The sequence below is a fragment of the Paraburkholderia sp. BR10141 genome (assembly GCF_056155635.1).
The window spans coordinates 1-56,143 of record NZ_JBMIQH010000010.1 but is presented as its reverse complement, the minus strand read 5'-3'; the positions used below and the strand labels follow the sequence as shown (position 1 = coordinate 56,143).

Sequence of the window (56,143 nt, the reverse complement as noted above, 5' to 3'; positions counted from 1 at the left end):
CGTCAATGCGCCGGAGGTGGCGATTCTCGGCGTGACCAAAACACGGCTGGCGGCCGCACCCGCGGAAGACGGCGGTGGCGGTATTAGCTGGCGCAAGATGTTACCCCTCTCGCTGAGCTACGACCATCGCGTGATCAACGGAGCCGATGCGGCGCGCTTCGCCGCATTCATCGGGACCGTGCTGGCCGATCCGCAGGCGCTCGCAGGCTAAAAGAACGAAGTGACAAACAACGACGGGACTGAAATGAGAACCCTTGGCGAGATGATTGAGCGAAACGCTCGCTTGCATGCCGACCACACGGCGCTCGTGTACGCTGAGCGCCGTTTGACGCACGCTCAGCTGGCCGAGCGCGCGCGCCGCTTCTCTGGGGCGCTCTATGAGCGCGGCCTGCGGCGTCAGGATCGGGTTGCGATCCTCGCGATGAATTGTGCGGAGTACTACGAGAGTTACCGCGCATGCGAGTGGGCAGGCTTCATTCTGGCAACCGTCAACTTCCGGCTGGCGCCAGCGGAGATTCTTTATATCCTCAAGGATGCGGCCCCCAAGGCGCTTGTCTTCGAGGCGCAGTACGCGGATGTCGTGGATGAGCTGCGTTCGCAATTGCCGGAAATCGAGCAGTACATCTGCATCGGCGACACGCCGCAGTGGGCCGTTTCATTCGAAGCGGTGATGGACGAGGGCCCGCTGGAAGGGCCGCCGATCCGATCGAACCCGGAAGACTACGCTTACCTGATGTACACCAGCGGCACCACGGGGCGTCCCAAGGGCGTCGTTCGCACGCACCACGCCATGTGCGTCACCGCGGAAAGTTGCGCGCTCGTCACGGAGTTTTCCGGCAACACGCGCGTGCTGCAAACCACGCCGGCGTTCCATGTCGGCGGCATTGGCTTCGTCAATTCTGTGGCCTGGATGGGCGGCACGACGGTCGTGCATCGCGGCTTCGAGCCGAAGCAGATGCTGGAAACGATCGCCGAGGAGCGTATCACCTTCACGTTCATGGTGGCCGCCATGCTTCAGGCGGTGCTCGACGTGCCGGAACTGTCGAGCTACGACGTATCGAGCATCGAGAACATCGTCACCGCGGCGGCACCCGTGCCTGCGCCGCTGCTTTCGCGTGGCATTCGGGTGCTCGGCCCCGTGTTTTCGGTCCAATACGGCATGACCGAGAGCAACGCATGCTGGTTGCCTTCTCACGAGGTCAAGCCGCACGGCTCGCCGGAACAGGTTCGGCGCCTCGCATCGGTCGGGCGCCCGTGTCCCGGCATCGAACTACGCATCGTCGACGACCACGGCAACGACTTGCCGCAAGGCCGGACGGGCGAGGTATGGCTGCGCTCGCAGACGCAATTGAGCGGCTACTGGAATAACAGCGTCGCGACGGTGGAAGCGCTGCGAGACGGCTGGTATCGATCCGGCGACATGGGCTATCAGGACAAGGACGGCTACATCTTCCTCGTCGACCGCAAGAAGGACATGATCATTTCGGGCGGGGAGAACATTTACAGCCGTGAAGTCGAGGACGCACTGGTGCAGCATCCCGCCGTCGTCGACGTGGCCGTGATCGGGGTTCCGCATGAGAAGTGGGGCGAATGTGTCAAGGCGATCGTCGTTTTGCGTCGGGGCGAACAAGCCAGCGAAGCCGAGCTGATCGAATTTTGTCGCGACCTGATCGCGAGCTACAAGTGCCCGAAAGCCATTGCGTTCGTCGACGAGCTACCGAGGTTGCCGACAGGCAAGATCAGCAAGGTGATTCTGCGCAAGCAGTTTGCGTAGTTGAACCGGCAATCGCTTCATTCAGAGAGAACCGATCATGGCAAAATGGCTAAAAAGTACGGAGTGCGTACAGTTCGAAGTCGCGGAGCGCGTTGCACGCATCACGCTGAATCGCCCGGACAAGCGCAATGCCATCAACAATCCGCTGTTGCATGAACTCAAGGCGGCGCTGCTCGAAGCCGACGATTTGAAGTCGGTCAACGTGATCGTGCTTTCGGGGGCGGGCCGTGACTTCTGCGCGGGATACGACCTCGTGACGACGTATACGGACCGGGCGGCGGAAGCCATCGATCCGGGTGAGTATCGTGGCACGATCCGCAGTTTCGACGACGACTGCTGGTCGATGGAGCGGCAGGCAGAGACGGTCAATCTGATGGCCGAGATCCACAAGCCGATCATCGCGCAGGTTCACGGCAACTGTCTTGCAGGCGGAACGGATCTCGCGCTTGCATGCGACATGGTGATCGCCGCCGACAACGCGAGAATCGGTTTTCCCGCCACGCGCGCCAACGGTTCGCCCCCTGCGCACATGTGGTTCTATCACGTCGGCCCTCAGTGGGCGAAACGTCTGCTGCTTTCCGGAGATTCGCTGTCAGGAAGAGACGCGGCGAAAATCGGCCTCGTCATGGACGCGGTGCCGGCGGAGCAACTCGAGGCGGAGGTGGGCGAACTGGCGCGCCGTCTGTCTTTCGTCGACGCCGATCTGCTGGCGGCCAACAAGCGCATCGTCAACATCGGCTTGGAACTGGCCGGTTCGCGCACGCTTCAGCGGCTCGCCGTGGAGAACGACTCGCGGGCTCACCAGAGCCAGGGACCGCGCCGCGCGCAGTTCAAGGCAGATATGGAAGCGGTTGGGCTGAAGGAAGCGCTCAAGCGCCGCGACGAGCCATTCGGCGACGGGATGATCCGCCTGCACGCTCGTGGCAGTTGACGAACCGAACTCGAACGAAGATCCGAACATCATGGACGTTGAACTCACATTGAACGGCGCGGTTGCGACGCTGTGCCTGAACCGCCCCGAGAAGCTCAATGCGCTGACGCCGGAAATGCTGCAACTGATTCTCGGCCACCTCGATCGCATCGAGCAGGACCCGGAGATTCGCGCGGTCATTCTCACCGGCGCAGGCCGCGCTTTCTGCGCGGGCGCCGATATCAAAGGCAGCGGCGCCGCGCCGCCGCAGATGAGCGTTGCCCATGCTCGTGCTTCGATGGCCGTCTATCAGAAGATCGCGCTCAGGCTGTACAACCTGAACAAGCCGATGGTCGCGGCTGTGCGGGGCGTTGCGGTGGGTATCGCGTGGAGCTTCGCGCTCTGCGCGGACCAGCTGGTCGTTTCCGACACGGCGCAGTTCATTCCCGCGTTCCTGATGCGCGCCACGCTGCCCGAAGGCGGCATGGTGCATCTGCTTGCGCGTCATTGCGGCGAGTTTCGCGCCAAGGAAATCATGTATCTGAATCGCCGGCTGACAGGCCAGGAAGCGCTCGATATGGGCCTTGCCAGCCACTTCGTCGAGGACGGCGAACTCGACGCGGCAGCCGCGAAGCTGGCCGGCGAACTGGCGGCCGGCCCGACCTTTTCGCTTGGCCTGACGAAGCAATTGTTCCGGTTGAACGCCGCAAGCATGGAAGAGTTTCTGGCCCAGGAGCTGAACGCGGTAGCGCTCGCGGTAAATTCGGAAGACGCAGCGGAGGGCCGGCTGGCCGCGAGAGAAAAACGAGCGCCTGCCTTCCGTGGCCGCTAAAGGGGCTCCTCCACGAGCAGGGCGAGCCCGGCCGGTCTGATATACGGGTGCGTAAAGGATTCAGGAGTCGGGAAACATGAATTTTGCTTATAGCAAGGAAGACGAAGCGTTTCGCCAGGAAGTGATGCAGTTCTTCAAGGAGCATGCACCCGCCGATATTTCACGCCGGTGGCGCGTGGGCGTGCATCCGCCTGCGCGCGATGATATTCGCAAGTGGCAGGGCATTCTGTACGAGCGTGGCTGGGGCGCGCCCCATTTGCCGGTCGAGCATGGCGGCACCGACTGGAGCGGGTTTCGCAAGCATATCTTCATGGAAGAGCTGTACAACGCCGATGCCATGGACTACAGCTGGCAGTCCACGCATATGGTCGCGCCCGTCATCATCGCGTTCGGCTCGGCCTGGCAAAAGGAGCGCTTCCTGAAGCCGCTCCTGCGTGGCGATGAATTTTGGTGCCAGGGATTCTCGGAACCGAACGCGGGCTCCGACCTCGCCGGACTGAGAACCACGGCGGTACTCGATGGCGACGAGTACGTCATCAACGGCCAGAAGATCTGGACGAGCGACGCCACGATTGCCGACTGGGGATTCTTTCTCGTCAAGACCGATACGACGGTCAAGCCGCAGCGTGGCATCTCGTTCCTGCTCGTCAAGATGGACACGCCGGGCATTACCGTGCGTCCGATCGTGTCGATCGAAGGCGGCAGGGGACTGAACGAGGTGTTCCTCGAGAACGTCCGTGTGCCGAAGGCGCATCTCGTGGGTGAGGCGGGCATGGGTTGGACCTATGCGAAGTACCTGCTCGAGAAGGAGCGCACGACGAGCGCGTTCCTGTACTTCAACAAACGTGAGTTGCAACGCGCGAAGGACATCGCTGCTCAGGAGATGGTCGACGGCGTGCGGCTGATCGATACGCCCGGGTTCGCGCGCAAGGTTGCGGAGATCGAAACGGATCTCATGGCGCTCGAGTGGTCGGTGCTGCGCATCCTCGCCGAAGAGAAGAGCGAGCGCAACCTCGACGCCGTGGTGTCCGCGCTGAAGATCAGCGGGTCGGAAATGCAGCAGCGCGTGACGCAACTCCAGATGGACGCGCTGGGTCCTCGCGTGATGCGCTTCGACGACCACAGCGTCGCGCACGCCGATCCCGCGGTCGACGAAAACTGGCCAGATTACGTGGGCGGCCGCACGTCGGGCTATCTCATCGCGCGCGCATCCACCATTTACGGCGGTGCGCGCGAAGTGCAGAAGAACATCATTGCGAAACTCGCATTCGGACTGTAGCCATGGACTTCAACTTCTCCGAAGAACAATTGATGCTGAAGGATGGCGCCGAGCGCTACGTCCATCAGGAGTACGGATTCGAGGCGCGCACGCACATCGCGGCGCAGCAGGAGGGCTTCAGCCGCGAGCATTGGCGCGCATACGCGGAGCTTGGCTGGCTTGGGCTGACCATGCCGGAAGATGTTGGCGGCCTGGGTTGTTCGTTTGTCGAAATGGCGATCCTGATGGAGGCGCTCGGCCGCGGCATGGCGCTCGAGCCGGTCGTGCAAACGGCACTGCTGTGCGCCACGATCATCGAGCGGGGCGACGCGCAGTCACAGCGCGAAACGCTGCTGCCCGCCGTCATCGAAGGCAAGCTGCTGCTTTCGCTCGCGGATAGTGAAGCTGGCAGCCGCTACAAGGTGGGTTGCCATGGGCGAAGCCATGCTCGTAAAACCTCCTCGGGTTACCTGATCAGCGGTGCGAAGACGCTGGTGGTGGCCGGTGAGTCGGCAGACCAACTGCTCGTGACCGCGCGAGTGGAAACCGCATCGCAAGGCGTGGCCGTGTTTCTTGTCGACCGTCGTGCTGCGGGCGTCACGTGCCGGTCGTATCGCCTGCTCGACGGCTCCCGCGCGGCGGATCTCGACTTGCACGACGTCGAGGTCGGCGACGATGCGCTGATCGTCGGACCGGAGCGCGCGCTGGAGGTGCTCACGCAGGCAACGGAACTCGCCGCCCTGGCGAGCGTGGCCGAGAGCCTCGGCATGATGGAGGCGGTGATGGCCATCACTTCGGAGTACATCAAGGGGCGATCGCAGTTCGGCCAGCCCATCGGCAAGTTCCAGGCATTGCAGCACCGCATGGCGGAGATGTTCGTCGCCACGCAGGAAGCGCGCTCGATGTTGTACTGCGGGATCGCGCACCTGGACCGTCCGGCGGCCGAACGCAGCCGGGCCATCTCGGCGGCCAAGGCCGTTGCCGCGCGTGCCAATCGCTTCGTTTGCGCGCAGGGTATCCAGTTGCACGGCGGCATGGGGCTGACCGAGGAATATCCGATCGGCCATTACTTCCGCAAGATGGCGATGATGGAAAAGATGTTCGGCGATATCGACTTTCATCTCGACCGCGTTGCGGCAAGTAACCGCACACCGGTAACGGTGTGAGCCCGGAGGAGCAGATCGTGCAACGCGTGAAAGACAAGATTGCGATTGTGACCGGGGCGGCATCGGGTATCGGCGCCGCCTGTGCCGCGAGGCTCGCGCAGGAAGGCGCGTTGCTGGTGGTGGCGGATCTGAATCTCGAAGGCGCGCAGGAACAGGTTCGCCGTATCAAGGAGTCGGGCGGCCAGGCGGTTGCGGCGCGTGTCGATATCGGCGACGAAAGCTCGATCGCGGCGTTGTTCGATCTCACGCTCGAGACGTGGGGCGGCCTCGATATCCTGCACAACAACGCCGCCGCCACGTCGCTTTCCAGTACGGTCGATGCGGCGGTCGAGGCGGTCGACGTCGCGGTGTGGGACGACACGATGCGCATCAATCTTCGCGGCACGATGCTGGCTTCGCGGCGCGCGCTGCCGCTCATGCGCTCGCGCGGCGGCGGTTCGATCATCAATACCTCTTCGGGCTCGGCTCAGGCAGGTGCGCTGGGGTACAGCGCCTATGGCGTCTGCAAGGCAGGCATCGAGAATTTGACGCGCTACCTAGCCGCGCAGCACGGCAAGGAGGGCATACGGTGCAACGCGATTGCTCCCGGGCTGATCGTCACGCCGGTGACTGAGGCTTACTACGTGGGCGAACTCGGGGAAATGATGCTGAGCCACCATCTCACGCCTCGCCTTGGGCAGCCCGAAGACATTGCGCACGCGGTCGTGTATCTCGCTTCGGACGAAGCCGCGTTCGTCACGGGCCAGGTATTCAACGTTGACGGTGGACTGCTTTCGCACCAGCCGTACTATGCCGATGAAATCCGCGCACGCTCGGCCAACGCGGCCATCGCGGCCAAGGGGGCGGCATGACGACGGACCTCAGCCTTCTTGCGCGTGTCGAACGCATCGAGGCGCAGCTCGCCATTCAGCAGTTGCCGGTGCGATACGCGCTCGCGGTCGATTCGCGCGATCTGGACAGCCTCGTGCAACTGTTCGCCGAGGACGTCGATTGCGGCCGCTGGGGCGTGGGGCGCGCTGCGCTGAAAACGTTCTACGGGTCCGAACACATCCTGCGCGGGTTTTATCGCAGTATCCACCAGATTTGCGGCCACGCAGTCGATTTCATCGACGCCGACCATGCGACGGGTAGCGTATATTGCCGCGCGGAGCACGAGGACAACGGCTCGTGGGTGGTGATGGCGATCTGTTACTTCGATCACTATGTGCGGCGCGACGGGCAGTGGTATTTCGAGCGGCGCGAAGAGCAGCACTGGTATTCGACGGACTGGCTCGCACGTCCCGGCGCGCCGCGCTTCCAGAACTGGCCTGGCAAATATGAGGGTGATCGGTACCAGCCGCGTCTTCCTCAGGGCTTTCCGACGTGGGCGGCGTTCTGGAGCAAGAGCGAACAACACGCCATCGACGCGTTGACGAAGGCGCCGTAAGCGCGGTTGCGCTTTTGGCGCTAGCGCGTGGGCGTGTGCATCAAAGCGCCGCTTCCCCGCGCAGGAGCACGTCCGCGCCACCGTCCGCGAAGGGTACCTGGCCCACCATGTAGGCGTTGGCCGGACCGGCGAGGAACGCAAGGAGCGGAACGATCTGCTCCGCGCTCGCATAGTCCCGCACGGCGGTGGGTACACCCGCTGCAAGCGCCTCGCGGCCCTCGGCGGTTTCCAGCAGCGGCGCGACCATCGGCGTTTTCACAATGCCCGGCGCGATGCCGTTCAGCAGCACCCCTTGGTCGGCCCAGCCAGGCAGCACGGCCGTGCGCCGTATCCATTGAGTCAGCGCGCGTTTGGACGACGCATAGCATTGCGCGCCGATTTTCGCGGCCTGTTCCCGCGCGGCGGTTTCGTCGCCGTGGAGGCATAACTCGACGAGCCGCGTATCGACGGGATGAAGCGAGGCCAGTGAAGAGATCACCACAACGCGGGGCTGCTTTCCACGCTGCAGGAGCGGCAACAGGCGCGGCAGCAGGTCCGCAACGCCGAAGTAGTTGACCGACACGAGCGTATCGCCGGCGACGGGGGGAGATACGCCGGCGCACGCGACCACCGCGTCGATCGATGGCGCAATCTCCTGCACGCGCGCGACGAGCGCTGCACGTTCCGCCGGGTCGGAGAGGTCCGAACACACTTCGGCGTTGTTCAGATCGACGCCAATCACCCGTTCGCCGAGTGCGGACAAATGCCGGGCGAGGGCGGCGCCCATGCCGGAAGCCGCGCCGGTGATTAGCGTCGTGCGTGGGGCAGTCGTGGTCATGACGCTCAAGCCGCCGAGCCGGGCAGACGCACCACCAGGCCGTCCAGTTCCGGTGTCATGAAGATCTGGCACGTCAGACGGCTGTTTTCGCGCACGTCCATCGCGCAGGTGAGCATGTCGACTTCGTAGGACTCGGCCGCTGGCATGTGGCCGCGCCAGGCTTCGTCGACGTAGGCGTGACAGGTCGCGCAACTGCAGCTGCCGCCACAATCTCCGAGAATGCCCGGGACCTGGTTGTTCACGGCAGTTTGCATGACCGAGTCGCCAACGTTGGCGCTTACACTGGCTTCGCTGCCGTCCGGCTGGATGAATCGAATGAGCGGCATGGCTTCTGGACCTCGGAAAATTTAGTTGGACTGGGGAAGCAGACTTTTCAACGGGATCGACTCGTCGGCGAGATCGGCCGCACGAACCGGAATTTTCTCGGCAACGAACCGCTTTGCCAGCATGAAATCGGGCGCGCGGCTCACCGTGTCGGCTGCGAGCATCACGCCGTCCTTGAGATAAAACGCCGAAAACGAGCGGCTCTCGGGACTGCCGCGCAAGACGAGTTCGTCGTAGTCCTGGGACAGCCCGACCATCTTGAGCTTCAGATCGTATTGATCGGACCAGAACCACGGCACGCTGTTATAGACGCGCTCCTTGCCGCACAGCGACGCCGCGGCGGTGCGGGCCTGCTCGAGTGCGTTCGGCACCGACTCCAGGCGCAGCCGCCGGCCGAGCGCGGGATTGGGATGATTGGTGCAATCGCCGACCGCGAAAATATTCGGATCGGAGGTGCGCGTATGCTCGTCCACCACAATGCCGTTGTCGACGGCGAGACCCGCGGCCTGCGCGAGTTCGGTGGCGGGCTCCAGTCCCACGCCGACGATGACGAGATCCGCCGCGACACGCGTGCCGTCCGCGCAGCAGATTGCGGCGACGGCGTCGCGGGACGCGTCGAGTTCGAATCCGCTCACGATCGCTTTCGTGCGGATGTCGACCCCGGCCTCGCGGTGCACTTTCTCGTAGAACGCGGAAAGCTCGGGCGCCGTGACGCGCGCGAGCACACGCGGCAATGCCTCGAGCACGGTGACGTGCAAGCCGCGCTTCACGGCCACGGCAGCCACTTCGAGGCCCACATATCCGCCGCCGATGATCACGAGGCGCGAGCCCGCATGAAACTGGTTACGAATGCGCGCGACGTGATCGAGCGTGCGAAGGTAGTGAAAGTTCTGCAGCTTCTCGATGGCTTCGATACCCGGCAACGCGAGTCGCCGCGCGCGGCCGCCGGTGGCCAGAACGAGCTTCGCGTAGCTGATCTCGCTGCCATTGGAGAGTGTGACCCGTTTCGCGTCACGGTCGATGCGCTCCGCGCGCGTATTCGGAATGAACTCGACGCGTGCCTTGTCGTAAGTCGAAAGCGGTTTCAGGTAGAGCTGCTCGGCGGTCGATTCGCCCGACAGGAATGCCTTCGAAAGCGGTGGCCGCTGGTACGGCAAATGCGGTTCTTCTCCCACCATCACGATGCGTCCCGTCCAACCCTGTTCGCGGATCGCGGTCGCGCATTCTCCCGCAGCGTGACCCGCTCCAACGATCAGCGCGGTGTTTTCTGCGTCTACAGCTGTCATAAGGCGAACTCCGTCTCGCACGGCCGCGCTCGCTGCGGCCTCAGTTATTTTGAATAATGTTCTAAATTGTGAACGACGGTCGCCGCGGCTGTCAATGCTCATCAACCCCGCTCACGCACCCCGTTGGTCCCGCGCGGCGTTGACCATCGCCTCGATGCCGCCAACCGCAAAGCGGATCAAATAGGTGCGCATGCGCTCGATATGTGGTGACGTCAGTGCGCGCGTTCCGGATCGGGCTTCTTTCGCGTACAGCTCGTTGAGCACCAGGTGAAACACGGACTCGACGAAATGCTGCACGAGTTCGACGGTTTCCCGCGTCGTGCCGGGCAGTGCCTTCGCGAAGGCGTCGCGGTAGCGCGCCGCGGCCGGCGCGTATTGGTCGTAGAACGGCGCCGTGAGGTCGGGGCGCTCCAGCAGGCAGCCGATCTGGGTCAGCAGGCGCAGGTAGTTTTGCCACCCCGGGTCGCCGCTTTTCAGATGCGCGAAGGCCGGCGCGGAAAGCGCGGTCACGATGGCTTCCACATCGGGGCGCTCGCCATGTTGCGGCGCGAGCGCCGCTTCCAGCGATTCGATCACCTGCTGGCTGATCACGGTTGCGCGGCGGCCTATCGCCTGCTGGAACAGGGCGTCCTTGCTGCCGAAGTGGTAGCGCGCGAGGCTCAGCTCCATGCCGCAGCTCTGCATGATGTCGCGAATCGACGTACCGAAGTAACCGTGCATCGCGAACAGCCTTTCGGCGGTATCGAGAATGCGCTCGGGCGTTGTGCTGCGAGCCGAAGCGCGCGGCTCCCTGTTATCGGCTGCCAGGCTGCTGGCGGCTTGGGTATTCCTCGACGACATAGTTTCCCTTTCATTACAGGCGCAACCCGGTCAAACGCCGGAGGCCCCTTCAACCGAATGATAAAACGTTCTTGCACAATCGTGCAAAATCGAACATAGTTCAACTATAGGTACAAACGGCAAGGCCGTGCACCTGCAATCGAACGACTAATGGAGACTGGAACCATGGCTGGCGCGCTGCGACTTGAAGACTTCGACGATCCGACGTTCAATCCCTTTTTCGAGGATTCGCTCGCTTACGGAGCCGATGCCAACCCGTATCCGCGCATTGCCGAGCTGCGCGAAAAAGGCATGGTTCAGGAAGGGGACTATCGTGTGCTGATGGGCGGTGCCGCGGACCTGACAATGTCCGATGTCGCGCACTACTGCGTATTCGGATACGACGAGGTATCGCAGGTGCTGGGTGATCCGGCGACGTTCTCGAACAAGTCTTACGAGCGCAATATCGGCATCAGCTTCGGACGCAGCATTTCGACGATGGACGCGCCAGAGCACCCGCGCTACCGCCGCATTTTCCAGAAAGCATTTTTGCCGCACACGGTGGCGGCATGGGGCGACACATTGGTCGATCCTGTGGTAAACGAACTGATGTCGAAGTTCGTGGATCGCGGGCATGCGGATCTCGTCAACGAGTTCACGCTTCACTATCCGTTCAATATCATCTACCGCCAGCTCGCATTGCCGCCGGAAGACGTGAAGATCTTCCACAAGCTGGCGATCGCGCAAACGCTGGTTTCGATCGACGTGGCGCACGGCGTGGAGGCATCGACGAAGCTGGGCGCTTATTTCGCGCAACTCGTCGAGGCGCGCCGCAGCAATCCAGGCGACGATCTCGTCAGCGCGCTGGCCACCGCGGAAGTCGATGGCGAATTGCTGCCGGACGAGGTCGTCATTTCGTTCCTGCGCCAACTCGTGAATGCGGGCGGCGACACCACTTATCGCGCAACCAGCGTGCTGCTGCTCGCACTGCTGCGCGATCCGGCACAGCTCGAAGCGGTGCGCCAGGATCGTACGCTGGTCGCCCAGGCGATCGAAGAGGCCCTGCGCTGGGACGGTCCGGTGTTGATGCAGTCGCGCATGGCGACGCGTGACGTCACGCTCGGTGGCGTCGAGATTCCCGCGGGCGCATTTCTGGACGTGCTGGCGGGCAGCGCCAATCGCGATCCCAGCCGCTTCCCCGATCCGGACAAGTTCGACATCTATCGCAAACCGGCTCACCGCCATTTCGCGTTTGCGTATGGACCGCACGTGTGCATTGGTCAACATCTCGCGCGTGTGGAGATGACGCGCGCGCTCAACGCGATCCTCGACCGACTGCCCAATCTTCGTCTCGATCCGGCCGCGCAGGCTCCGCAGATCAACGGCATCATGATGCGCGTTCCGCATTCGATTCCCGTCGTCTTCGGCTAATCAGAACAAAGCCGGCCTCATGGGCTTTTCACGAGGCCGACCGACAAGACAGGTGCCGCTGGCCAGCTCGCATATTGAGTTGCCCGGCGCGCACCGACGGTGGAGAACGCATTGATGACGGAGTTTGACTATGTCGTGGTTGGCGCGGGCGCCGCAGGTTGCGTACTCGCCAACCGTCTTTCGCAAAGCGGGCGCCATACGGTGCTGCTCATTGAAGCAGGGCCCGAGGACCGCAGTCCCTTGATCCGGATGCCAAAGGGATTCGGAAAGCTGCTGGGCGATCCGGCTCACGCCTGGTTCATCCCCGTGCAGCCCGACGACGGCAACGGGCACCGCAATGAAATCTGGCTGCGCGGCAAGATGCTCGGAGGTTCGAGCAGCATCAACGGCATGGTGTACATGCGCGGACATCCCGAGGACTACGACGGATGGAGCGAACTGGGCGTGGAGGGCTGGAGCTGGCAAAACCTGGCGCCGTGCTTCAGGCAGATCGAAGATCACGCGCTGGGCGCCGACGAACTGCGGGGATCGGGCGGCCCACTGAAAGTCTCGCTGTATGCGCAGCGCAACCGCATTGGCGACGCTGTTCTCGAGGCGTGCCGGTCGCTTGGCATTCGGCGCGTGGAGGATATCAACCGGCTCGATCACGAGGGCGTGGCTTATCTGATCTACACGATACGCAACGGGCGGCGGCAAAGCTCGGCCGAAGCGTTTCTGAAGCCCGTTCGTTCGCGCAAGAATCTCACGGTCGTTACTGCGACGCAGGCTGTGCGAATCGTTTTTGACGGCACGCGCGCAACAGGCGTGCAATGCGAAAGCGCGGGGCAGCAGATCGTCTATCGTGCACGCCGCGAACTGATTCTGTCGGCCGGAGCGATCGAGTCGCCGCGGCTTTTGCAGTTGTCGGGCATTGGCGATCCCGGTCATCTGCAGTCGCTTGGCATTCCGGTCGTGGCAGCGATCCCGGGTGTCGGGCTGAACATGCGCGAGCACTATCTGTATATGGTGCAGGCGCGTTTGCGGCATTGGCGCGACTCGCAGAACCGGCAGTTCAGCGGCCTGCGCTTGTGGCGCAACGCAATGCAGTATTTCCTGTTCCGCCGTGGCGTGATGTCGCTCGGCTCGTATCAGGTGGGCGGTTTCGTCAAGACTGCTCCCGACGCGAAGCGCCCCGACGTTCAACTAATGATGGCGCCGTACTCGATGGATTTCGGCGCGGCCGGCTATGCGTTCGAGAGGTTCCCTGGCATGCAGCTCTTCAGCTATCCACTGCGTCCGCGCAGTGAAGGACATGTGAGGATTCAGTCGGCGGACCCCCGTGTGCCGCCCGAGGTCGTTGCGAACTACCTTGCCGATTCGTACGACCAGCGGATGGCCGTCAGCGCATTCCGGCTCATGCGCAACGTGCTGGCCGCCGAGCCGCTAGCCAGCCTGCTGGAAGGAGAAACGCGTCCAGGTTCCGCCGTTCAGACCGACGCCGAGATCCTCGACCTCTACCGGCGCGAGGGGCAGTCCGGCTATCACGCCTGCGGCACCTGCAAGTTGGGCTCCGGTCCGCTTGCCGTGCTCGATTCGCGCTTGCGGGTGCGGGGCGTTGAAGGCCTGCGCGTGATGGATCTCTCCGTGACGCCCACGATGATCTCCGGCAACACCAATGGCCCGATGATGGCGATGGCATGGCGTGCCGCCGGCCTGATCCTCGAGGATGCGCGATGAGCCACCTCGAGGACTACGGCAAGCGCTTTGCGAACATCGAATTCGAGCGGCGCGATGGCGTTCTTCTGGTACGCCTGCACACGAACGGCGGCCCGCTCAAGTGGGGCGCGCTCGACGGCAGTATTCACAGTCAGCTGGGCGAGGCGTTCTATCAGATTGCACGCGACCTCGAAAATCGCGTAGTGATCCTGACGGGCACCGGCGATGCGTTCTGCGACGCCATGAACTACGCCGAGCTGCCGGTGGAACCGCTTGCGCAAATCTGGCCGCGCCTGCAGCGCGAGGGGCAGGACTTGCTCATGCAACTGCTGGACATTCCGGTTCCCGTTATCGGCGCGATCAACGGCCCGGCGCTCATTCACGCCGAGTTGCTCGTGCTCTCCGATATCGTGCTCGCGTCCAGTCACGCTGAAATCTCGGATCAGGCGCACTTCGTTCACGGCGTCGTGCCGGCGGATGGTGTGCAGATCGTCTGGCCGATGTTGGTCGGCCATAACCGCGCACGCCACTTTCTGCTCACCGGCGAGCGCATGACGGCGCAACGCGCGTGGGAGCTTGGCGTGGTCGGCGAAGTCGTGACGCAGGAAGCGCTGCTCGATCGCGCCTGGGAGATCGCCCGCAGCCTCGCGGCGAAGCCGATCGAAACCCTGCGCTATACCCGCGCGGTCTTTGCTCAGCCGTTCAAGCGCCGCATGGCCGACGAACTGGGCTACGGACTCGCGCTCGAAGGGCTCGCCGGTATTGCCGCGCAGTCTGGCAAGACCTAGCCCGTCAAAGCGACATGTTCACGAATGGGAGACACGATATGGACCTGGCAGTGCAAACATTAACCGGGCGAAACGCGATCGTTCAAAAGGCGCTCGACCGTGCGACGCGGGAGGGTGGCGAGATCGGCGTACAGGTGGCGGCCTATCTCAATGGCAAACTCGTGATCGACGCATGGAGCGGCGTGGCCGATCCGGCCACCGGCCGCCTCGTTGACGGCGATACGCTCTTCAACGTCTATTCGGTGACGAAGGCAGTCGCGGCAACCGCGCTGCACATTCTGGCGGACCGCGGGCTCATCGAATACGACGCGCCGGTCGCGCGCTATTGGCCGGAGTACGGTGCGCACGGGAAAGACAAGACGACGGTACGCGATGTGCTGACTCACCGCGCCTGCGTGCCGCAGATGCCGGACGGCGTGACGCCGGAACTGATGTGCGATTGGCAATGGATGACGCGCGCCATCGCGAACCTGGAGCCGCTCGCCGAGCCGGGCACGAAGACGCTTTATCTTTCGATGACCTTCGGCTGGATCGTTGGGGAACTGGTCCGACGCGCCGACCCGAAGAAGCGCTCGCTGGGCCGCTTCGTTCAGGAGGAGATTGCGAAGCCGCTCGGTATACACGATCTCTGGATTGGCATTCCTGATGAAGTCGAGCCACGCATTGCTCGTCTTACCGATGCAATGGTGCCGGTTCCCGCGGAATACCTGCCGCCGCTGTTCTTGCGCTCGATGCCGCAGCAGGTCGCACTGACGCCGCATGTGTTCGAGCGCCCGGACGTACGGCGCGCCGAGGTGGCGGGCGTGGGCGGGATCTTCAATGCGCGTAGTGAAGCGCGTTTCTGGGCGATGCTTGCGTGCGGTGGTGAGCTGGACGGCGTGAGGATCCTTTCGAAGGAACGCGTGGCCACGCTGAATACGCCCCGCGCCAACAGCGAAGAGCCGGACCCCGTGATGTTCGGCTTTCCGATTCCGATCACGATCGGCGGCTTCTGGTTCGGCGGCAATCATCCGCCGGTGACGGCGGCGCGTTCGCCGCGCGCATTGTGTCATCCGGGGCAGGGCAATTCGATCGGCTGGGCGGACCCGGACACGGGACTCGCGGTGGCAATCTGCCACAACAAGCTGTTCAATCCGACCACGCCGGAAGAAGATCCACTGCTCCCGATCGCTGTTGCGATTCGTGAAGCGCTCGATCTGGAGTGATCACCGCAATGGTCATGGATATCACGTATTTGCAGCAATGGACCGGACGCACCGAGGAAGTGCGGGACCAGGTCACTCTTACGCCGATGGCGGCGCTCGGCGCCATGCTCGACCGCGACGACCCGTCTGCTGCGGCGGGCGATGACTTGCCGCCGTTGTGGCACTGGCTTTATTTTCTGCCGGTTCATCGTCAGTCGATGGTCGGGTCGGACGGTCATCCAAAGCGTGGAGGTTTCCTGCCGCCTGTCGACTTGCCGCGGCGTATGTGGGCGGGCAGTCAACTCGAGTTTCTGCGGCCGCTGAAGGCGGGAAGCGCGATTACGCGTCTTTCGCGCATCGAAAGCGTTGCGCACAAGCAGGGACGCACCGGCGACCTGGTGTTCGTCAACGTCAAGCACGAGGTTGGCGATGTGGCCGGCGTTGCGATCGTCGAACGCCAGGATATCGTTTATCGCGATCATCCGGCGGGGAGTGAAAAGCCGGCTGCGCCACAGGCCGCGCCCGCGAGCGCTCAGTGGGCGCGCGAGGTCGTTCCCGATCCCGTGCTGCTGTTTCGCTATTCGGCGCTCACCTTGAATGGTCATCGTATTCACTACGATCGGCCATACGCGACCGGCGAAGAGGGATATGAGGGGCTCGTCGTGCACGGCCCGCTGCTCGCCACGCTACTTATGGACTCGCTGAGATCCGAGCTGCCGGGCGCGCGCGTGCGATCGTTTTCGTTCCGCGCGATCAAGCCGGTGGTGGACACGTCACCTTTCTACGTCTGCGGGAAGCGGGACGAATCGGACCCCGGCAAGGTGATGTTGTGGATTTCGGGTAGCGATGGGTCGTTGCGCATGGAAGCATCGGCCGTGCTCGCCTGATGTGTTGAATCCGGTCCGCCAACGTGTCTTAACTTCCGCGGCCCGGTCTCTGAACTGGAGTTTTATGCGTTCGTTTCTTTTTGTGCCTGGGAGCAAACCCGAGCGATTCGCCAAGGCGCTCGCGGCAGGCGCCGATGCAGTGATCGTGGACCTCGAAGACGCCGTCGCTGACGCGGATAAGGCGTCAGCACGGGCACATGTTGCCGATGCCGCGCGAACATTTGTGGCTGCGCCTGTTCGCGTGCTGCTGCGCATCAACGGCGCAGGCACTCAGTGGTTCGAGGATGACCTCTCGCTTGCAGTGCTCGACGGTATCGATGGCATCGTGCTGCCCAAGGCGGAGAATTCGGCAGCGCTGTCCGCTGTCGCCACGGCAACGCAGAAGCCGATATGGCCGATCATCGAATCCGCCGGGGGCGTCTGGAACGCGTTGGAAGTGGCGCGCATGCCCGGTGTCGAGCGGCTCATTTTCGGCTCGGTGGACTTCGAACTCGATCTCGATTGCGATGGTTCATGGGACGCGTTGCTGCACGCGCGTTCGCGCATCGTGCTGGCCTCGCGTGTAGCCGGAATTCAGTCTCCGGTGGATGGCGTAACCGTGGCGATCAATGACGAACGGCAACTTGCGGAGGACTCGTCGAAGGCAAGATCGCTGGGTTTCGGCAGCAAGCTGTGCATTCATCCACGCCAGGTTGAAGCGGTCAATGCCGCGTTCAGCCCGAGCGCAGATGAAATTGCCAAGGCGCGGCGAATCGTCGAGGCGTACGAGCGCGCTGAAGGCAGGGCAGTGTCCGTGGATGGACGGATGGTGGACTTGCCGGTCTTGCTCAAGGCAAGACGCATAGTCGGTCTGTCCGAAAAGACCGAAAGCGTGCGCGGTTCGGTAGAAGCGTAAGGAGAACTGCGGGGCGCCCGCGCCGCCACCGCATGATGTGGCGCGGGCATGGTCCGATTGAATTTACACCGGATCCCACGGCGTCAGCGCCATGGAGGGCACGTTCGGGAAGAAGCTCGATTCGAACGCCGGCATGACCTGCTCGGCAATCGCTTCGGGCGTCCAGCCGCCGTCGCGATGCAGCGAGCGGATCATGCGGATCTGGTTGAAGAAGTAGATTTCGTTGGCGCGCACACCGAAGATCTGCCCCGAAACCTTGGTGGCCTGGTCGGAGGCAAGGTACACGGCGAGCGGCGCAATCTTGCGCGATTCCATGCGCTTGAGAATCTCGACGCGTGCCTTTTGCTCGGGCGTTTCCGAGGGAATCGAGGCAGTCATCGCAGTCCATGCCCACGGCGCGATGCAGTTAGAGCGCACGTTGAATTTGGCCATGTCGAGCGCGATCGACTTCGACAGACCGACGACACCCATCTTGGCGGCCGAGTAGTTGGCTTGCCCGATATTGCCGATCAGACCCGACGTGGAGGTCATGTGAACGAAGCTGCCGCCGTTTTGGGCCTTGAAGTGCGGAGCCGCAGCACGCGCCACGAAAAACGACCCGTTGAGGTGGACGTCGACCACGGCCTTCCACTCGTCGAGGCTCATGTTGAAGAACATGCGGTCGCGCACGATGCCGGCGTTGTTGACCACACAGTCGATGCGGCCGAACGTGTCCAGCGCGGCCTGCACGATCTTCTGCGCCGAATCCCATTCGGCGACGCTGTCCATCGAGGCAACCGCTTGTCCGCCGGCCTCCTTGATTTCCGCGACAACGCGCTGTGCGGCGAATTCGCCGGTTTCGGCGTTGCGACCGAGGTCGTTGACGACGACCTTGGCGCCGTTCGCCGCGAATTGCAGCGCGAAGTCGCGCCCGATGCCGGCACCCGCACCCGTTACCACTACCACCTTGTCCTTGACGAAATCGCTCACTCTTGTCTCCGTTCGATACAGGCGTTGATGTAGAAAAGCTCGCCTCGGTATAATAGCAAAACTGAACGACGTTGCATAATATGAACGCTGGCGCATTGACGCGGAGTGTGGCGATTCATCCATTCGAAGACGACGAAACGAAAGGAGACGCAAGATGAATCATACGAAAGACTGGACCGTACCGGACCATGTTCCGCGGGAACTCGTGGTCGATTTCGACTATATGAACCCGCCTGGCGCGCAAGACGATGTTCATCTGGCATGGAAGTCGCTGCACGCGGGGCCCGACATCGTATGGTCCCCTTACTATGGCGGCCACTGGATCGCCACGCGAGGCGAAGATATCGAGGCGATGCAGAAGGACCATACGCGCTTCTCGCATCAAAGCGTCAACATTCCGCCGCTCAACGAGTCGCGGCTGGTGCCGCTCGAACTCGACCCGCCCGAGCACACTGCGTACCGCAACCTGATCACGCCCGCTTTTCTTCCGCAGGCAATCGCGTCGCTCGAGAGCGACGTGCGCAGCCTCGCAATCGAGTTGATCGAAAAGATCGCTCCGCGAGGCGAATGCGAGTTCGTCTCGGAGTTTTCGAAGATCCTGCCGATCGTGATTTTCCTGCGTCTCGCAGACCTTCCGTTGAGCGATCGCGAGCAACTGCTCGAATGGGCGGAGTGGGCCGTACGCGGCAATCTCGACGAACGCATCGAATCCCAGCACCGTCTTGGCGGCTATATCGCCACCTGGGTGGAAAAGCGCAAGGCCCAGGCGGGTGGCGATCTGGTCAGCCTGATCGTCAACGCGCAGATCGATGGCAAGCCGATCAGCCCCGAGCGCATGTTCGGGATGTTTATCGTCGTGCTGTTCGGCGGTCTGGATACCGTCGCCTCGTTGATGGGTTTCATCGCGCGTTTCCTCGCCGAGAATCCGGCGCACCGGCGACAGCTCATCGAGAATCCGGAACTGATGGTGTCGTCGGTCGACGAATTGATCCGGCGCTTTGGCGTGGCGAATACCGCGCGACTCATCACTCAGGACATGGAATACAAAGGCGTCCAGTTCAAAAAGGGTGACCAGATCCAGTTGCCGAACTCTCTGTTCGGCCTCGACGACCGCAAGTTCAGCAACCCGCTTGCCGTCGACCTCACGCGCAAGCCGGTGATGCACGCGGCTTTCGGCAACGGACCGCATCGCTGCCCGGGCTCGTTTCTCGCGCGCACGGAGATCAAGGTGTTCCTGCAGGAATGGCTCAAACGCATTCCCGATTTCCGCATTCGCGAGGGCGACAAGCCACGATGCGGCTCAGGCTCGGTCAACGGCATGCTTTATCTGCCGCTCGCCTGGGACGTAGCGCCCTGACACAACCCCACCTCAACGACTCATAGACGATCATGAAAAAGTGGCAATGCATTTTTTGCGGGTTTTACTACGACGAAGCAGTGGGACTTCCGGCGGAGGGCATCGCGCCCGGCACCCGCTGGGAAGACATCCCGGATGACTGGGCATGCCCCGAATGCGGCGCGACCAGGGCCGACTTCGTGATGGTCGAGGTGGAGGCCTGAGGGTTAGGGCACGCGCACGGCACCAGGCCGTGCGCTGCGCCGCCCAATGTCAAACGCGCTCGAAGACGGCGGCGATACCCTGGCCGCCGCCGATGCACATGGTCTCGAGCGCATAACGCCCCTTTCGACGCGTCAGTTCGTGCAGGAGCGTCGTCATGATCCGCACGCCCGTTGCGCCAATCGGGTGGCCGAGCGATATGCCGGAGCCGTTCACGTTGAGCCGGTCGGTATCGTGCCAGTTCCAGCCTTTGAGGACTGCCAGCACCTGGCATGCGAACGCTTCGTTCACTTCGACGAGGTCCATCTGATCGAGCGAGAGGCCCGTGCGCGCCATGAGCTTCTGGACCGCAGGCACGGGTCCGATCCCCATACGCGAAGGCTCGCAGCCGGCGGCGGCCCAGCCGGTCAGCCAGGCGATGGGTTCGAGTCCGAGCGCTTCGAGACGGTCTTCCGCGACGACGAGGCAGGCGGCCGCGGCGTCATTCTGCTGGCTGGAGTTGCCGGCGGTCACCGTGCCGCCCGGCATCAAAGCGCGAAGCTTGCCGAGACTTTCCATGCTGGCGTCCGCCCTGAATCCTTCGTCCCTGGAGAAAAGGAGCGGCTCGCCCTTCTTCTGGGGCACGCTGACCGCAACGACTTCCTCGGCCATGCGGCCCGACTCCCACGCCGCCGCCGCGCGCTGGTGGCTGCGTAACGCGAATTCGTCGGCGGCCTCGCGGCTGATGCCGTAGTCGGTGGCGAGATTTTCCGCCGTCTCGATCATGCCGGAGATATAGCCGAAGCGAGATTCGGGCTGCGAGCGCTCGCGGCCGCGTGCGAGACGGTCGTGAAACTGAACGGAGCCCGAACGGGCGCCCCAGCGCATGTCCGTGCTGTAGTACTCGATGTTGCTCATGCTTTCCACGCCGCCGGCCAGCACCACGTCGGCGGCGCCAGTCTGCACCATCATCGCTGCGGTGGCGAGCGCCTGCAGGCCGCCGCCGCAGCGGCGGTCCAGTTGCATGCCCGGCACTTCGACGGGCAGGCCCGCCTGCAGCGCGATCCAGCGGCCAACGCAGGGCGTTTCGCTGCTCGCGTACGATTGTGCGAACACGACGTCGTCGATGCGAGCGGGATCGAGTCTCGCTCGCCGGATCGTTTCGTTCGCAACGAGTGCGCCGAGTTCTTCGACGGAGACACCGCGCAGGCTACCGCCAAAGGTGCCGACGGGCGTTCGTACGGGGGACACAATTGCTGCGCGTTTCATGGGACAGTTCCTTGCAGGGTTTCGAGTTTCTGATTCGGGCCCGATGGCAATCAGGCGACGAGCGTCGCACTTCCGGACCGATTGGAAGGCGGGGCGCCGGCCATCTGGTCGAGAGCGCCACGATGGTCCGGATGGGCAATCGCAAGCATGCGCTCGCGCCGTTGCCGCAGCGTCAGTCCGCGCAGATCGGCAACGCCATATTCCGTCACCACGATCCCGGCGTCGCTGCGCGGCGTGCTGACCGGCCCGGTCAACGACGCGACAATGCGGGTGGCGCCCTTGCCAGCCGTGGAGGGCAGTGCGATGACGGGAACGCCGCCACGAGAGCGTCGCGCGCCGCGCAGGAAGTCCAGCGCGCCGCCCACCGCGCCCACGTACACGCCCCCCGCGATTTCGGCGTTGATCTGTCCGCTCAGATCGACTTCGACCGCCGAGTTGATGGCGACGAAGCGATCGATGCTCGCGAGCACATGCGGGTCGTGCGTGTAGCGGGTCGAACGAAACTCGATGGCGTCGTTGCGATGCGCGAACTCGTGAATGCGGCGGCCGCCCATCATCACGCCGGCGATGGTCTTGCCCATGTCGATGGATTTGCGCGCATTGTTGATCACGCCGGTTTGCATGAGGTCGGCGACTTTGTCTCCGATCGTCCCAGAATGAATGCCGAGGTTTCGACGATCGGAGAGGCACGCAAGGATCGCCTCTGGAATCGCGCCGAGACCGAGTTGAATCGTGGCGCCGTCTTCGATCAAACTTGCCGTGTACCGCGCGATCGCCAGATCCGTTGCGCTTGCTGCGCTGGGCGAACTTTCGGGAAGAGCGCGCGACGTCGGCAGGATGAAGTCGATCTCATCGTCGCGAAGGTAGCGCTCGCCGTACGTCCAGGGCGCCTGCTCATTCACCTCTGCGACGACGACTCGCGCGTGCTTCAGTGCCGGAATCAGATACTCATGCGCAATGGAGAGGCTGTAGCGACCCAGTGAATCGGGCGGCGCCAGCTGAAGCAGCAAGACGTCGATGGGAAACTGGCCCGACTCCATCATCTGCGGAAACTGCGAGTAGTGGCACGGAAGAATATCGAGTGCGCCAGCCTTGGCCAAAGCGCGGTTGGCGCCTGTGCCGCAGTACGAAACGAAATCGATGCAGTCAGCGTGCTCTGGCCGGCACGTGTCGAAACGACTAGCGCCCAGAAAAATCCGAAACGCGCCGATGCCGTGCCGTTGCTCTAGCAACTTTCTCGTGAGCGGGAGGGGCTCCGCGTTCGATTGACCCCACGCGACGGTATCTCCGGGACGAACGATGGATGCGAAGTCGACGGAGTCCGCCTCTAGCAGTAAAGGCATGATGTTGTTCGCGTCAGTGCGTAGTTTGAGTCATTGGCGCAACGGCATAGGTGTCGTCGTGCTGCCCACGCACGGCGCCCGACGCGATGACTTCCGCGATCCGCTCTTCGCTGTATCCGATGCTGCGCAGTACGTCTTCCGTATGCTGGCCAAGGCGCGCAACGGCGAGCGGCGGCGCTGCAGGCTCCATGCGGAAATGAATCGGGCTTGCAACGTGTTTGCGTCCGGACGGATCGCTCTGAATCATCGCGCGCTCATGCGCATGCGGATGGTCGAGCGCTTCGGCGAGCGCGAGCACCGGCGCGACGCTGATGTTTCGGCCCTCGAACCAGTCGAGCCATTCATCGAGAGTGCGGGTCAGGAAGGTACGCGTCAGGAATGCGCGCACCCGCGTCTGACCGTCGCCGGCCGGACCGATGGCGTCGCCGACCAGATCCGGGCGGCCGAGTGGCGTAAGCAGGTTAGTGGCAAAACTGCGCTCCCGGCCGCCGAGGCAGAGCCATTTCGAATCGGCGGTCTCATAGCTGCTGAGCAGTGCGAGCCCGCTGTCGTCGTCTGGCGTTTCCTGAGATGAAACGTCCGGCGTGTTGAGCAAGCGGCCACTCAGGTACGGCTGCGCCGTGAGCGCCGCATCGAAGAGCGAGACGTCGATATAGTCGCCGCGCCCGGTTTCCCGCGCGCGCAGGAGTGCCATCAACACAGCGGACAACGCCGTCAACGAACCGGCGAGCGCCGCGAGCGAGGGCCCCGTGGTAACGGGCATCCCGCGGCTATCGCGCGGCAGCGTGCCCGCGAGCGCTTGAATCACCGGATCATGGGCGGGCAGTTGAGAGAGCGGGCCATTCTGTCCAAATGCGGTCATCGCGCAATAAACGAGTCGCGGGTTCGTCCGGCTCACCGTGTCGTAGTCGATCCCAAGGCGGGCGGCGACTCCCGGCCGTGACGATTCGATCACCACGTCGGCCTCGTTCATCAGCTTGAGCGCCGCCTCGCGTCCGTCGGGATGCTTCAGGTCGAGGGCGATGCTGCGCTTGCCGCGGTTGATTGCGGCGAAGAACGCGCCATCCGTGCCCGGTGCACCGCGTGTGGGGTCGCCGGTGACCGGTTCGATCTTGATGACCTGCGCCCCGTGTTCCGCGAGATTGGCGGCGAGGAACGGACCCGGCATGAACTGTGACAGGTCCACGACGCGAAGACCGGTGAGTTTCATGCGAGAGCGGCTCCGAAGCCGAGCTGGCGTTGCGCGATCGCGGCAGCCTCCTTCACGATGCGTTCGATCAGTTCCGCACAAGTCGGCAGGTCGTGGATGAGACCGGTCACGATCCCGGCGGGGAACGCGCCGCCTTCGACTTCTCCCGTGCCGAATGCGTCCATCCAACGCTTGGCTCCGGTCAGCGCGTAGAGGTCGGCATGCGTCACGTGCCCGCTGCGCTCGAGTTCGAGCGCGGCGAGGCTCACGCTATTCTTGATCACACGGCTTGAATCGCCGAGCGAGCGGCCGACCACCACCGTATCGCGCTCCGTCGCTTCCAGCAGACGTTGCTTGATCGCCGGGTGGACCTGCGATTCTTGCGTGAGCATGAAGCGTGTGCCCATATTGATGCCGTCCGCACCGAGCGCCAGAGCCGCCATCAGACCGCGCCCATCGGCGAAACCACCGGAGGCGAGAATCGGCACCTTCAGCTTGTCGGCGGCGGCGGGAATCAGGATCAGTCCCGGGATATCGTCTTCACCGGGGTGCCCCGCGCATTCGAACCCGTCGATGCTGATGGCGTCTGCGCCGAGCGATTCGGCCTTCACCGCGTGGCGGACCGTGACGCACTTGTGGACGACCTTGACGCCCTGCGCCTTGAATTCGGCGATGTATTTCGCGGGATTGCTACCTGCCGTTTCCACGACCTTGACACCCTGCGAAACGATGGTGCGCACATACGCGTCATAGTCGAGACCGGCATTCGCGCCGAGTACGGTCAGATTCACACCGAACGGCTTGTCCGTGAGCGAACGCACTTTGTCGATTTCACGCGCGAGCGCGTCGGCGCTTGCATGTGTATGCGCGGAGATGAACCCAAGACCGCCCGCGTTACCTACGGCCGCTGCCAGTTCGGCGCGCGCCACCCAGCGCATGCCGCCTTGAATGATGGGGTATTGGATGCCGAGTAATTCAGTAATGCGGTTGACGTAGGGTTTCATCACGTGCCTGTAGTCTGGGGAGGGAGTGTGGGTGCCAGAGGAGGGCGCTGGATGCGCGCGGCCTGGCGTGCTCGGTTAGCCACGGCAGAAGTGGCTCTCGTTTCTCAGCGATTCAACAATCGCGGAACTGCGGCTTGCGTTTTTCGGCGAAGGCCGCCATGCCTTCCTTGCGGTCTTGGGTGGCGAAGGTCGAATAGGCCATGCGCCGCTCGAACAGGATGCCTTCGGCGAGGCTCGATTCGTAAGCACGGTTGACGCACTCTTTCGCCATCGCCACGACCGGTTGCGAGAATCGGGCAATATCGTCGGCTGTTTTCAGCGCTTCGCCGACGAGCGTATCGACAGGAACGATGCGGCTCACGAGTCCGCATCGTTCGGCTTCGACAGCGTCCATCTTGCGGCCGGTGAGAATCATCTCCATCGCCTTCGATTTGCCGAGCACCCGCGTGAGGCGCTGCGTGCCGCCGGCGCCGGGAATGGTTGCGAGCGTGATTTCGGGCAGGGCGAAACGCGCGTTGTCGGCGGCCAGAATGAAGTCGCACATCATGGCCAGCTCGCAGCCTCCGCCCAACGCGAGACCGGCGACGGCGGCGATGACCGGTTTACGGCAACGCGAGGTGCGCTCCCAGTTCGAAGTGATGAACTGGTTCTTGTAGACGTCCATGTACGTCCATTCGCCCATCATCTTGATGTCGGCTCCGGCGGCGAATGCTTTTTCACTGCCGGTGAGCACGATCGCGCCGATGGCAGGATCGGCCTCGAGGCCGTCGAGTGCGGCCGTCAGCTCGTCCATCAACTGGTTGTTCAGCGCGTTATAGGCATGCGGACGGTTCAGCTTGATCAAGCCGGTCTTGCCGTGAATTTCGAGGATGATCGTCTCGTAGGCCATGGTCTTTCCTTGCGGGAATCAGGGTGAACACTTAAGCCAGCATCGGTATCTGCCCGGCCTTGCTTGTATTGGCTTGGCACCCCGTGCAGACTGCGTCAGGTCGTGCCGCGCGTTGCCAAATTTGTGAACGACGTTTATGATTCTGAATGTGTGACCCGGCTTTGTCAATTGAGCCAATGGTCAGATTCGCTAATGGAAAACACCGCGAGGAGACAGTGCATGACGACTCGTCACGAGGACGGACAGATTCGCGTTGAACAACGCGGGAACCTGCTTTTGATAGGCATCGACCGGCCGGAAAAGCGCAACGGCTTTACCCCGAAGATGTTCAGGGAACTGGCCGCCGCTTACACGCGGCTGGAGAACAGCAGCGATCTGTTCTGTGGTCTGGTTTATGCCGAAGGCGACCACTTTACGGCGGGGCTCGACATGCCGAAGATCGCGCCGCTGCGCCGTGAGGGCAAACCCTTGCTTCCGGAGGGCGAAGTCGATCCGTTCAATATGCGCGCGCCGCTGCGCACCAAGCCGGTCGTCATCGCTCTCAAGGGAATCTGCTTTACGGTCGCTGTCGAATTGATGCTCGCATCGGAAGTGGCCGTGGCCGCCGATAACTGCCGTTTCTCCCAACTTGAAGTGAAGCGGGGGATCATGGCAGGTTGTGGTGCGACGTTCCGCATGGTCCAGCGTGCCGGCTGGGGCAACGCGATGAAGGTGCTGCTCACCGGCGACGAGTTCACTGCCGAGGAGGCGCGCCGCATGAACTTCGTTCAGGACGTCGTGCCGGCGGGCCAGGAATTCGACCGCGCGCTGGCTATCGCAGAGCGAATCGCCGCGCAGGCGCCGCTCGCCGTGCAGGCCACGATGCAGAACGCGCGTGTTTCACTGGGGCAAGGCTGGCAGGATGCCTACGCGACGATTCAGTCGACGCAGCAGTTTCTCTACAACACGGAAGATGCAAAGGAAGGCGTTCAGTCCTTCATCGAAAAACGTACGGCGAAGTTCGTCGGACGCTGAGGCATGGCTTGCGGCGCGGCGGGTATGAATTCAAGGGGACAGTTTGATATGACAAAAGGCGCGTTGACGGGAGTTCGCGTACTCGACCTGAGCCGTATTCTCGCGGGGCCCTGGGGGGCGCAGATGCTGGCGGATCTCGGCGCGGAGGTCATCAAGGTCGAGCGTCCGGGCAAAGGGGACGATTCGCGGCAGTTTGGCCCGCCGTTTCTCATGGATCGGGAGGGCAAGGTTACGCGCGAATCGACGTTCTTTATCAGCGCGAACCGTGGCAAGAAGTCGATCACGTGCGATATTTCGACGCCCGACGGGCAGACGCTGATCCGCTCGCTGGCTGCGCATTGCGACGTGCTGCTCGAGAACTATAAGGTTGGCGACCTGAAACGCTACGGGCTCGACTACGAGAGCCTCAAACTCGTCAATCCTCGCTTGATCTACTGCTCGATAACGGGGTTCGGACAAACCGGGCCGTACAGTCCCCGCCCCGGATATGACTCGATTTTCCAGGCGATGGGCGGTCTGATGAGCGTCACGGGCAACGGCGACGACGTGCCGGGCGGCGGACCGATGAAAACCGGGCCCAGTCTCGCGGACATCCTTTGTGGACAGTACGCGGCGTCCGCGATCATCGCCGCGCTCTATCATCGCGACGCGGCGCAAGGCGGCAGTGGGGAGGGGCAGTACATCGACCTGGCGCTGCTGGACGCGATGATCGCCGCCACCTCGCACTATGCGAGCCAGTACCTCGTTTCGGGGCAGGTTCCGGTCCGGCGCGGTACGGAGGGAAACGGCGGCATGCCGTCGCGCATGTTCCGCTGTGCCGATCGCGACATCATGATCGTTGCGGGCAACAACGAACAATACGCGCGGATGTGCCAGGTCCTCGGGCATCCCGAACTCGCCAGCGACCCGCGATTCAGCGAGATTGCACTGCGAGTGAAGAATCGCCGCGCGCTCGGCGAAGTGTTCGAACCGCTGATCGCCGAATGGCAAAGCGATGAACTGCTGGCGGCTCTCGACGCGGCTGGGGTGCCGGCGGGGCCGATCAACAATCTGGAACAAGTGTTCGCCGATCCCCACGTGCAGGCGCGTGCGATGTGTGTTGAAGTCGCGCATCCGCTCACCGACGAGGCGGTCCGTATGGTTGCCAATCCGGTGAAGATGTCGGGCACGCCGATCGATTCGTACGGCGCGCCGCCGATGCTCGGGCAGCACACGGACGCCGTGCTGCACGATGTGCTGGGTATGTCGCAATCCGATATCGATACCTTGCGCGAAAAGAAGGTACTTTAGAAAGCACGATCTTGCGCAGCGCAGCCCTTCGGGGCTGCGCTCTCTTGCGGACTATCCATATCAATCAGGACAACGAATGTCACTGTCGTTGCGAGACATTCGAGGATGGTTGCGGGGGGGCTCGAACCCTTGGCAGCCAACTGATTTGTTTCGTATCACGCTTTTGCAATCATGGGTTCTTTGATGCACATTGCAATACCCGCACAAACCGGGCGAACGAAACCCGCGTGGCCGCGACGCCGGAGACACGAGCGGTTCATCGCGTGGCACATGATGTACGAGAGGATCGCGCCGGAAGAGCCCACCAGCGACCCCGCGATGATCAGCATGGCGTTGTTCAGCGAGAAGCCGTGAACGTGCTGCTCGCGGAAGCCGAGGTGCCGTACGACATGGTGTTCGAAATGGAGGACATCAACAACGAGTTCGGCCAGACAGACGTGGTGCTGGTGCTCGGCGCGAACGACGTGGTGAACCCGGCGGCGAAGAACGATCCGAAGTCGCCGATCGCGGGCATGCCGATCATCGAGGCGTACAAGGCGCGCACGATCATCGTGAACAAGCGCTCGATGGCGGCCGGCTACGCGGGCCTCGACAACGAACTCTTCTACATGGATAAAACCATGATGGTGTTCGGCGACGCGAAGAAGGTGATCGAGGAGATGGTGAAGGCGGTGGAGTAAGCGGTAGCTAAAGGACGAATCATGACGACTGAGAATAGCAATAGCGGTATCGCAGACACAACCGAGGTAGAAGTCGGGTATCTCGAAGCGGGCGGCGATGCTTCAAATCATTCGCGCCTGCACCAACGATCGGACGCTGCCCACGGCCGTCGAAAGTCACCCCGGTGGGCATGGGCGGTCTGCCGCAGCGAATACGACTGGATGGACGTGCACTTGCCGTTCTTCACATCGGAATGGTACTGATTGCTTTCTTGAAAGGCGGCATCGAGATCGCAATTTCCACAGGCCGATTCGGTCTGTCGTGGTGAGCGTCCTCTTCGCCGTCGCCCAAAAATCCGTTCATCGCTTTACGGCTTCGGGTGAGTCTCGACGTCGCGGTGCCCCCGTTGAAAATCGCCTGACACAACGGCGCAAAAAAAACCTTGGCTCGGTGTCCCGCAGCCAAGGTCAAACTCCACACGCTCTCGCGAAGTGTGCCGGAGGAGAAATATGTGACCACTTTCGATCGTTTTGGTAGGCGTCTCGTGCGAACTCGCCGTCGGATCGAGGTATCTCAGTTAATGCAACTGTTAGTTCAATTAAATTCTCTGCGCCGCTGGGAAATGCAACTTCTCGTTTCATATATTGCAACTGTGTTCAAAAAGACGCACTAAAGCATTGACTGTCCGCCGTCCACACTGATAGTCTGCCCGGTTATGAAATTAGCGTCGTCACTACACAGAAATGCAACTGTTCGTCCAATATCGAGCTCAGGATCGCCGAAGCGGCCAAGAGCGATTTCACCGAGATAGCGCGTGCGTTCCTGGGGATTGGCCTCGAGATAGGCTTCAGCGGCTGGCGTGAGCGCTGCCGGGCAAATGACGTTGACGGTGATGCCATAGGCACCCCATTCGCGCGCGGCAACACGTGAAAGTCCACGAATGCCCTCCTTGGTTGCGGCGTACGCGCCGAATCCCTTGAGCCCTTCGATGCCTGTGCGCGAGCCGAAGTTGACGATGGCGCCGCGGCCCTGTGCCTTCATGTGCGGCAATACGGCCTGCATGAAATACAGCGTGCCGTACAAGCCAGACTCGAGTGTGTCGCTCCAGTCGTCGTCGGTAACGGACTCGAGCGGCACACCCGGGGTGCTGCTTTGTGCGTTGTCAATAAGCGCGTCCACGCGTCCGAAACGCTCAATGGCAAGTTCGACCGTGCGCACGGCGTCGGCTCGATTGCGCGTGTTACCAGGCACGACGAGCACTTGCGAGCCGAGGGCACTCAATTCGTCAGCAGCGTGCGTGAGTTTGCTCTCCGTGCGGCCAGTCAGCACCAGACTCGCGCCCTGGGTGGCAAGCGCGCGGGCAATGCCGAGTCCAACGCCTTGCCCGCCTCCGGTCACGATGACGACCTTTTCTGCCAGTTTTTTCGTGTGCATGTGTGATCCAGAAGTGAAGTTTGATGCTGCAGTTCGACGCGCGAGCGTGCCGCGTGGATGGTCCGGAAAGCGTTGCTCCTGCATTGCAATTTTATGAACGCCGTTCAACTATATCTCAACCTGAATGCGGAGGCGCCCTGGCGTATTCCCGAATTCAGGCGGTGCAAAAGTGTGCCAAATTGTGATCGTTGTAAAACTATGTGAATAGTTCCCGTATAATCGATACAGTCAATTCATGGGGAAAATCATGTTGAAAGAGACCTCAGCGCCGGCGGACCGGGATGTCAGCGGGCCGCGCTCGCTGACCCGACTCCTCGGAATTTTCGATGTGCTGGCGAAGTCTCCGGAAGGGATGTCGCTGGCAGAACTGAATGTTGCCCTCGAGTCGCCGAAGAGCAGCCTGCTCAATCTGCTGAGGCCTCTCGTGGCGGAAGGGTATTTGATGCACGACGCAGGCCGCTATCGCCTGGGGCCTTCGATCTTCCGCTTGTCCGCCGGCGTGATGGCCGCGTGGAATTTCTCGAAGATGCTGCGCCCGTTCCTGGTGGATCTCTCGAAGAGCACCAATGAAACCGTTTATATCGGCGTCCTTGATCACGAGCACAAGGAGATCACCTATGTCGATGTGATCGAGAGCGAACAATCCGTGCGCTATTCGATGCACATCGGATTGCGCCGTCCGCTCTATTGCACGGCTGCGGGGCGCGTGCTGCTGGCTCATGCGCCGGAGGCTTTCGTCACCGACTACATGAAGACGGTCAAGTTCGAGCGCCGTACGCCGCAAACCGTCGCGACGAAGAAGGCGCTGCGTGACGAACTCGATCACATCCTCGAAACCGGTTTGTCGGTGAGCCGCGGCGAATTGCTGCCGGACTCCGCGGGTGTGTCGTCACCGATCTTCGGGCCGAACGGTAACGTGATTGCGGCGATGGCGATTGGTGCGCCGCTCGAGCGTTTCGATCGCGAACGCCCGCAACTCGAGCAGAACATGATCAGGGTGGCGCAGCGTGCGTCTGCATTGGGTCAAGCCGAAGATGAGTGACCGGCCAGCGTGCCGAGCATTGAAGCACATGCTTCAATGTTCGGCACGCATGGCGAATTTGAAGAAGCGTCGGACCGGCGTGTAACAGGTCGTTCGCAACGACGATCAACGGGCGTGACGCTTCGGCAGCATGCAAGCGATCAGCAGTCCGGCAATCGAACTGCAGGCGATGTAGACGAACACCGAAACATAGCCACTGTCGGCGGGAAACGACGCACCGTCATGTCCCCCCGTCGCGCCGCGTAACAGCACGAATACCACCTGGGCGCCTACCGCGAAGAAGCACGAGAAGAAGACGTAGAGCATGCCCGTTGCCTCGCCTGTCTGATGCGCAGGCGTCGTTTCCACGATCTGGTTGTACAGCGCCGTGCTCGCGAAGGCGAGCCCGAACGAGCACAGGACCGCGCCTGGAACGAAGATCAGCAGGCTGCGATGAAGCGCGATCAGTGAGGCCCAGGCAAAGGCCAGGATGGCCATGCCGATCAAGGCGGCGCGACGCGCCTTGTAGCGGGCCGCAACGCGGCCGCTCCACGGGCTCGCGACCATCGCGACGATGTTGACGCTGAACATCAGTAATCCGGCTGCTGTTGCACTCAGTCCGAATCCAGCGTGCGTGCCGGCAGGCTGCTGGGCGAGCAGCGAGAAAACCTGTCCCAGTTGCATGGCGCCTGCCGCGAGGAATGCCATGCAGGCATTCGCCAGGACGACCTCGCGCGTCTTCAGCAGACGCACGTTGATGAGCGGATGACGCGCCTTGAGCTGATGCCGCGCCCATAGTCCCAGCACGACCATGCCGCCGCCGATCAAACCCCAAAGCCGCGCATCGCCGAGCCCCCACGCGTGGATCTGTTGCACCGCGAAGAGGATCGCGCAAAGTGCTGGAGCGAACGCAAGGCCTCGAAGGTAGTCGATCCGGACGCTGGGATGCTGTGGCGACGGCGGCGTCCACGCGCGTACGGCAGCGACTGCCACGATGCAAAGCGCGACTTTGAACCAAAAGCCGCCTTGCCAGGAATAGTGATCCACGACGACGCCCGCACAAATGTAGACCAGCCCCGCGGATACCATGCCTGCAGCACTGATCAGGCCCACCGCGCCAGGCAGCCTCGCTGGCGGCAGGTTCTCGCGGACCAGGCCGATGGAGAGCGGTGTAATGCCTGCCGCGATCGATTGCATCGCGCACCCGGCGACGAGCATGCCGACATGGGTTGCACAGGCGGCGACGACCGCGCCGGCGGCAGCGACCGACATCACCACGAGCAGGATGCGACGGTAGCCCAGCAGGTCACCGAGCCGCCCGCTCACCGCGGCAAAGACGGCCGAGCCGAGCCAGTATGCGGTAACCGTCCAGCTCACGGAGTTCGAAGCGGGAAAGGCTTTGTAGAGTGTGACCAGCACCGTATAGATAACGGTGATTCCCGACGAGGCGGCCACTGCGGCCAGCAGGATCGCCATCGTGAACCCGCGCGGCGGACCGGCTACGGGTTGTGCTCGGTGTGCCTGCTGCGAGAGGACTTCAACTTGCATGAGCGTCTCCGGTTGTATGTATCGTTTCGAGTATACTCATATGCGAACGATGTTCGTATTGATGTTTTCCGGAGGATGCCATGTGCGAGCTTCGGAAATCGCGAGGGCGCCGATCGATATCAATTCGATATCGACGTTTCTGTGTTCGATATGAGAGTTTTTGGGCTGATGGCTTGAGCCGATACTTCTCTCAAGGGCGCACGTTGAGCAGCGCTCCCCCACAATCAGGAGAGAGTTCATGCAAGCGTACCAAGGGAAGATCTACGACGCGGACACGCACTTCTACGAAGTCGAGGACGCATACAGCCGCCACTTGCCCGAGAAGTTCAAGAAGGACTGGTCGTTCACCAGCCGTGTCACGGCCGACGGCAACCGCTGCATGTATGTCGGCGACCGCAAGGTGGAAATCAGCGAAGGCTACACCTCGGCCGAGGGGCACGTGCCGCCGCCGGGCAAGCTGCATGAATGGCTGCGCGCGATGAAGGACGGCAAGGACAACGTCGACATGCGTGTCGCCCCGACGCCGGACATGTTCAATCGCGACGCCCGCCTGAAGAAGATGGACGAATTCGGCGTGGAAGCCTGCACGATGTACATCGGCGAAATGGTCGCGTGCATTTCGTACCTCAACGAGCCTGCCGCCGCAAATGCCGTGTTGCATGCGTATAACCAGTGGATGCTCGACGACTGGGGCTTCAACTACAAGGACCGGATCTACACGACGCCGGTCGTCACGCTCGACGATCTCGACGCCGCCGTCGCCGAGGCAAAATGGCTGGTCGCGAACGGCGTCCGCGTAATCCTGATGCCGATGGGGCCGTTCAATGGCCGTGCGCCGGCGGACCCGTATTTCGATCCGTTCTGGTCGATCCTCAACGAAGCGGGCGTGCGTGTCACGTTCCACGTGTCGGAAGCGATCTACATGAAGGATCACATGGCGGTGTGGGGCGAGCCGGTGCAGCAGTCGCGCCAGCGTCAAACCGCCTTTGTCTGGATGCACGGTTACGGCGAGCGTCCGGTGATGGAAACGCTGTCGTCGTTCATCTTCTACAATTTCTTCGAGCGTTTCCCGCGCGTCAAGCTGTGCAGCGCGGAAAACGGTGCCGAATGGGTGCCGTCGCTGCTCGTGAAAATGGACAAGTGCCGGGGCATGGCGAAGAATGGTTACTGGCCGTGCGGTCAACTAAAGAAGCGCCCGAGCCAGATCTTCAAGGAAAACGTGTTTGTGGTCGCGTATCCCGAGGACGACATCGGCCAGATCATCGCGCAAACCGGATCGTCGGACTTTCTGTTGATGGGCTCCGACTATCCGCACGCGGAAGGCGTGCCGGAGCCGAAAGACTTCGCTGCGGAAGCGCTCAATGGGCTTGCCGAAGAAGACACGCGCAAGATCATGTACGACAACGGTCGCAGGTTCATTCCGCTGCAGGTGTAATCGAAGTCGCGCGGGGCGCCGGTGCAGCGGGAATCGCATCCGGCGTTTGCGCGGCGGCGCGACCCGTCGTCCCGCGCTGTCTCTTCTTTGTGAACAGGTAAGCCATGAATATTTCGGACTATAAGGCGTTATTGCTCGAACGCGACGGCGGCGTCCTGACCGTCACGCTCAACCGCCCCGAAACGCTGAATGCGTTTGACGAGCAAATGGACATTGAGATGTCGCGGCTCTTTCTCGATGTCGCGGAGGACGGCGAGACCCGTGTTGTCGTGTTGACGGGCGCTGGGCGCGCATTCAGCGCGGGCGGTGATATCGAGCACATGCAGCAGGTCATCGACAACCCGGCGTTGTTTCTGGAAGGCATGCAGCGCGCCAAAAAAATCGTCTTCTCGATGCTCGATTGTCCGAAGCCGGTCATCGCGAAGATCAATGGTCATGCAATTGGTCTGGGCGCGACGATCGCGTTGTTCTCGGATCTGAGCTACGCGGCCAATCACGCGAAGATCGGCGATCCGCACGTGAAAGTCGGCTTCGTAGCGGGCGATGGCGGCGCGGTGATCTGGCCGCAGCTCGTCGGCTACGCGAAGGCCAAGGAATACCTCCTGACGGGTGACCTCCTCACCGCGGAAGAGGCGGCGCGTCTGGGGCTCATCAACCACGCCGTGCCGGCTGACGAACTCGATGCCGTTGTCGATGCCATGGCGAAGCGGCTGGCAAACGGAGCCGCGCGTGCGATTCAATGGACCAAGGCTTCAATCAACATCGGACTCAAGCAGCTCGCGCATTCGATTCTCGATGCGTCGATCGCCTACGAGGCGCTGTCGAATTTGACTGAAGACCACCAGGAAGCGGTCAACGCGTTTCGCGAGAAACGTGAGCCGGTTTTCAAGGGACGTTGATTTTTCACGCCGAAGCGGCGAGGGAGTGATCGGACATGCAACGGGTAGTGGTGGTAACCGGTGGCTTCGGCACATTGGGACGCGCGGTGGGCCGGGTATTTGCCGACAATGGCTGGAAGGTCGCGCTGATCGACAAGGCGCCCGCGCCGGAGGGCGCGAGCGCGGAGCAGCTACACGCCTCCTGGTGGCGAGGCGGCGTGGAACTCACTGACCTGGACGCGGCGCGCGCGGCGTTTTCGGCGACTGTCGAGCAACTTGGCAAGCTCGATGCCCTCGTCAACATAGCGGGCGGATTTCGCTGGGAAACACTGGCGGACGGCTCCCTCGAGACGTGGGATTTGATGTATCAGATGAACGTGCGGACGGCCGCTACGGCATCGAAAGCGGCGTTGGACTATCTTGCTGTCGGCGCGCACGGCGGTCGCATTGTCAACATTGGCGCTGGTGCCGCACTGAAGGCAGGTATGGGAATGGGTGCGTACACGGCGTCGAAGTCGGGAGTAATGCGTTTGACGGAGGCGCTAGCCGAAGAGCTCAAGGATCGGTCAATTACCGTGAACGCGATCCTGCCGGGTATTATCGACACGCCGCAAAACCGCAACGACATGCCCGATGCAGACTTTTCACGTTGGGTACGGCCCGAGGAAATCGCGAACGTGATTCTTTTTCTCGCTTCCGAAGCGGCGTCGGGGGTAACCGGTGCATTGATTCCGGTTACTGGGCGCACCTGAAGATTAACAGGCCACCAACAGCAGTTGACGCCTGATACAGGGGCGTCAACTGCAAAACTGGGTTTCAGGTAAGGCGCGCGAGCGAATCGTTGCTGAATCCGAGAAACGGCTCGCCAAGGCGGGCACGCCGGGCCCAGTTCGGGTCGTGCAGAAGCGAACGTCCTACGCCAACAAGGTCAAACTCGTTGCGCGAGAAACGATCCAGCAGTGGTGTCAGGTCGGGTTGCACCGATGTTTCGGCTCCGGCCATGGAATCGTAGTAACCCTTATTAATACCGATTCCGCCCACCGCCATAGCATACCGGCCGGTCACTTTCTTTACCCAGCCTGCGAGATTCATCTCCGAGCCCGGGAATTCCGCGCGATTGAAATAACGCGTACTCGCCTCGAAGATGTCGACGCCAGCATCTGCGAGCGGTGCGAGGATCTGTTCGAGTTCGTGCGGATCGTTGGCGAGGCGCGCACGGAAATCCTGCTGTTTCCACTGTGAAAAGCGGAATGTAATCGGCATCGTATCGCCGATCGCTTCGCGTATCGCGCGCACGACTTCGGCGGCAAAGCGGCTGCGCGCCACGAGATCCTTACCCCATTTGTCCGTGCGTTGATTGGTCTCGGCCCAAAGGAACGCATCGATCAGATAGCCGTGCCCTCCGTGGATGGCAATGCCGTCGAATCCGGCGGTCTTCGCAAACGACGCGCTTCGACCGTAGGCGGCGATGACGTCCGCGATCTCGGTGTCGGTCATTGGGTGCGTTGGTGGCCTCACCCGCTCCATGTAGCCCGCGTTGAGAGAAGTCGTGCGTCCGGACGGCCCCCAGAGCCCCGATGGCCGTAGTGGCGCGGCGGCGGGGAAGGGCCCTGTGTTCGCCTCTTTCATCGGTCCCATGTGCCACAGTTGCGGAAAGATGACGCCGCCGCTCGCATGAACTTCATTCGTCACTCGCCGCCACGCGGCAACCGATTCTGCTCCGGCGAGTACGGGAATCGAATTCTCGCCGAGTCCGGCTTCGCCCAGGGCCGCCGGATGATCGACACCGACACCTTCCGTGATGATAAGGCCAGTCTCGCCCTGCGCGCGCCGCTTGTAGTAGGCGGCAACGTCACTGCCGGGCAGTCCATTGGGCGAAAAGCCGCGAGTCATGGGTGACATGACGATGCGGTTGGCAAGCGTGACGCCTCGAACCACGAGCGGCGTAAAGAGCGATCCGATGTCCATATTCATTCATATAATTGACTTGCGTGCGAATAATGATACGCTATGTCTCGCCCATGAAAAAGCATTTATTGGTGCCGGTCACCTACGGCGCGAAGAGGAGGGTGGCATTGGAACACGCACACGCATTGGCGGTAGAGGCGCTTGAAGAGAGCGAAGAAAAGCCCATTCCGGAGGGCTTTGCATTGATGCCGGAGTTTGGCCCCTTCCATCAGATGTTCGGTCCTACTTATTTTCGCAAGAGCGAGCGTGGACACGTCGTCGGTATGTACGTGCGCGAAGCGCATCGGAATCTCGGCCAGATGATGCACGGCGGCGCCGTTTGCATGCTGGCGGATACGGCCATTACGTGGGCGAGCAAGTATTCCCGTCAACCGGCCGTAAGGGTGTTGACGACGGGCCTGACGGTCAACTTCATGGGCAACGCTGAACCGGGCGACTGGGTGGAAGCCCATGTCGACGTTCTGCGTTCTGGGAAACGGGTGATTTTCTCGGACTGCCGGATCTGGGCCAATGCGAAGTGCATTGCCCAGGCATCCGGGCAGTTTCAGGTGATGGGGGAAGTCGGCGGCTAGTCTGCGGGCGAGGCAGGCGCGCGGCGAACGTTACTGCATTGCTCTCGCCCGAGCCTTATCGAGCGTTGCGCGATACTTCCAGGCGGTCAACAGGATCCGATGAATCCTCTCGGCCCTACGCTTGCGTTCAGCGCGCGTAGTCTGGATCGCAAGGTGCACTTCGGGGGCCCCAGTGACCAGCGTGAGGAGATCACGTGCCGCGTTCGCAGGATCGTCGATGTCGATCATTCCATTGGCCGCTGCCGCTTCCAGAACGGCCGTAAGCGGCTCCAGCATCGTCACCACGAACTGCAGAAACTGCCTTGCGACATCCGGAAAACGTATCGCCTCGCCAATGACCATGCGTGAAGTGTGAATGCTGTCCGGTATCGCCATGTGTTCGACGAGCGCATCGATCAGGGATGCCAGGCTGGTCGAAAAATCGCGGCCGGGCACCAGGTGCTGATCGATCTTGCCGCGCAGGTCGGACATGCCGCGCCAGACGATAGAGCGAAAAAGCTCTTCCTTCGTGCCGAACTGGCGGTAAACGGTAGTTTTGCTGACGCCGGCCAGTGATGCGATTTCATCGACCCTGGCGGCACCGAAACCTTCCCTCATGAAGACCGTTTTGGCGGCGTCGAGCAGGCGCTCGCGCAGCTGGACCGCGTCGTCGTGGGTGGGCCGGCCGGCCGTTCGAGGTTTGCCCGCCGCAGCGAGCCGCGAGGCTCCGTCGGGAGCCTGAACTGCCATAGGTTTGGACATCGTTGAGCTTTTGATGACGGAATTAGGGCATCAGTATACTCACGAGCGCCAGAGGGTGCCAATACTGGCCCCCTGGGCCCCGCAGTTGCTCGCGGCCGAAATCAAACGTTGATCATCCCACGCACATACGACTCCATCGTGCCCGCGCAAGAGAGCTTGTCTTCGCCCTCTTCGAGGTCGGCATAGCGTCCGACCCGCCTGACCAGTGGTCCCTGGAGGCCGTCGGTGTTCCCCGCCGGCGAGAAGTCCACCGTGACTTTGTCGCCAGTGATGAAGCCGCCCCAGTATCCCTCGGCAAGCAGGTCGAAAAACGCGAAACGGCCCTCGGCAATGCCGCGCCCATCCGACGGATTCAGTAGTTGCTCACCGGCTTTGTCGAGCACGAACGGAACGATCCAGGGGCAGATTGCGTAGCCCTGTGCCACCTCCGACCAGGGGCCGGTCCCGATCATTTCGGACATGCCATAGCTGTTCTGGACGTTCTCCGGGCGAATGCCATAGAAGCGTATGATCTGCTCCCGATAGTCGGTGGGTGCCGAGGTGCCCTTCAATCCGCCGCCGGTCGTGATCACCGTGTCGGGGTGGCAGATTCCATCGGCGATGCCGCGCTGGCGGGCGCGCTCAACGAGCGTCCAGTGTAGCGACCAGTTGCCCTGTACGAGAACGGGGACGTCGCGCTGTGTGACCAGCTTGTCGAGAAATCTGTCGATCATCGCGCCAGTATGGCGCTGGCGCGCCACCGCATGTTCCTGAAAAGCCGCGACTTCACTGGGTTTGGCGGAGCCGTCGGCGATTGCACGACGCATGCGGCCCATCGAGATCGTGGCGGAAGCAAGCACCGGTTCGTCGAACATCAGCGTGCTTTCGGCGCCAAGTCGTTTCGCAGCGCCGAGTACCGGTTCAATGTGACGATGCGCGCCGGCAGGCGGCATCATCAGGAATACCGGGCGCTTGCCGAAATCTCGGCGGATCAGTTCGTTACCGTGAATGCCGAGTTTCACACACGACTCGGTGACGTTCTCGAGATCGGCTTGCGTCTGGTTGATGAAGCTGCATTTCCCTGATGTGCCGCTCGAGCTGAACACGTAGTGTCCCGCTTCGCGCAACCGGCCCATCCACGCGTCGACGTCTTCCACGCCCGTCATATCCACTTCGCTCACCGGGGTGCTGGAAAGCGTCTGCAGCCAGGCCGCCAGATGCTTCCAGCGGCCGTTGTCGATGAATTGCTCGGGGTAGCTCTTGTAAATCTGATGCGCGAACAGGAGAGGAACCATGTCCTCATGGCGGTTGATGGTTTCAACGCCCAGATCGTCCGCGCGGCGGCGCAGCAGCCTGATCTGGTTGCGGCGCCCGGCGAAACGCTCCTTCATGGCGGCGAGTTGAAGCTCGCGAAGGTTCTCAGGGTGATTGCGGAACGGATCGGCGTTATCGCGAAGCATTGCATAAAATGAGTCCAGTGCGGACATGTCGTCTCCCAGGCAACGAGCTTCTGCAGCGTTAGCGATCAAAGTCAGTGGAACTCGACACGTCGAGCCACGCTTCAAGATTGTCCTGTACGGACGCGAGCTTCTTTCGGACGACGTCGACGGCATCCGGGCCGAGCGCCAACCGCAACGGCGGGTTCTCCGCAGACACCGCGCGCACGACGGCGGCGGCGGCCTTGGCTGGATCTCCCGCCTGCGTGCCGTGGTAGCCACCCATCATCTGGCGCATCTTGCCCACCGTTTCAGCGTAGGCAGGCGATTCGATCTCGCTCCATTTCAGCGAGCCACCCGCGAAATTCGTGCGAAAACCGCCGGGTTCGACGATGGTCACGTGAATTCCAAACGGCTTCAGTTCTCGCGCGAGCGATTCGGACAGCCCTTCGATCGCGTGTTTCGACGCGCAATAGAAACTGCAACCCGCGATGCCGATCACTCCGGCCACCGAGGAAAAGTTCACGATATGCCCGCGCTTTCGCTCGCGAAAATGGGGCAGTGCGGCGCGGATCACGTTGACCGTGCCGAACACGTTGGTATCGAAGAGCTGACGCGCTTCCTTGTCGGAAACCTCTTCGAATGCGCCGAACAGACCGTAGCCGGCATTGTTCACGAGAACGTCGATGGCGCCCGCCCGGCCAATGGCCTGCTCGACGGCGCGGGGCACCGAAGCGGCGTCGGTGACGTCGAGCAACACGCCGTAGGCGCGCCCGGGCGCGAGATTCTCGAACGGCGCTATCTGCGTGTCGTTACGCACGGTGCCCACCACCTTGTCACCGCGTGCGAGGACCGCTTCCGCCAGGGACCGGCCGAAGCCGGACGAGACTCCCGTGATGAACCACACGGGCGGATTTGTCGTTTGCTCAGTCATTGTGGAGTAGGTCTACGTAATATTGAAAAGAATTGCCTCAATTGGGAACACGGGCTTCGGTCATATCCGCAATTTCTCCGCGGACATAGGCGTCGATCGTTCCGGCACACGAAAGCTTGTCGTCGCCGCCGGGCAGATCCTTGTAGCGCACCACGTCGCGTATGATGGGCGTTCGCACGCCGTCGATGCCATGGCCGAACTCCACGGTGACCTTGTCCCCGCTGATGACACCGCCCCAGCGGCCGTCGGCGAGCAGATCGATCATCGCAAGCCGTCCTTCGACGACACCTTTTCCGTCACGCGGATTCAGCAACTGCTCGCCGGTGGAATCGAGCACTAGCGGAACGAGCCACGGCGGTACCGTCCACGCCTTCGCTTCATGGAACCACGGGCAGAACCCCGATACTTCGCCCATGCCGTATCCATCGTTGAAATTGGTCGCGTTGAAATTGAAGAAGCGTTCGCACTGCTGCTGGAAATCTCCCGGCAAATTTGCACCCTTCTTGCCGCCGCCGATACTGATGATCGTGTCGGGGTGGAAGTCGCCGTCGGGAATGCCTCGTTCGCGCGCCGTGGCTACGATCTGGTAGAGCATGCCCATCATGCCCATGATGAACATCGGTTCGTGGCGCCGCTCGAGCAACTCGTCGATGAAGTGCCGGAAGTCGGCTTGCACACGCTCGGTGCGTTCACGATTTTCGTTCTGGAAGGCTTCGATTTCGCTGGGCAACGCGGTGCCGTCCGCAATCGCTCGACGCATGCGCGCCATGCGTGTGGTCTGGGCGGCGCTTTGTGGCACGTCCGACATGTAGTGAATGTCGCCAGGCAGCGCAATCGACTCGGCGAACTTCGCCATGCGCTCGGTGCCGGTGTAGGACCCGGAAGAGGGCGTCAAAAGGTACGCGGGATAACGGCGCGACCGATCGCGCATGGCGCTTGCCGCCCAGCGAATACCCTGGTCGAGCAGGCGCCAGCCGAGCTCACGGTCGGTTTCACTCTGGTAGATGAATGACTGCTTCCCCGAGGTGCCGCTCGAACTCATCACATAGTGGCCGTTGCGGCGCAACTCGTTGATCCAGTCGTCGAGATTGGCGACCTTACTGTAGTCGAGCCCATCGATCCTGTTCGTCGTAAGGGTCTGAAGCCATGCTGTGAGGTGACGCCATTTGCCGTTTTCGATGAACGAATCGGGATAGCTCTTGTAGACGGCGTCCGCGAATAACAGCGGAACAGCGTCGTCCAGCGTGCGAAGTTCCGTGACGCCGGCTTCGCTGGCCCGTTTGTCGAGAATGCGAATTTGTTGACGGCGCTGCGCGAAGCGCTCCCGTACGGCTTGCAGCTGCACGGTATGGAGGTTCTCGGGCGCGTTGCGAAAGGGGTCCTGCAGATCCGTGAATTGCAGGAGGGAGGAAAGGGCATGCATTATCGCGTCTCCTGCTGGTTCGGACCCGATTCCTCCGAGATCCATTTCATGAATCGGTGGATCGGAAACATGCCGTCATGGGGGTAGCCGCCAACGCCATCCGAAATCGATTCGCCCAAAACGACCATGCGCTGCACGCCTGCGCACGCAAGGGCGTCGCGCACCTCGATTACCCGATGCGGCGGATAGATACCGACGGTCTGCGTCGCGACAGTCGCGTAGCGCGCTCCGTCGCACAAGCTGCCCACGGGAATGACGTTGACTGTCTTGCAGATCGGATGGAAGTCAACCATTTCGTCCGAGCGCACGACGAGACCCTTGCCGTCGTAGCCACCGAACACGCGATAAAGCGGCTCCATTTCACGCAGCACGTCGACGGCTTCGCGAATGTCGCTCGGCACCAGCGGACCCTGGCCATCGCCATAACGGTAGTCCTCGCCGAGTGCGAGCGCGAGTTGCTCGCAGTAGCGGTCGGCGTCGTCTTCGTCGCCTTCGATGAACTGATAGCGGCTTGCGTTGCACGCATCCTGGTTGAACGACAGCACATCGGCGGCGCCCGCACGCGCGACCTCGCGCAGAACCTCGTTGGAGCTGAAGGCCTCGCGGCCGATCAGGGAGATCGACACCTTGGGATCAAAAGCAACCAGTTCCAGACCCGGCCCGGCGTAGCGCATGACGTGGCGTACCGCGCTCTCGCCGCCCCAAACGACGATCTTGTCGAAGTACTGCGGGCGATAAAGAATGGACTCGACGTTCTCGTCGCCTCCGCGCCAGTAGGCAGCGGAAAAGGACTGCGTGACGGGATGGTTCGGATCGATTTCAGCCATCGTGCGCAGAATCGCGGTGGCCGTAAACAGGTCGTTCGACGGCAGCTTGAGCAGATGCACACCTTTCGTCAGCGCGGCGCGCATGACGGTCATAGCCGCGACCATCGGTGAGTTGCCCGCCAGAATATGAACGAGCCTCGGCGGGAAGGCGCGCAGACGGCTAGGGCGGCCGCGCAGCGTGCGTTCTACCCAGCCGTCGACGAGCCTCGCGTCGCCAAGGCTCACACGCAACTCGTCTTCGATTACCTCGCGCAAAAACAGGTTAGGTATGTCCCGATAGCAGTTTTCGAGGATCCGGCGTCCCAGGGGACTAACCTTGATCATCGATTCGAGTGCGGCCTGCATGAGCGGATTGACGTCGAGATGCAGGCGGGGACCGAGCTCGACGAGAAAATCAATAATCTGCGCGACAGGCACATCGAACGCAGGACCCGACTCCGCACGCGGCCAGACGAGATCATCGAGTTCGATTCTGGGCGTGCAGAAACCCTGACCGAGATCTCGCGATACGTGCTTGATCGCGTTTCCGGTGATCATACGGCCGCGATAGACATGCGCAACCGGCAGCGGCGCAAAATCCGACGCTTGCGTCGATGTCTCGGCCGGTCGTGTGGTTGTTTCGGTGTGCTCCATGAACTGCTCCTTTTTCAATTGAGTCAAGCACTGAGCTTTTGCGGATTCGTCGCTCGATTCGGGCATGGACCTAGCCGTTCAGCTCAGGTTGACGATCATTCGCTCGAGAAGACGTTTGACGGTTGCGACTTCGTCCATCGTGAAGCCGTGAAGCTGACGGTTGCTCGTTTCCACGATGTGCGGCAGGGTCTCGCGCAGCAATCCACGGCCGTCTGCCGTCAATGCGAGTTCGACGCTGCGTCTATCGGAAATGCTTCGGATTCGCTCGATCAATCCGCGCTTTTCGAGTGAATCGAGCTTCCGGGTCATTGCGCTGCTGTCCGCGAGAAGGATGCGGCAGAGAGCGGTGGGCGTGCGTGCGCGCTCGTCGTAGAGCGCTTTCAGGATGCCCCACTGGAGAGCGGAAAGTCCGCTGGCGGCAAGCTTCCGGTCGATTTCGTTGCCCAGCAGAAGGTGAACCAGATTCATCTTGAACGCCACGCTCTCTTCGGTTCGGTATTCCTCCGGGGCGAGCATTCTTGCTGGTACGGCACCGGCGAAGTCATCGGCCAGTGTGGGTGAGTCAAGGAGATTCATCAGGTGCCTGCCAAAAAAGTATCTGCATCTGGAGGCAACTATATGCACGGCATTCAAAATATGCAACGCTCGACGAGGTGTGGTTTTCCCCATGTTGCGGTCGAACGACTCTGTGCGCGACGATGCGCACGCGGCTTGCCTATCTCAATCGCCAGGGGGAAATCTTGTCTGCATTAGCTGTGGTGAGTGACATGTCGTTGCCGGTCACAGTGGAAGGCGTGACCGCACAATGGCTCACGTCGGCACTCGCGTTTCGCTTCGCCGGCGTGGAAGTGACTTCGTGCAACCACCTGGCCGTGCTGCCTGGAACGTCGACGAAAGTGCGCGTGGCGCTCGAGTACAACGATGTGGGCAGGGAGATGGCGCTGCCTTCGCGCATGATCGTAAAAGGTGGCTTTCAGGATCACAGCGAGTCAATGAAGGACATGTACCGCAATGAAATGCGGTTCTATCGCGACGTTTTGCCATTCATAAATATGAACGCGCCGAACTGCTTTTATGCGGGCGCGGATCCCGATCGATGGCAGTCTGTCGTCGTGATGGAAGACCTGGAGCAGCGCGAGGCTCGCTTTTGCAGGGCGCAGCAATCGCAACGCTACGAAGAGGTGGAGCGGCGGTTGAGCGCGATGGCGCGCTATCACGCGCAAACGTGGAACAGCGCCGAATTTGAAATGGGCGGCCGCTTTGATTGGGTGGGGGAGCGTTTTTCCGACTGGTCGCTGGAATATCAGAATCGCTATCTGGAACCGGATGTGTGGGCCCACTACGTCTCGCTTCCGCGAGGGGCCGCCGTGAGCCGGTACCTGCACGATCGTGAATGGATGGTGGCAGCGCTCGCAGACATTGCGAGCCAGCACAAAGGAAAGCCCGTGTGTCTCATTCATGGCGACACGCATCTGGGCAACCTGTTCGTCGAGCCAGACGGAACACCGGGCTTTTTCGATGCTCAGGTAAGCCGGGCGCCGTGGAGCCTGGAGGTTGCCTACCACATAGGCTGCGCGCTCGATGTCGAAGACCGTCGCGCGTGGGAGCGGCCGCTGCTCGAGCACTACTTGTCGCAATTGGCAACTGGCGGAGTCGAGGCACCCTCGTTCGACGAAGCTTGGGAAGACTATCGACGCGATCTCGCATACGGCTATTTCATCTTCGCCATCAACGAGACTCGCTTCCAGACGGAGGCGGTGAACACAGCCTACGCGGCGCGCTTTGGCGCGGCATTGGTGGATCACGCAAGAGTAGGGTCGGGTGATCGCAAAGGCCAATAATGCAACTATGTGTTGCATTATTGGCCTCGTGAGACTAAGCTTGGTCGAAAATGCCGACGCCAGCGCGCGTACGGACAGCCGCACAGGGCACAGGAGCGCGCGAATACTTTGTGTGGCGAGCAACTACATCGTTCGACTACAGCATGCCTTCTCCAAAAGTTTCTTATCAGCGTTTGAGCGGCAAGATCGCGATCGTCACTGGCGCGGGGTCGCTCGGGCAAGGTTACGGCACGGGAAAGGCTATTGCCTGTCTTTTTGCGGCTGAGGGCGCATCCGTATGCCTCGTCGATCAGCAATACGAAAGGGCTGCCGAGACACTCGCATTGATTACCGAATCCGGCGGTCAGGGGTTCGTCTGTACGGGTGACATCACGGACGCAGCCGTGTGCGCGCGAATCGTCGAAGAGACCGTTGAGCGATATGGTGGCCTGGACATACTCGTGAACAACGTCGGAATTTCAGGCGCACCGGGACGGTTGCAGGATATCGACGAGGCGTCGTGGGAGCGCGTGATGGACGTGAACCTGAAGAGCGCATTCCTGATGAGTCGCAGTGCAGTGCCAAAGATCGTGGCGCGCGGAGGCGGGGCAATCGTCAATATCAGTTCGGTTGCTGGCATACGCAGTCACGGGTCAGCCGCGTACGGTTCATCGAAGGCAGGCATGGTTGCGTTCACGCGCGAATTAGCGGTGATGTACGGCCGTGAACATGTGCGTGCCAACGCCATCGCGCCGGGGCACATCTTTACACCCATGGTGCAGAGCATGCTCAATGAGAAGGCGCGCGAGCGGCGCCGCAAGATCGCACCACTTCCGCTGGAAGGAGACGCGTGGGATGTTGCGTCTGCCGCGCTGTTTCTCGCCAGCGACGAGTCGCGGTTTATTACCGGCACATGCCTGCCGGTGGACGGCGGAGTGACGGAGATTGCGGCACTTGCTGCTTACGATCTCGTTGGACAGTAGTTGGGCCGTGCGCGCTGGGCGTGCACGCCGATTTGTTGTGTCGTTCTGCGGGCGGATTTTTCTGGTAACTTAGCGTTGCCGAAATGACCCCACTACAGGAAACGGCACCTGTATGGCGTTGACGCGAGCCGTAGAGCTACCGATCACGTCATGTCGCCCATGGCTCGTTACGAGCATTTGCCATCTGGCACGCGGGTCTCGACCGATCGATGATGGTATGGGTGCCTGCAAGACCGCCGATTCACTTTTTGCCGCACTCGCGGACGCTACCCGGCGACAACTGTTGTCGTTGCTGGGCGCAGGCGCGCAAAGCGCGCCCGCGCTGGCGCGCGGACTGAACATATCGCGCGCGAGTGTGCTCGATCATCTGCGTGCACTCGACGAGGCGGGCTGGGTCGATGTGGCTCAGGACGATAGCGGCGAGGCGCTCTATTCGAAGCGCGCGCACGCCGAAGCGCAATTCCTCGCGGAGTGCGTCGCGTTGCAGACACCGGCAAGGCCCGAAGCAGGCGACGCCCTCGACGCTCAAGCCGCGGCGTGGGCGCGCGAGTGGCCGGCCGAAGACGCGAACGTCTATCTTATCGGGCAACGGCTGCTTCGGTTGTCGACACACATCGACCAGGCGCTCAAAGAGGCCGCCGCGAGCCAGGGCATCCTGGCCGCCGAGTTGTTGCTGCTGGACGCGCTGCTGGTTTCGGGGCCACCTTATACTCAGTCGCCGACGCAGCTTCAGAAGCCGCTGGCGATGACGCTTGGCGGCATCACGAAGTGCGTGAGCCGCTTGGAGCAGATGGGCTTGGTGGAGCGAACGCCGGACCCGGCGGATGGACGCGGAATTCTCGTGCGAATGAAGCCGCGAGCGCGTAAAGTCCTGGAGAACATTCTCCGCGAAGGGGCTTACGGAACCGACTGGGTGGCGTCCAGCCATATGGCGCCGGCACGGCGGGCGGCGCTCTCGATTCTATTGCGCGAACTTCAGCTTTTCGCCGACGCGGAGGCTGCGCGTCGAAGCCGCGAGCGCCGCTGATATCTTCTCGTCGATCGCGGTCGCGCCAATATCTCGTTGCGCTGCGCAGCGGTTCGCTACGCAGCACTCACGCCGGCACCCTTTGCCGGCCATCTCCCTCATCTTCCTCCTGCCACGTTGAGCTGACCGGGCCTGCGCCGCATGTCTTTTGCAGCGCGATCGCTCGTCAGCAACAGTCGCCGAGGCGAATTTCCTGCGCATTCTCCGTAAAAACACCTGGTGGAATCTAATTACTTTCCCAGTAAAGTAAATTCCAGGTGCTCGACATGAGCAAATCACTCACGCAAAACGGAGATGCGATCGATGAGAGCCGCATATTTCACGGGCGTAGGTTCGCCGCTAGAAGTTAGGAGTCTTGCAGATCCAACCCCGGGTGTAGGCGAAGTTGTGTTGAAAATTCACCGCTGCGGGATTTGCGGATCGGATCTTCACATGACGAACGGGCACGCACCGCACTTCACGCTTCCGGAAAATTCGACACTGGGTCATGAATTTTCCGGAGAAGTGATTGCGGTTGGAAAGGGAGTGGAGAAGCTGAGCGTCGGAGATCCTGTTACGGCGCTGCCGTTCACGGGATGCGGGCATTGCGTTACCTGTCTTGCGGGAAAGCCTAACTTTTGTGCGGAGTTCAAGGGCGCCGCGGCTGGGTTTGCGCAGTATGCCGTCGTCGCGGAGCGTGTCGCGACGAAGCTTCCCAAGACGCTGAGCATGGACGACGGTGCACTCATCGAACCAATGGCGGTCGGCTTGCACGGCGTCTCGCTCGCGAAACTGACGCCGGGAGCGAAGGTGCTGGTGATTGGCGCAGGCCCCGTGGGGCTCGCAGCGACTTTCTGGGCGCGGCGGCTCGGCGCGGGGCGCATCGTTGCGACCGCTTCCTCACTACGCCGCGAGGCGCTCGCGCGGCATATGGGCGCCGATGCGTTCGTTGTACCCGACGCGGGGCAAGATCTCTCGACATTGGCCGCCGATGTGCTTGAAGGTGCACCGGACGTCGTATTCGAATGCGCGGGACAGAAGAACCTGATCGCGCAGGCGATTCAGTGTGTCAAGCCGCAGGGTGACGTGATCGTGCTCGGTTTTTGCACGGTCCCCGATCAATTCGTTCCCGCCGCGGCTGTGTGGAAGGAAGTGCGGATCCTGTTTGCTGTTACGTACAGCATGCGGGAATTCACGCATGTCGCGAACGTGTTCGACGCGGGCCATGTCGAACCGCGCATGATGATCACGGATCGCATTTCGCTCGAGGCACTGCCTGAAGTCTTTGAAGCACTGCGCAATCGCTCGACGCAATGCAAGGTGATGGTGAATCCATGGCTCAGCTGAAATCGTGGAGGGACTATCTTGCCAGGCTCGGCGAGGCCGAGAGCTTGCTCGAGCTGACCGAAACGCCTGACGACCCTCAAACGCGGGCGGATTTGTATCGTCAGTTTCAGATGAACCTCTCGCTTGCATACTTCATCTATTTCCAGTCCGATCCGCTTCATCCCGACTGGCTGCCCTTCCTGAACTCGGTGTTCATGCTGCAGCCAAATCCGGACGACACGTACTTCATCGCCCCACTACGCGGCGACCTGCGATACCGGCTTGTGGGAGAGCGTGGAAGCGTGCATCTGCTGACGCTCGATATCGGCCGCGGCATCATGGGAACCACCGACGAAATCCATCCTCCGCTCGGTCAATTCGATCTCGACGATCTGGAGATCGACGACGACGGGAACTTCGAGGTGCTGTTGAGTGCGGAGCGGCCGGCCGGTTACGAGGGTAACTGGCTGCCGCTACATGGCGACGCCGACTTTGCGATGCTGCGCCAGCGTTCCTATGCGTGGGGTACGGAGCGCGACGCGCGTGTGGCCATCGAGTGTCTTGACGCCCCGTTCACGAAGCCACTGATGGGGTACGAGGACATCGCGCAGCGAACCGGCGAACTGATGAACTATGCGGGCCGGTTGTCACGCCGTTGGCTCACACATATGCAGCAACTGCGTACACGTAGCAAGGTGAACGAATTCGAGTTCTTTGCCTTCGGCGGCGGTCTCGCGAAACAGGCTTACTGGCAAGCGATTTTCGACTTTGGTCCCGACGAGGCGCTGATCCTTGAAACGGCATTGCCGCAGACACAACGCTACTGGAACGTGCAGTTGAATGACGCGCTTTTCAACACGCTCGACTTTATCGATCATCAAAGCAGTCTCAATGGATATCAGGCTCACGTCGACGAAGACGGGCATTTTCGCGCTGTGATTGCTCATCGTGATCCGGGTGTGCCGAACTGGCTCGATACCTGCGGCATCAATCGCGGCACGGCGATAGGCAGATGGTATGCATGCAGTTCGGAGCCTGTCCCGACGCTCAAGCGTGTGTCATTGGCCGACGTTCGCAATTACCTGCCAGCGAAAACCCCTGTCGTTGATGGGAGCGAGCGTGAGAGGCGCTTGCGGGAACGACGCATCGGCGCGCAGTTGAGGCGGCGTTGGTAAGTACAACAAATGTTTTAAGGAGATGCCATATGTCATTGCCTGGACGATTCACAGGCGCGGAGGATGCGCTGCATGCCGCCGCTAGCGGCGCAGCCGGCTTGAACGATTTCGGAGTCGGCGCGGAGTACATGCCGGGTCTGACGCAGCTTTTGATTGCGCTCGACGACGATGGTCCGCGCTTCGCACCCGGAGGGCGCGAGTTCGTCTGGAATGCGCTGGTCGGCGCGCTGATTTCGCGCCTGGTGCTGGTAGAGGGCTTACGCAAACAGGCCGGCGCCGTGCAGAAAATTCCGCGGCGCCCGCTCGTCATAACGGGAATACCCAGAACAGGCACAACCGCGTTGCATAAGCTGCTCTCGGTGGATCCTCAGTTCCAGGGGCTGGAAAAATGGTTGACGGTCTTTCCGCAGCCTCGCCCCCCGCGGGAGACGTGGAGCGGCCATGCACAGTTCCTGGCAACCGCGGCCGGGCTCGAGGCCTTCTTCAACGCCGCGCCTGAAATGCGCGCAGCGCACAACATCGTGGCCGATGAGGTGGACGAATGTCTCGAGATCCTCAAGCAGGGATTCTGCAGCAACCTCTGGGGGTCGTCGTTCCGCGCGCCCCAATACGATAGCTGGTGGCGCGAGCAAAGTGAGTTGCCCGCATATCGCTACTTCGCGAGGGCCATTGGCTTGATTGGAGCGCGCGATAGCGAGAGGACGTGGCTGTTGAAGAATCCCGGTCACATCATGCAGTTGCCGGCGCTCTTCGAGGTATTTCCTGATGCTTGTGTCGTACAGACGCACCGCGACCCGATGCAGGCACTCCCTTCGCTCGCAAGTGTGCTGACGATGGCGCGCCGCGTCTCCGAGGGCAAGCGGGTCGACAAGCACGAGATCGGCCGGCGGGAAGTGGAGAACTGGGCGAGAGCGAGCGAAGCGGCAATCGAAGCGCGTGCGCATTTACCAAAGAAGCAGTTCATTGATATCCGGCAGAAGGACTTTCAGGTCGACCCGATCGGCACGGTGAGGCGGATCTATAGTCACTTCGGTTTCAGACTGAGCGCGGAAACGGAGCAAGCGATGCGCGAGCGTGTCAAGCGGAATCCGGAGCATGCTCACGGCACCCACGGCTACACACCTGACGAATTCGGTCTTGCAGCGGGAGCGATCAGGGAGCGCTTCTCCCGCTACATGACTACCTACGGACTGGACAGATGAGCATTCCTTCCCTTTCACCGTTTTCCGGTTTCCTCCAGATTGCCTATGTCACGACTGATGTGGACGAGGCGATTGCTCGCTTCGCTGCTGAACACAATGTCCCGGCATGGGCGCGGTTGCCGGGAATTGAAATCGAGTCGATGGGCGGGCGCCACTGCAAGCTGAATATCGCGCTCGCGTTCGTAGGACCGACGCAACTGGAGTTGATCGAACCGCTTTCCGGCGACGATCGTATTTACCGCGAGGCGCTGCCTCAAACAGGCTTTGCAATTCGCCACCATCACTTCGCGCAGTTAATCGAAAGCGAAGCCGCATTCGATACGCAACGTGAGCAAATGGCCGCGAGCGGCGTGTCCATCGTTGTCGACGGCCAGTCGCCAGGCGCGGCCCGCTACTTCTACACGGATTACCGCGCGACGCTGGGGCACTATATCGAGCACATCTGGTACACGCCGGCGGGCCTCGCAGGAATGAAGCAATTGCCGCGCAACGGGGAGGTGCGATGAACGTACTCGAAGAGGCGCTCGCGCTGCATGACGACCATCGTCTTGCTGCTCGCATCGCGACGGCGGCCGGGGATGCGTTGAACGCGATACGCGCATCGGCGGTGCTTGCCGGCAAACCGCTGGGTGCAGTCGGCGACGCTACGGCGAATGAGCTTATCGCGCGAATCATCGGCCACGCGCGCCCTGACGATGGTTTTCTCTCGGAGGAATTCGCGCCGGACCCGAAACGCCTTACTTGCGATCGCGTGTGGATCATCGATCCCCTCGATGGCACCCGCGAGTATGGCGAGCGCATCGAAGGGCGTAGCGACTGGGCGGTTCACGTTGCTTTGACTGTCGGCGGCATGCCGGACGCATGCGCGGTCGCGCTACCGGCCCTGGGGATGACGTTCGCAACCGGATCGCCCGCAACCTTACCCGCAGCGCCACAAGGGCGCCTGAAAATTCTCGTTAGCCGCACCCGGGCACCTGAGCTGGCGCGGAAGGTGGCGGAACGCCTGGACGCCGAACTCGTGCCGATGGGCTCGGCAGGCGCCAAGGCGATGGCGGTCGTGCGAGGGGAGGCTCACGCCTATCTCCACGCCGGTGGCCAATACGAGTGGGATTCGTGTGCACCGGTGGGGGTGGCGCTCGCAGCTGGACTTCACGCAAGCCGCATTGACGGCAGCCCGTGCGTTTACAACGGCGCAGACGCCGCGATGCCGGATCTGCTCATCTGTCGTCGCGAGGTCGCCGAATCGATACTGGGCGTTATCGCGGCCTCGCAATGAATCGTTCCTCCAGAAGGACCTGTCATGCCTACTTTGACCCACCTGCGACGGCTCGAAGCCGAAAGCATCCATATCATGCGAGAAGTCGTTGCAGAAGCAGAGCGACCGGTGATGCTTTATTCGATCGGAAAGGACAGCGCCTGCATGCTCCATCTCGCGAAAAAGGCTTTTCATCCCGCACCGCCACCGTTTCCGCTGTTGCACGTGGATACCACGTGGAAGTTTCGCGACATGTACGCGATGCGCGATCGCATGGCGCGTGAGACGGGAATGCAAATGATCGTTCACCAGAACCCGGAAGCAAAGGCACTAGGAATCAATCCGTTCGATCACGGATCGCAAGTCCACACGGATATGTGGAAGACCCAGGGTCTCAAGCAGGCCCTCGACTATCACGGTTTCGATGTGGCCTTTGGCGGAGCACGCAGAGACGAAGAAAAGTCGCGCGCGAAGGAACGCGTCTTTTCGTTTCGTTCTGCAACACATCAATGGGACCCGAAGAACCAGCGGCCCGAGCTATGGCGCCTGTATAGCGTGCGCAAGAACAAGGGCGAGTCGATTCGTGTGTTTCCGATCTCGAACTGGACTGAGCTTGACATCTGGCAGTACATCTACCTTGAGAACATCCCGATCGTGCCATTGTATTTCGCGGCGAAACGTCCGGTAGTGCAGCGGGACGGTGTGCTCGTAATGGTCGACGACGACCGTATGCCACTCAAGCCGGGTGAAAGGCCTGAGGAGAAGATGGTGCGCTTTCGCACGCTCGGCTGTTATCCGCTAACCGGTGCGGTGGAGTCGTGCGCCACGACTTTGCCGCAAATCATTCAAGAGATGCTCCTGACGACAACCTCGGAACGGCAGGGCCGCGTCATCGATCATGATGGGGCGGCTTCGATGGAACGAAAGAAGCAAGAGGGGTACTTCTGATGGCACACGTCTCCGAGCTCATTGGAACCGACATCGAGCGGTACTTGAAACAGCACGAAACGAAGAGCCTGCTTCGATTCATCACATGCGGGAGCGTGGATGACGGCAAGAGCACACTGATAGGCCGTTTGCTGTACGAGTCGAAGATGCTGTTTGAGGACCAGCTCGCGGCACTCGAAGCCGATTCCAGGAAAGTAGGTACGCGTGGCGGCGCGATAGACTACGCGTTGCTGCTGGATGGCCTCGCGGCCGAACGCGAGCAGGGCATTACCATCGATGTCGCCTACCGGTTCTTCTCGACGGATCGCCGCAAATTCATCGTTGCCGATACGCCAGGCCACGAGCAGTACACCCGCAACATGATCACGGGTGCGTCGACGGCCGACCTGGCCATTATCCTGGTCGATGCCCGCAAGGGCATGCTGCAGCAAACTCGCAGACACAGCTATCTTGTGTCGCAGATCGGTATCCGCAACGTGGTGCTTGCGGTCAACAAGATGGACCTCGTCGACTACTCGCGCAAACGATTCGATGAAATATCGTGCGAATACTGTGACTTTGCGGAGAAGATCGGTATTCGAGGGGTAACGGCCATCCCAATCTCCGGCGTGAACGGCGACAACATCATCGGGAAAAGCGGAAAGACTGCGTGGTACGACGGGCCTTCATTGATGCATCACCTCGAGACTGTCGAGATCGACGAGGCGCGCTTGCAAGCTCAGCCCTTCCGGTTGCCAGTCCAGTGGGTCAACCGTCCCAACCTCGATTTTCGTGGTTTCGCTGGAACGATCGCATCCGGCGCGGTGCGTAAGGGGGATCGCGTGCAGATACAGCCCTCGGGACGGGAGAGCACCGTCGCCCGAATCGTGACGGCAGATGGCGAGCTCGACGTGGCCTACGCTGAACAGTCCGTCACGCTCGTGCTTGCTGACGAAGTGGACGTTTCTCGCGGCGACCTGATTTCGACAGTCGATTCACCCGCACAGGTCGCCGACCAGTTTGAAGCGACACTCGTGTGGATGAGCGACGAGCCTATGCTGCGCGGGCGCAGCTATTTGCTCAAACTCGCCACGCGGACCGTTACGGCAACCGTAATGCCGCTCAAGTACAAAGTGAATGTCAATACGCTCGAACACGTGGCTGGCGAGACGCTTACCTTGAACGAAATTGGTGTCGCGGAAATTGAGCTTGACCGCACGATTGCCTTCGATCCGTACGAGCATAACCGCGAAACGGGCGGTTTCATCGTGATCGATCGCATGACCAACAATACGGTTGGCGCGGGCATGTTGCGGTTCGCGTTGCGCCGCGCAAGCAACATCCATTGGCAGGCGCTTGAGGTCGACAAGCGCGCGCGGCGGGTGCTGAACGGGCATCAGAGTGGCGTTGTCTGGCTTACCGGACTATCGGGGGCGGGCAAATCGACCATTGCCAATCTGCTGGAGAAGCGCCTGCATGCAATGGGAAAGCGCACCTATCTACTCGATGGCGACAACGTCAGGCATGGGTTGAACAAGGATCTGGGATTCACGGCCGAGGATCGCGTGGAGAATATCAGGCGCGTCGCAGAGGTGGCGAAATTGATGGCCGATGCGGGCGTAATCGTGATCACTGCCTTCATTTCGCCGTTCCGTTCCGAACGAGGCTTGGCGCGCGATCTCATGGAAGATGGCGAATTTATTGAAGTTTTCATCGATACTCCCCTCGAGGTGGCTGAACAGCGCGACCCGAAGGGCCTCTACAAGAAGGCCCGCCGCGGCGAGCTGAAGAACTTTACCGGCATCGATTCGCCCTACGAGCGTCCGCAGAATCCGGAAATGCGCATAGACACCACGAAATCGTCTCCTGAAGCGGCCGTGGAAGCGATCTTCGACAAACTCCAGACGGTGGGCTTCCTCGACGTATTTCGAGGTGCCCCACTCTGAGCCGGCGGCGGTGTGTGCGCGTGGAGGCGCTTGTTCATGTGGCGCCTTCACCACCGTCCATCGTTCATATTGTTATACGGCATTCATTTATATATACTCCTCGCTGTCACCTACGGGAGATGCTGAAAGCGATTCCCGTGTTGATGGCGCCCTCGACGGGCGAGAGTCCAACGAGCATGGCGACGTTACGAGGCCAGGGAGAGAGCGGGGATGGGGGAGGGGAATCAGCAAGTGCATGGACCACGCGAGTCGATGGAATACGACGTGGTGATCGTTGGCGGCGGCCCCGCCGGGCTGTCTGCCGCGATCCGCCTGAAGCAGCTGGCCGCGGAGAAAGGCGCTGAGATCGGCGTCTGCGTGCTGGAGAAAGGCTCGGAAATCGGGGCGCATATCCTCTCGGGCGCGGTCATGGATCCGCGTGCCCTGAACGAGCTGATGCCCGACTGGAAGGAACAGGGCGCACCGCTGAACGTGCCCGTGACCGAGGACAAGTTCCTTTTTCTTTCCGAAACGGGGGCTAAGGCTGTGCCGAACTGGGCACTGCCCGACAACTTCAAGAACCACGGCAACTACGTCATCAGCCTCGCGAACGTCACGCGCTGGCTGGGCCAGCAGGCCGAAGCCCTGGGCGTGGAAATCTTCCCGGGCTTCCCCGCTGCCGAAGTGCTCTACAACGACGACGGCTCGGTCAAGGGCGTCGCCACCGGCAACATGGGTGTCGGCAAGGACGGCGAGCCCACCGAAAACTTCCAGCTCGGCATGGAGCTGCACGCCAAGTACACGCTGTTCTGCGAAGGCTGCCGCGGGCATCTGGGCCGTCAACTGAACGAGAAGTTCAAGCTGGGCAAGGACTCGGACCCCCAGTTCTACGGCATCGGCATCAAGGAACTGTGGGAGATCGATTCCTCGAAGCACCAGCCCGGCCTCGTGATCCACACCGCCGGCTGGCCGCTCGAATCCGATACGTACGGCGGCTCGTTCCTGTACCACATCGACAACAACCAGGTGATGGTGGGCT

The 56,143-nt window shown here is 61.7% G+C and carries 54 protein-coding genes and 2 pseudogenes (1 of these 56 cut by a window edge); 35 read left to right on the top strand and 21 right to left on the bottom strand.

Annotation, left to right across the window (positions count from 1 at the left end):
• The 8 genes from ACOJB8_RS16035 to ACOJB8_RS16000 all read left to right on the top strand — a co-directional run.
• Positions 1-211: the final stretch of a 2-oxo acid dehydrogenase subunit E2 gene (locus ACOJB8_RS16035; RefSeq protein WP_475013341.1), read on the top strand. The gene continues 611 nt to the left of window position 1, outside the view; only the last 211 of its 822 coding nucleotides appear in the window; its start codon lies beyond the left edge, outside the window; the stop codon is at positions 209-211.
• Between the two features lie 33 nt (positions 212-244).
• A complete protein-coding gene (locus ACOJB8_RS16030; RefSeq protein WP_069268802.1) occupies positions 245-1,774 on the top strand; it encodes a class I adenylate-forming enzyme family protein in 1,530 nt (509 codons plus the stop codon).
• Between the two features lie 37 nt (positions 1,775-1,811).
• On the top strand, positions 1,812-2,705 hold the full coding sequence (locus ACOJB8_RS16025; RefSeq protein WP_368617211.1) for a crotonase/enoyl-CoA hydratase family protein: 894 nt from the start codon (positions 1,812-1,814) through the stop codon (positions 2,703-2,705).
• A 31-nt stretch (positions 2,706-2,736) separates the two neighbouring features.
• Positions 2,737-3,516, top strand: a complete 780-nt coding sequence (locus tag ACOJB8_RS16020; protein ID WP_069268818.1) for an enoyl-CoA hydratase/isomerase family protein — start codon at positions 2,737-2,739, stop codon at positions 3,514-3,516.
• A gap of 76 nt (positions 3,517-3,592) precedes the next feature.
• On the top strand, positions 3,593-4,795 hold the full coding sequence (locus ACOJB8_RS16015; RefSeq protein WP_069268800.1) for an acyl-CoA dehydrogenase family protein: 1,203 nt from the start codon (positions 3,593-3,595) through the stop codon (positions 4,793-4,795).
• Between the two features lie 2 nt (positions 4,796-4,797).
• Positions 4,798-5,940: an acyl-CoA dehydrogenase family protein gene (locus ACOJB8_RS16010; RefSeq protein WP_475013340.1), complete on the top strand. Its 1,143-nt coding sequence runs from the start codon at positions 4,798-4,800 to the stop codon at positions 5,938-5,940.
• A gap of 17 nt (positions 5,941-5,957) precedes the next feature.
• A complete protein-coding gene (locus ACOJB8_RS16005) occupies positions 5,958-6,791 on the top strand; it encodes an SDR family oxidoreductase (RefSeq protein WP_368617214.1) in 834 nt (277 codons plus the stop codon).
• Positions 6,788-7,366, top strand: a complete 579-nt coding sequence (locus ACOJB8_RS16000; protein ID WP_475013338.1) for a nuclear transport factor 2 family protein — start codon at positions 6,788-6,790, stop codon at positions 7,364-7,366. The genes ACOJB8_RS16005 and ACOJB8_RS16000 overlap by 4 nt, the downstream gene beginning before the upstream one ends.
• A gap of 40 nt (positions 7,367-7,406) precedes the next feature.
• Here ACOJB8_RS16000 and ACOJB8_RS15995 read toward each other — a convergent pair whose 3' ends face one another.
• The 4 genes from ACOJB8_RS15995 to ACOJB8_RS15980 form a co-directional block, all read right to left on the bottom strand.
• A complete protein-coding gene (locus ACOJB8_RS15995; protein ID WP_342947386.1) occupies positions 7,407-8,183 on the bottom strand; it encodes an SDR family oxidoreductase in 777 nt (258 codons plus the stop codon).
• 5 nt (positions 8,184-8,188) lie between these two features.
• A complete protein-coding gene (locus ACOJB8_RS15990; RefSeq protein ID WP_069268796.1) occupies positions 8,189-8,509 on the bottom strand; it encodes a 2Fe-2S iron-sulfur cluster-binding protein in 321 nt (106 codons plus the stop codon).
• 21 nt (positions 8,510-8,530) lie between these two features.
• Positions 8,531-9,793, bottom strand: coding sequence for an NAD(P)/FAD-dependent oxidoreductase (locus ACOJB8_RS15985; protein WP_475013336.1), 1,263 nt, complete (start codon positions 9,791-9,793; stop codon positions 8,531-8,533).
• Between the two features lie 111 nt (positions 9,794-9,904).
• Positions 9,905-10,633, bottom strand: a complete 729-nt coding sequence (locus tag ACOJB8_RS15980) for a TetR/AcrR family transcriptional regulator (RefSeq protein ID WP_475013335.1) — start codon at positions 10,631-10,633, stop codon at positions 9,905-9,907.
• 165 nt (positions 10,634-10,798) lie between these two features.
• On the opposite strand from ACOJB8_RS15980, the gene ACOJB8_RS15975 reads away from it, so the two are divergent.
• The 6 genes from ACOJB8_RS15975 (at position 10,799) to ACOJB8_RS15950 (ending at position 17,492) form a co-directional block, all read left to right on the top strand.
• Positions 10,799-12,043, top strand: coding sequence for a cytochrome P450 (locus tag ACOJB8_RS15975; protein ID WP_342947389.1), 1,245 nt, complete (start codon positions 10,799-10,801; stop codon positions 12,041-12,043).
• Between the two features lie 114 nt (positions 12,044-12,157).
• Positions 12,158-13,759 carry a GMC family oxidoreductase gene (locus ACOJB8_RS15970; protein WP_475013333.1) on the top strand — a complete coding sequence of 534 codons (1,602 nt, stop codon included), beginning with the start codon at positions 12,158-12,160 and terminating at the stop codon, positions 13,757-13,759.
• The gene (locus ACOJB8_RS15965) at positions 13,756-14,526 is read left to right on the top strand and encodes an enoyl-CoA hydratase/isomerase family protein (RefSeq protein WP_475013331.1); all 771 of its coding nucleotides are present in this window, start codon (positions 13,756-13,758) and stop codon (positions 14,524-14,526) included. Before ACOJB8_RS15970 ends, ACOJB8_RS15965 begins: the two co-directional genes overlap by 4 nt.
• A 50-nt stretch (positions 14,527-14,576) precedes the next feature.
• Complete coding sequence (locus ACOJB8_RS15960; RefSeq protein WP_475013329.1) at positions 14,577-15,731, top strand: serine hydrolase domain-containing protein; 1,155 nt, start codon at positions 14,577-14,579, stop codon at positions 15,729-15,731.
• A gap of 8 nt (positions 15,732-15,739) precedes the next feature.
• Positions 15,740-16,597, top strand: coding sequence for an HTD2 family dehydratase (locus ACOJB8_RS15955; protein WP_342947393.1), 858 nt, complete (start codon positions 15,740-15,742; stop codon positions 16,595-16,597).
• Between the two features lie 64 nt (positions 16,598-16,661).
• Positions 16,662-17,492, top strand: a complete 831-nt coding sequence (locus tag ACOJB8_RS15950) for an HpcH/HpaI aldolase/citrate lyase family protein (RefSeq protein ID WP_475013422.1) — start codon at positions 16,662-16,664, stop codon at positions 17,490-17,492.
• Positions 17,493-17,555: 63 nt separating this feature from the next.
• Here the strand turns inward: ACOJB8_RS15950 and ACOJB8_RS15945 are convergent, their stop codons facing one another.
• Positions 17,556-18,461 carry an SDR family NAD(P)-dependent oxidoreductase gene (locus tag ACOJB8_RS15945; protein ID WP_069268787.1) on the bottom strand — a complete coding sequence of 302 codons (906 nt, stop codon included), beginning with the start codon at positions 18,459-18,461 and terminating at the stop codon, positions 17,556-17,558.
• A 154-nt stretch (positions 18,462-18,615) separates the two neighbouring features.
• Between ACOJB8_RS15945 and ACOJB8_RS15940 the strand changes: the two genes are divergently transcribed.
• Entirely contained in the window at positions 18,616-19,818 is a 1,203-nt protein-coding gene (locus tag ACOJB8_RS15940) for a cytochrome P450 (RefSeq protein ID WP_475013326.1), read from the top strand.
• Between the two features lie 32 nt (positions 19,819-19,850).
• Positions 19,851-20,021 carry a rubredoxin gene (locus ACOJB8_RS15935; protein ID WP_069268785.1) on the top strand — a complete coding sequence of 57 codons (171 nt, stop codon included), beginning with the start codon at positions 19,851-19,853 and terminating at the stop codon, positions 20,019-20,021.
• 49 nt (positions 20,022-20,070) lie between these two features.
• Here the strand turns inward: ACOJB8_RS15935 and ACOJB8_RS15930 are convergent, their stop codons facing one another.
• The 5 genes from ACOJB8_RS15930 to ACOJB8_RS15910 all read right to left on the bottom strand — a co-directional run bounded on the left by ACOJB8_RS15930 (position 20,071) and on the right by ACOJB8_RS15910 (position 25,692).
• Positions 20,071-21,267, bottom strand: coding sequence for an acetyl-CoA C-acetyltransferase (locus tag ACOJB8_RS15930; RefSeq protein ID WP_368726670.1), 1,197 nt, complete (start codon positions 21,265-21,267; stop codon positions 20,071-20,073).
• A gap of 50 nt (positions 21,268-21,317) precedes the next feature.
• Positions 21,318-22,610, bottom strand: a complete 1,293-nt coding sequence (locus tag ACOJB8_RS15925) for an acetyl-CoA hydrolase/transferase family protein (protein ID WP_069268783.1) — start codon at positions 22,608-22,610, stop codon at positions 21,318-21,320.
• Between the two features lie 13 nt (positions 22,611-22,623).
• Entirely contained in the window at positions 22,624-23,820 is a 1,197-nt protein-coding gene (locus tag ACOJB8_RS15920; protein WP_475013323.1) for a CaiB/BaiF CoA transferase family protein, read from the bottom strand.
• On the bottom strand, positions 23,817-24,803 hold the full coding sequence (locus ACOJB8_RS15915; RefSeq protein ID WP_069268781.1) for an NAD(P)H-dependent flavin oxidoreductase: 987 nt from the start codon (positions 24,801-24,803) through the stop codon (positions 23,817-23,819). The genes ACOJB8_RS15920 and ACOJB8_RS15915 overlap by 4 nt, the downstream gene beginning before the upstream one ends.
• A gap of 112 nt (positions 24,804-24,915) precedes the next feature.
• Positions 24,916-25,692, bottom strand: coding sequence for an enoyl-CoA hydratase (locus ACOJB8_RS15910; protein ID WP_475013321.1), 777 nt, complete (start codon positions 25,690-25,692; stop codon positions 24,916-24,918).
• Between the two features lie 219 nt (positions 25,693-25,911).
• On the opposite strand from ACOJB8_RS15910, the gene ACOJB8_RS15905 reads away from it, so the two are divergent.
• Both ACOJB8_RS15905 and ACOJB8_RS15900 read left to right on the top strand, forming a co-directional pair.
• Positions 25,912-26,706 (top strand): crotonase/enoyl-CoA hydratase family protein, encoded by a 795-nt coding sequence (locus tag ACOJB8_RS15905; RefSeq protein ID WP_475013320.1) that lies wholly within the window; start codon positions 25,912-25,914, stop codon positions 26,704-26,706.
• A gap of 48 nt (positions 26,707-26,754) precedes the next feature.
• Positions 26,755-27,996 (top strand): CaiB/BaiF CoA transferase family protein, encoded by a 1,242-nt coding sequence (locus ACOJB8_RS15900; protein WP_475013319.1) that lies wholly within the window; start codon positions 26,755-26,757, stop codon positions 27,994-27,996.
• 248 nt (positions 27,997-28,244) lie between these two features.
• On the opposite strand, the pseudogene ACOJB8_RS15895 reads toward ACOJB8_RS15900, so the two are convergent.
• Positions 28,245-28,346, bottom strand: a pseudogene (locus ACOJB8_RS15895) (NAD(P)(+) transhydrogenase (Re/Si-specific) subunit beta); the annotation flags it as partial.
• Here ACOJB8_RS15895 and ACOJB8_RS15890 point away from each other — a divergent pair.
• Positions 28,347-28,676 (top strand): annotated as a pseudogene (locus ACOJB8_RS15890) (NAD(P)(+) transhydrogenase (Re/Si-specific) subunit beta); the annotation flags it as partial. It lies immediately after the preceding pseudogene.
• Between the two features lie 223 nt (positions 28,677-28,899).
• Here the strand turns inward: ACOJB8_RS15890 and ACOJB8_RS15885 are convergent.
• Both ACOJB8_RS15885 and ACOJB8_RS15880 read right to left on the bottom strand, forming a co-directional pair.
• A complete protein-coding gene (locus ACOJB8_RS15885; protein ID WP_475013318.1) occupies positions 28,900-29,175 on the bottom strand; it encodes a hypothetical protein in 276 nt (91 codons plus the stop codon).
• A 150-nt stretch (positions 29,176-29,325) separates the two neighbouring features.
• Positions 29,326-30,090: an SDR family NAD(P)-dependent oxidoreductase gene (locus ACOJB8_RS15880; RefSeq protein WP_406953614.1), complete on the bottom strand. Its 765-nt coding sequence runs from the start codon at positions 30,088-30,090 to the stop codon at positions 29,326-29,328.
• Between the two features lie 247 nt (positions 30,091-30,337).
• On the opposite strand from ACOJB8_RS15880, the gene ACOJB8_RS15875 reads away from it, so the two are divergent.
• Positions 30,338-31,132, top strand: a complete 795-nt coding sequence (locus ACOJB8_RS15875) for an IclR family transcriptional regulator (RefSeq protein ID WP_368617228.1) — start codon at positions 30,338-30,340, stop codon at positions 31,130-31,132.
• Between the two features lie 105 nt (positions 31,133-31,237).
• Here ACOJB8_RS15875 and ACOJB8_RS15870 read toward each other — a convergent pair whose 3' ends face one another.
• Positions 31,238-32,659 (bottom strand): MFS transporter, encoded by a 1,422-nt coding sequence (locus ACOJB8_RS15870; protein WP_475013316.1) that lies wholly within the window; start codon positions 32,657-32,659, stop codon positions 31,238-31,240.
• Between the two features lie 238 nt (positions 32,660-32,897).
• Between ACOJB8_RS15870 and ACOJB8_RS15865 the strand changes: the two genes are divergently transcribed.
• The 3 genes from ACOJB8_RS15865 (at position 32,898) to ACOJB8_RS15855 (ending at position 35,724) form a co-directional block, all read left to right on the top strand.
• Entirely contained in the window at positions 32,898-34,094 is a 1,197-nt protein-coding gene (locus ACOJB8_RS15865) for an amidohydrolase family protein (RefSeq protein ID WP_069268775.1), read from the top strand.
• A gap of 104 nt (positions 34,095-34,198) precedes the next feature.
• Positions 34,199-34,993, top strand: a complete 795-nt coding sequence (locus ACOJB8_RS15860; RefSeq protein WP_069268774.1) for an enoyl-CoA hydratase/isomerase family protein — start codon at positions 34,199-34,201, stop codon at positions 34,991-34,993.
• A gap of 35 nt (positions 34,994-35,028) precedes the next feature.
• Complete coding sequence (locus tag ACOJB8_RS15855) at positions 35,029-35,724, top strand: SDR family NAD(P)-dependent oxidoreductase (protein ID WP_342947402.1); 696 nt, start codon at positions 35,029-35,031, stop codon at positions 35,722-35,724.
• Positions 35,725-35,788: 64 nt separating this feature from the next.
• On the opposite strand, the gene ACOJB8_RS15850 is transcribed toward ACOJB8_RS15855, so the two are convergent.
• Positions 35,789-36,940: an NADH:flavin oxidoreductase gene (locus tag ACOJB8_RS15850; RefSeq protein ID WP_368617343.1), complete on the bottom strand. Its 1,152-nt coding sequence runs from the start codon at positions 36,938-36,940 to the stop codon at positions 35,789-35,791.
• 53 nt (positions 36,941-36,993) lie between these two features.
• Between ACOJB8_RS15850 and ACOJB8_RS15845 the strand changes: the two genes are divergently transcribed.
• Positions 36,994-37,512: a PaaI family thioesterase gene (locus tag ACOJB8_RS15845; RefSeq protein WP_256095045.1), complete on the top strand. Its 519-nt coding sequence runs from the start codon at positions 36,994-36,996 to the stop codon at positions 37,510-37,512.
• Positions 37,513-37,542: 30 nt separating this feature from the next.
• Here the strand turns inward: ACOJB8_RS15845 and ACOJB8_RS15840 are convergent, their stop codons facing one another.
• The 6 genes from ACOJB8_RS15840 to ACOJB8_RS15815 all read right to left on the bottom strand — a co-directional run bounded on the left by ACOJB8_RS15840 (position 37,543) and on the right by ACOJB8_RS15815 (position 44,154).
• The gene (locus tag ACOJB8_RS15840) at positions 37,543-38,241 is read right to left on the bottom strand and encodes a TetR/AcrR family transcriptional regulator (protein WP_256095044.1); all 699 of its coding nucleotides are present in this window, start codon (positions 38,239-38,241) and stop codon (positions 37,543-37,545) included.
• Positions 38,242-38,354: 113 nt separating this feature from the next.
• On the bottom strand, positions 38,355-39,797 hold the full coding sequence (locus ACOJB8_RS15835; RefSeq protein WP_368602312.1) for a hypothetical protein: 1,443 nt from the start codon (positions 39,795-39,797) through the stop codon (positions 38,355-38,357).
• Positions 39,751-40,602: an oxidoreductase gene (locus ACOJB8_RS15830; RefSeq protein WP_368617232.1), complete on the bottom strand. Its 852-nt coding sequence runs from the start codon at positions 40,600-40,602 to the stop codon at positions 39,751-39,753. Before ACOJB8_RS15830 ends, ACOJB8_RS15835 begins: the two co-directional genes overlap by 47 nt.
• Before the next feature lie 37 nt (positions 40,603-40,639).
• Positions 40,640-42,025 carry a hypothetical protein gene (locus ACOJB8_RS15825; protein ID WP_475013313.1) on the bottom strand — a complete coding sequence of 462 codons (1,386 nt, stop codon included), beginning with the start codon at positions 42,023-42,025 and terminating at the stop codon, positions 40,640-40,642.
• Positions 42,025-43,485, bottom strand: coding sequence for an acyl-CoA reductase (locus ACOJB8_RS15820; protein WP_475013312.1), 1,461 nt, complete (start codon positions 43,483-43,485; stop codon positions 42,025-42,027). The genes ACOJB8_RS15825 and ACOJB8_RS15820 overlap by 1 nt, the downstream gene beginning before the upstream one ends.
• 78 nt (positions 43,486-43,563) lie before the next feature.
• A complete protein-coding gene (locus ACOJB8_RS15815; RefSeq protein ID WP_475013310.1) occupies positions 43,564-44,154 on the bottom strand; it encodes a MarR family winged helix-turn-helix transcriptional regulator in 591 nt (196 codons plus the stop codon).
• A 29-nt stretch (positions 44,155-44,183) separates the two neighbouring features.
• Between ACOJB8_RS15815 and ACOJB8_RS15810 the strand changes: the two genes are divergently transcribed.
• The 11 genes from ACOJB8_RS15810 to ACOJB8_RS15760 form a co-directional block, all read left to right on the top strand.
• On the top strand, positions 44,184-45,326 hold the full coding sequence (locus ACOJB8_RS15810; RefSeq protein ID WP_475013309.1) for a phosphotransferase: 1,143 nt from the start codon (positions 44,184-44,186) through the stop codon (positions 45,324-45,326).
• Between the two features lie 143 nt (positions 45,327-45,469).
• Entirely contained in the window at positions 45,470-46,288 is an 819-nt protein-coding gene (locus ACOJB8_RS15805; protein ID WP_475013308.1) for an SDR family NAD(P)-dependent oxidoreductase, read from the top strand.
• Positions 46,289-46,505: 217 nt separating this feature from the next.
• Entirely contained in the window at positions 46,506-47,315 is an 810-nt protein-coding gene (locus ACOJB8_RS15800; RefSeq protein ID WP_368602317.1) for a MarR family transcriptional regulator, read from the top strand.
• Between the two features lie 294 nt (positions 47,316-47,609).
• Positions 47,610-48,641, top strand: coding sequence for an alcohol dehydrogenase catalytic domain-containing protein (locus tag ACOJB8_RS15795; protein ID WP_368610275.1), 1,032 nt, complete (start codon positions 47,610-47,612; stop codon positions 48,639-48,641).
• On the top strand, positions 48,608-49,795 hold the full coding sequence (locus ACOJB8_RS15790) for a DUF1214 domain-containing protein (RefSeq protein WP_368602318.1): 1,188 nt from the start codon (positions 48,608-48,610) through the stop codon (positions 49,793-49,795). Before ACOJB8_RS15795 ends, ACOJB8_RS15790 begins: the two co-directional genes overlap by 34 nt.
• Positions 49,796-49,824: 29 nt before the next feature.
• On the top strand, positions 49,825-50,997 hold the full coding sequence (locus ACOJB8_RS15785) for a sulfotransferase family protein (protein WP_475013307.1): 1,173 nt from the start codon (positions 49,825-49,827) through the stop codon (positions 50,995-50,997).
• Complete coding sequence (locus ACOJB8_RS15780; RefSeq protein WP_475013306.1) at positions 50,994-51,503, top strand: VOC family protein; 510 nt, start codon at positions 50,994-50,996, stop codon at positions 51,501-51,503. The genes ACOJB8_RS15785 and ACOJB8_RS15780 overlap by 4 nt, the downstream gene beginning before the upstream one ends.
• A complete protein-coding gene (locus ACOJB8_RS15775; protein ID WP_475013305.1) occupies positions 51,500-52,273 on the top strand; it encodes a 3'(2'),5'-bisphosphate nucleotidase CysQ in 774 nt (257 codons plus the stop codon). The genes ACOJB8_RS15780 and ACOJB8_RS15775 overlap by 4 nt, the downstream gene beginning before the upstream one ends.
• A 24-nt stretch (positions 52,274-52,297) precedes the next feature.
• On the top strand, positions 52,298-53,200 hold the full coding sequence (cysD, locus tag ACOJB8_RS15770; RefSeq protein ID WP_475013304.1) for a sulfate adenylyltransferase subunit CysD: 903 nt from the start codon (positions 52,298-52,300) through the stop codon (positions 53,198-53,200).
• Entirely contained in the window at positions 53,200-55,125 is a 1,926-nt protein-coding gene (cysN, locus tag ACOJB8_RS15765; RefSeq protein ID WP_475013303.1) for a sulfate adenylyltransferase subunit CysN, read from the top strand. Before cysD ends, cysN begins: the two co-directional genes overlap by 1 nt.
• Positions 55,126-55,335: 210 nt before the next feature.
• On the top strand, positions 55,336-56,143 hold an 808-nt coding region (locus ACOJB8_RS15760; RefSeq protein WP_475013302.1), incomplete at its 3' end, for an NAD(P)/FAD-dependent oxidoreductase.

What these genes read in the sequence shown, in the direction of transcription:
- ACOJB8_RS15780 (WP_475013306.1), top strand. Translation starts at nt 50,994, where the DNA reads ATGAGCATTCCTTCCCTTTCACCGTTTTCCGGTTTCCTCCAGATTGCC.
- ACOJB8_RS15790 (WP_368602318.1), top strand. Translation starts at nt 48,608, where the DNA reads ATGCAAGGTGATGGTGAATCCATGGCTCAGCTGAAATCGTGGAGGGAC.
- ACOJB8_RS15900 (WP_475013319.1), top strand. Translation starts at nt 26,755, where the DNA reads ATGACAAAAGGCGCGTTGACGGGAGTTCGCGTACTCGACCTGAGCCGT.
- ACOJB8_RS16010 (WP_475013340.1), top strand. Translation starts at nt 4,798, where the DNA reads ATGGACTTCAACTTCTCCGAAGAACAATTGATGCTGAAGGATGGCGCC.
- ACOJB8_RS15880 (WP_406953614.1), bottom strand. Translation starts at nt 30,090, where the DNA reads ATGCACACGAAAAAACTGGCAGAAAAGGTCGTCATCGTGACCGGAGGC.
- ACOJB8_RS15980 (WP_475013335.1), bottom strand. Translation starts at nt 10,633, where the DNA reads ATGTCGTCGAGGAATACCCAAGCCGCCAGCAGCCTGGCAGCCGATAAC.
- cysN (WP_475013303.1), top strand. Translation starts at nt 53,200, where the DNA reads ATGGCACACGTCTCCGAGCTCATTGGAACCGACATCGAGCGGTACTTG.
- ACOJB8_RS15785 (WP_475013307.1), top strand. Translation starts at nt 49,825, where the DNA reads ATGTCATTGCCTGGACGATTCACAGGCGCGGAGGATGCGCTGCATGCC.
- ACOJB8_RS15815 (WP_475013310.1), bottom strand. Translation starts at nt 44,154, where the DNA reads ATGGGGAAAACCACACCTCGTCGAGCGTTGCATATTTTGAATGCCGTG.
- ACOJB8_RS15830 (WP_368617232.1), bottom strand. Translation starts at nt 40,602, where the DNA reads ATGACTGAGCAAACGACAAATCCGCCCGTGTGGTTCATCACGGGAGTC.
- ACOJB8_RS15915 (WP_069268781.1), bottom strand. Translation starts at nt 24,803, where the DNA reads ATGAAACCCTACGTCAACCGCATTACTGAATTACTCGGCATCCAATAC.
- ACOJB8_RS15920 (WP_475013323.1), bottom strand. Translation starts at nt 23,820, where the DNA reads ATGAAACTCACCGGTCTTCGCGTCGTGGACCTGTCACAGTTCATGCCG.
- ACOJB8_RS15800 (WP_368602317.1), top strand. Translation starts at nt 46,506, where the DNA reads ATGGGTGCCTGCAAGACCGCCGATTCACTTTTTGCCGCACTCGCGGAC.
- ACOJB8_RS15955 (WP_342947393.1), top strand. Translation starts at nt 15,740, where the DNA reads ATGGTCATGGATATCACGTATTTGCAGCAATGGACCGGACGCACCGAG.
- ACOJB8_RS15925 (WP_069268783.1), bottom strand. Translation starts at nt 22,610, where the DNA reads ATGCCTTTACTGCTAGAGGCGGACTCCGTCGACTTCGCATCCATCGTT.
- ACOJB8_RS15985 (WP_475013336.1), bottom strand. Translation starts at nt 9,793, where the DNA reads ATGACAGCTGTAGACGCAGAAAACACCGCGCTGATCGTTGGAGCGGGT.
- ACOJB8_RS15860 (WP_069268774.1), top strand. Translation starts at nt 34,199, where the DNA reads ATGAATATTTCGGACTATAAGGCGTTATTGCTCGAACGCGACGGCGGC.
- ACOJB8_RS15855 (WP_342947402.1), top strand. Translation starts at nt 35,029, where the DNA reads ATGCAACGGGTAGTGGTGGTAACCGGTGGCTTCGGCACATTGGGACGC.
- ACOJB8_RS15810 (WP_475013309.1), top strand. Translation starts at nt 44,184, where the DNA reads ATGCGCACGCGGCTTGCCTATCTCAATCGCCAGGGGGAAATCTTGTCT.
- ACOJB8_RS15950 (WP_475013422.1), top strand. Translation starts at nt 16,662, where the DNA reads ATGCGTTCGTTTCTTTTTGTGCCTGGGAGCAAACCCGAGCGATTCGCC.
- ACOJB8_RS15975 (WP_342947389.1), top strand. Translation starts at nt 10,799, where the DNA reads ATGGCTGGCGCGCTGCGACTTGAAGACTTCGACGATCCGACGTTCAAT.
- ACOJB8_RS15940 (WP_475013326.1), top strand. Translation starts at nt 18,616, where the DNA reads ATGAATCATACGAAAGACTGGACCGTACCGGACCATGTTCCGCGGGAA.
- ACOJB8_RS15865 (WP_069268775.1), top strand. Translation starts at nt 32,898, where the DNA reads ATGCAAGCGTACCAAGGGAAGATCTACGACGCGGACACGCACTTCTAC.
- ACOJB8_RS16025 (WP_368617211.1), top strand. Translation starts at nt 1,812, where the DNA reads ATGGCAAAATGGCTAAAAAGTACGGAGTGCGTACAGTTCGAAGTCGCG.
- ACOJB8_RS15870 (WP_475013316.1), bottom strand. Translation starts at nt 32,659, where the DNA reads ATGCAAGTTGAAGTCCTCTCGCAGCAGGCACACCGAGCACAACCCGTA.
- ACOJB8_RS15935 (WP_069268785.1), top strand. Translation starts at nt 19,851, where the DNA reads ATGAAAAAGTGGCAATGCATTTTTTGCGGGTTTTACTACGACGAAGCA.
- ACOJB8_RS15850 (WP_368617343.1), bottom strand. Translation starts at nt 36,940, where the DNA reads ATGGACATCGGATCGCTCTTTACGCCGCTCGTGGTTCGAGGCGTCACG.
- ACOJB8_RS15775 (WP_475013305.1), top strand. Translation starts at nt 51,500, where the DNA reads ATGAACGTACTCGAAGAGGCGCTCGCGCTGCATGACGACCATCGTCTT.
- ACOJB8_RS15995 (WP_342947386.1), bottom strand. Translation starts at nt 8,183, where the DNA reads ATGACCACGACTGCCCCACGCACGACGCTAATCACCGGCGCGGCTTCC.
- ACOJB8_RS15910 (WP_475013321.1), bottom strand. Translation starts at nt 25,692, where the DNA reads ATGGCCTACGAGACGATCATCCTCGAAATTCACGGCAAGACCGGCTTG.
- ACOJB8_RS15930 (WP_368726670.1), bottom strand. Translation starts at nt 21,267, where the DNA reads ATGAAACGCGCAGCAATTGTGTCCCCCGTACGAACGCCCGTCGGCACC.
- ACOJB8_RS16015 (WP_069268800.1), top strand. Translation starts at nt 3,593, where the DNA reads ATGAATTTTGCTTATAGCAAGGAAGACGAAGCGTTTCGCCAGGAAGTG.
- ACOJB8_RS15825 (WP_475013313.1), bottom strand. Translation starts at nt 42,025, where the DNA reads ATGCATGCCCTTTCCTCCCTCCTGCAATTCACGGATCTGCAGGACCCC.
- ACOJB8_RS16030 (WP_069268802.1), top strand. Translation starts at nt 245, where the DNA reads ATGAGAACCCTTGGCGAGATGATTGAGCGAAACGCTCGCTTGCATGCC.
- ACOJB8_RS15875 (WP_368617228.1), top strand. Translation starts at nt 30,338, where the DNA reads ATGTTGAAAGAGACCTCAGCGCCGGCGGACCGGGATGTCAGCGGGCCG.
- ACOJB8_RS15820 (WP_475013312.1), bottom strand. Translation starts at nt 43,485, where the DNA reads ATGGAGCACACCGAAACAACCACACGACCGGCCGAGACATCGACGCAA.
- ACOJB8_RS15905 (WP_475013320.1), top strand. Translation starts at nt 25,912, where the DNA reads ATGACGACTCGTCACGAGGACGGACAGATTCGCGTTGAACAACGCGGG.
- ACOJB8_RS15965 (WP_475013331.1), top strand. Translation starts at nt 13,756, where the DNA reads ATGAGCCACCTCGAGGACTACGGCAAGCGCTTTGCGAACATCGAATTC.
- ACOJB8_RS16000 (WP_475013338.1), top strand. Translation starts at nt 6,788, where the DNA reads ATGACGACGGACCTCAGCCTTCTTGCGCGTGTCGAACGCATCGAGGCG.
- ACOJB8_RS15840 (WP_256095044.1), bottom strand. Translation starts at nt 38,241, where the DNA reads ATGGCAGTTCAGGCTCCCGACGGAGCCTCGCGGCTCGCTGCGGCGGGC.
- ACOJB8_RS15990 (WP_069268796.1), bottom strand. Translation starts at nt 8,509, where the DNA reads ATGCCGCTCATTCGATTCATCCAGCCGGACGGCAGCGAAGCCAGTGTA.
- ACOJB8_RS15795 (WP_368610275.1), top strand. Translation starts at nt 47,610, where the DNA reads ATGCGATCGATGAGAGCCGCATATTTCACGGGCGTAGGTTCGCCGCTA.
- ACOJB8_RS15805 (WP_475013308.1), top strand. Translation starts at nt 45,470, where the DNA reads ATGCCTTCTCCAAAAGTTTCTTATCAGCGTTTGAGCGGCAAGATCGCG.
- ACOJB8_RS15970 (WP_475013333.1), top strand. Translation starts at nt 12,158, where the DNA reads ATGACGGAGTTTGACTATGTCGTGGTTGGCGCGGGCGCCGCAGGTTGC.
- ACOJB8_RS16020 (WP_069268818.1), top strand. Translation starts at nt 2,737, where the DNA reads ATGGACGTTGAACTCACATTGAACGGCGCGGTTGCGACGCTGTGCCTG.
- ACOJB8_RS15845 (WP_256095045.1), top strand. Translation starts at nt 36,994, where the DNA reads ATGAAAAAGCATTTATTGGTGCCGGTCACCTACGGCGCGAAGAGGAGG.
- cysD (WP_475013304.1), top strand. Translation starts at nt 52,298, where the DNA reads ATGCCTACTTTGACCCACCTGCGACGGCTCGAAGCCGAAAGCATCCAT.